General features: G+C 58.4%; 53 protein-coding genes, 2 pseudogenes and 1 riboswitch (2 of these 56 cut by a window edge). Of the genes and pseudogenes, 38 read left to right on the top strand and 17 right to left on the bottom strand.

The genetic code is table 11. The features are described 5' to 3' along the window. The 8 genes in view from EH206_RS06045 to EH206_RS06080 are tightly spaced (at most 13 nt apart) and all read left to right on the top strand, a layout consistent with a single transcriptional unit that may run on beyond the window. Nucleotides 1-167: the 3' portion of an urea ABC transporter substrate-binding protein gene (locus EH206_RS06045; protein ID WP_009111910.1), read on the top strand. It extends 1,024 nt beyond the left edge of the window; the window shows 167 of its 1,191 coding nt (coding positions 1,025-1,191); its start codon lies off the left edge, out of view; it ends in the stop codon at nucleotides 165-167. 3 nt (nucleotides 168-170) lie between these two features. After that, nucleotides 171-1,232: an alcohol dehydrogenase gene (locus EH206_RS06050; RefSeq protein ID WP_009111911.1), complete on the top strand. Its 1,062-nt coding sequence runs from the start codon at nucleotides 171-173 to the stop codon at nucleotides 1,230-1,232. A gap of 13 nt (nucleotides 1,233-1,245) precedes the next feature. Next, the gene (locus EH206_RS06055; protein ID WP_009111912.1) at nucleotides 1,246-2,112 is read left to right on the top strand and encodes a branched-chain amino acid ABC transporter permease; all 867 of its coding nucleotides are present in this window, start codon (nucleotides 1,246-1,248) and stop codon (nucleotides 2,110-2,112) included. After that, nucleotides 2,109-3,128 (top strand): ABC transporter permease subunit, encoded by a 1,020-nt coding sequence (locus tag EH206_RS06060; RefSeq protein WP_009111913.1) that lies wholly within the window; start codon nucleotides 2,109-2,111, stop codon nucleotides 3,126-3,128. The genes EH206_RS06055 and EH206_RS06060 overlap by 4 nt, the downstream gene beginning before the upstream one ends. Beyond that, a complete protein-coding gene (locus EH206_RS06065; protein ID WP_009111914.1) occupies nucleotides 3,118-3,843 on the top strand; it encodes an ABC transporter ATP-binding protein in 726 nt (241 codons plus the stop codon). Before EH206_RS06060 ends, EH206_RS06065 begins: the two co-directional genes overlap by 11 nt. Next, nucleotides 3,821-4,561: an ABC transporter ATP-binding protein gene (locus EH206_RS06070; RefSeq protein WP_009111915.1), complete on the top strand. Its 741-nt coding sequence runs from the start codon at nucleotides 3,821-3,823 to the stop codon at nucleotides 4,559-4,561. The genes EH206_RS06065 and EH206_RS06070 overlap by 23 nt, the downstream gene beginning before the upstream one ends. A gap of 12 nt (nucleotides 4,562-4,573) precedes the next feature. Continuing rightward, the gene (locus EH206_RS06075) at nucleotides 4,574-4,870 is read left to right on the top strand and encodes a putative quinol monooxygenase (protein ID WP_009111916.1); all 297 of its coding nucleotides are present in this window, start codon (nucleotides 4,574-4,576) and stop codon (nucleotides 4,868-4,870) included. Beyond that, on the top strand, nucleotides 4,867-6,372 hold the full coding sequence (locus EH206_RS06080) for an aldehyde dehydrogenase family protein (RefSeq protein WP_009111917.1): 1,506 nt from the start codon (nucleotides 4,867-4,869) through the stop codon (nucleotides 6,370-6,372). The genes EH206_RS06075 and EH206_RS06080 overlap by 4 nt, the downstream gene beginning before the upstream one ends. A gap of 156 nt (nucleotides 6,373-6,528) precedes the next feature. Here the strand turns inward: EH206_RS06080 and EH206_RS06085 are convergent, their stop codons facing one another. Further along, nucleotides 6,529-6,927, bottom strand: coding sequence for a VOC family protein (locus EH206_RS06085; RefSeq protein WP_009111918.1), 399 nt, complete (start codon nucleotides 6,925-6,927; stop codon nucleotides 6,529-6,531). Between the two features lie 192 nt (nucleotides 6,928-7,119). Here EH206_RS06085 and EH206_RS06090 point away from each other — a divergent pair, with 192 nt between their 5' ends. Then, nucleotides 7,120-8,010, top strand: coding sequence for an AraC family transcriptional regulator (locus tag EH206_RS06090; protein ID WP_009111919.1), 891 nt, complete (start codon nucleotides 7,120-7,122; stop codon nucleotides 8,008-8,010). Nucleotides 8,011-8,019: 9 nt separating this feature from the next. Here the strand turns inward: EH206_RS06090 and EH206_RS06095 are convergent, their stop codons facing one another. Further along, complete coding sequence (locus EH206_RS06095; protein WP_050815591.1) at nucleotides 8,020-8,334, bottom strand: IclR family transcriptional regulator; 315 nt, start codon at nucleotides 8,332-8,334, stop codon at nucleotides 8,020-8,022. A 1-nt stretch (nucleotide 8,335) separates the two neighbouring features. Here EH206_RS06095 and citX point away from each other — a divergent pair, with 1 nt between their 5' ends. Continuing rightward, nucleotides 8,336-8,791: a citrate lyase holo-[acyl-carrier protein] synthase gene (gene citX / locus EH206_RS06100; RefSeq protein WP_050815592.1), complete on the top strand. Its 456-nt coding sequence runs from the start codon at nucleotides 8,336-8,338 to the stop codon at nucleotides 8,789-8,791. A 9-nt stretch (nucleotides 8,792-8,800) separates the two neighbouring features. Here the strand turns inward: citX and rpiB are convergent, their stop codons facing one another. Further along, nucleotides 8,801-9,253: a bifunctional allose-6-phosphate isomerase/ribose-5-phosphate isomerase RpiB gene (gene rpiB, locus EH206_RS06105; RefSeq protein WP_009111920.1), complete on the bottom strand. Its 453-nt coding sequence runs from the start codon at nucleotides 9,251-9,253 to the stop codon at nucleotides 8,801-8,803. A gap of 363 nt (nucleotides 9,254-9,616) precedes the next feature. Here rpiB and EH206_RS06110 point away from each other — a divergent pair, with 363 nt between their 5' ends. The 6 genes from EH206_RS06110 to alsK all read left to right on the top strand — a co-directional run bounded on the left by EH206_RS06110 (nucleotide 9,617) and on the right by alsK (nucleotide 15,675). Next, nucleotides 9,617-10,501, top strand: coding sequence for a MurR/RpiR family transcriptional regulator (locus EH206_RS06110; RefSeq protein ID WP_009111921.1), 885 nt, complete (start codon nucleotides 9,617-9,619; stop codon nucleotides 10,499-10,501). A gap of 71 nt (nucleotides 10,502-10,572) precedes the next feature. Next, nucleotides 10,573-11,508, top strand: coding sequence for a D-allose transporter substrate-binding protein (gene alsB / locus EH206_RS06115; RefSeq protein ID WP_009111922.1), 936 nt, complete (start codon nucleotides 10,573-10,575; stop codon nucleotides 11,506-11,508). Nucleotides 11,509-11,587: 79 nt separating this feature from the next. Continuing rightward, a complete protein-coding gene (gene alsA / locus EH206_RS06120) occupies nucleotides 11,588-13,120 on the top strand; it encodes a D-allose ABC transporter ATP-binding protein AlsA (protein WP_009111923.1) in 1,533 nt (510 codons plus the stop codon). Beyond that, on the top strand, nucleotides 13,099-14,079 hold the full coding sequence (gene alsC / locus EH206_RS06125; RefSeq protein WP_009111924.1) for a D-allose ABC transporter permease: 981 nt from the start codon (nucleotides 13,099-13,101) through the stop codon (nucleotides 14,077-14,079). The genes alsA and alsC overlap by 22 nt, the downstream gene beginning before the upstream one ends. An 11-nt stretch (nucleotides 14,080-14,090) precedes the next feature. After that, complete coding sequence (gene alsE, locus EH206_RS06130) at nucleotides 14,091-14,786, top strand: D-allulose 6-phosphate 3-epimerase (protein WP_009111925.1); 696 nt, start codon at nucleotides 14,091-14,093, stop codon at nucleotides 14,784-14,786. Further along, on the top strand, nucleotides 14,770-15,675 hold the full coding sequence (gene alsK / locus EH206_RS06135; RefSeq protein ID WP_009111926.1) for an allose kinase: 906 nt from the start codon (nucleotides 14,770-14,772) through the stop codon (nucleotides 15,673-15,675). Before alsE ends, alsK begins: the two co-directional genes overlap by 17 nt. Before the next feature lie 103 nt (nucleotides 15,676-15,778). On the opposite strand, the gene EH206_RS06140 is transcribed toward alsK, so the two are convergent. After that, the gene (locus tag EH206_RS06140; RefSeq protein WP_009111927.1) at nucleotides 15,779-16,555 is read right to left on the bottom strand and encodes a transporter substrate-binding domain-containing protein; all 777 of its coding nucleotides are present in this window, start codon (nucleotides 16,553-16,555) and stop codon (nucleotides 15,779-15,781) included. A 58-nt stretch (nucleotides 16,556-16,613) separates the two neighbouring features. Further along, a complete protein-coding gene (locus tag EH206_RS06145; protein WP_009111928.1) occupies nucleotides 16,614-17,789 on the bottom strand; it encodes a methionine aminotransferase in 1,176 nt (391 codons plus the stop codon). A 271-nt stretch (nucleotides 17,790-18,060) separates the two neighbouring features. On the opposite strand from EH206_RS06145, the gene EH206_RS06150 reads away from it, so the two are divergent. From EH206_RS06150 to tsuB, 5 genes are all read left to right on the top strand, one after another. After that, entirely contained in the window at nucleotides 18,061-18,942 is an 882-nt protein-coding gene (locus EH206_RS06150) for a LysR substrate-binding domain-containing protein (RefSeq protein ID WP_009111929.1), read from the top strand. An 87-nt stretch (nucleotides 18,943-19,029) separates the two neighbouring features. Next, nucleotides 19,030-19,386: an isocitrate lyase/phosphoenolpyruvate mutase family protein gene (locus EH206_RS23165; RefSeq protein ID WP_050815593.1), complete on the top strand. Its 357-nt coding sequence runs from the start codon at nucleotides 19,030-19,032 to the stop codon at nucleotides 19,384-19,386. Continuing rightward, a complete protein-coding gene (locus EH206_RS23170; protein ID WP_198008323.1) occupies nucleotides 19,353-19,616 on the top strand; it encodes an isocitrate lyase/phosphoenolpyruvate mutase family protein in 264 nt (87 codons plus the stop codon). Before EH206_RS23165 ends, EH206_RS23170 begins: the two co-directional genes overlap by 34 nt. A gap of 271 nt (nucleotides 19,617-19,887) precedes the next feature. Beyond that, nucleotides 19,888-20,943, top strand: a complete 1,056-nt coding sequence (gene tsuA / locus EH206_RS06160; protein ID WP_040343702.1) for a thiosulfate utilization transporter TsuA/YeeE — start codon at nucleotides 19,888-19,890, stop codon at nucleotides 20,941-20,943. Nucleotides 20,944-20,962: 19 nt separating this feature from the next. Further along, nucleotides 20,963-21,187 (top strand): thiosulfate utilization sulfurtransferase TsuB/YeeD, encoded by a 225-nt coding sequence (gene tsuB / locus EH206_RS06165; RefSeq protein ID WP_009111931.1) that lies wholly within the window; start codon nucleotides 20,963-20,965, stop codon nucleotides 21,185-21,187. A gap of 40 nt (nucleotides 21,188-21,227) precedes the next feature. Here the strand turns inward: tsuB and EH206_RS06170 are convergent, their stop codons facing one another. Beyond that, nucleotides 21,228-22,175, bottom strand: coding sequence for a LysR family transcriptional regulator (locus tag EH206_RS06170; protein ID WP_009111932.1), 948 nt, complete (start codon nucleotides 22,173-22,175; stop codon nucleotides 21,228-21,230). Between the two features lie 207 nt (nucleotides 22,176-22,382). Here EH206_RS06170 and EH206_RS06175 point away from each other — a divergent pair, with 207 nt between their 5' ends. Further along, a complete protein-coding gene (locus EH206_RS06175; protein WP_009111933.1) occupies nucleotides 22,383-23,591 on the top strand; it encodes an MFS transporter in 1,209 nt (402 codons plus the stop codon). 109 nt (nucleotides 23,592-23,700) lie between these two features. On the opposite strand, the gene EH206_RS06180 is transcribed toward EH206_RS06175, so the two are convergent. After that, nucleotides 23,701-24,192, bottom strand: a complete 492-nt coding sequence (locus EH206_RS06180) for a LysR family transcriptional regulator (protein ID WP_009111934.1) — start codon at nucleotides 24,190-24,192, stop codon at nucleotides 23,701-23,703. Nucleotides 24,193-24,303: 111 nt separating this feature from the next. On the opposite strand from EH206_RS06180, the gene EH206_RS23330 reads away from it, so the two are divergent. From EH206_RS23330 to EH206_RS06210, 6 genes and pseudogenes are all read left to right on the top strand, one after another. Continuing rightward, complete coding sequence (locus EH206_RS23330; RefSeq protein ID WP_168709109.1) at nucleotides 24,304-24,873, top strand: SGNH/GDSL hydrolase family protein; 570 nt, start codon at nucleotides 24,304-24,306, stop codon at nucleotides 24,871-24,873. Beyond that, nucleotides 24,840-25,433: pseudogene (locus EH206_RS23335) on the top strand (oxidoreductase); the annotation flags it as partial. The gene EH206_RS23330 and the pseudogene EH206_RS23335, both read left to right, overlap by 34 nt. A gap of 442 nt (nucleotides 25,434-25,875) precedes the next feature. Beyond that, nucleotides 25,876-26,652, top strand: coding sequence for a DUF3750 domain-containing protein (locus EH206_RS06195; protein WP_009111935.1), 777 nt, complete (start codon nucleotides 25,876-25,878; stop codon nucleotides 26,650-26,652). 341 nt (nucleotides 26,653-26,993) lie between these two features. Then, entirely contained in the window at nucleotides 26,994-27,830 is an 837-nt protein-coding gene (locus EH206_RS06200; protein ID WP_009111936.1) for a MetQ/NlpA family ABC transporter substrate-binding protein, read from the top strand. Further along, nucleotides 27,827-29,008 (top strand): methionine ABC transporter ATP-binding protein, encoded by a 1,182-nt coding sequence (locus EH206_RS23500; protein WP_009111937.1) that lies wholly within the window; start codon nucleotides 27,827-27,829, stop codon nucleotides 29,006-29,008. Before EH206_RS06200 ends, EH206_RS23500 begins: the two co-directional genes overlap by 4 nt. Then, on the top strand, nucleotides 28,980-29,642 hold the full coding sequence (locus tag EH206_RS06210; RefSeq protein WP_009111938.1) for a methionine ABC transporter permease: 663 nt from the start codon (nucleotides 28,980-28,982) through the stop codon (nucleotides 29,640-29,642). The genes EH206_RS23500 and EH206_RS06210 overlap by 29 nt, the downstream gene beginning before the upstream one ends. 537 nt (nucleotides 29,643-30,179) lie before the next feature. Here EH206_RS06210 and EH206_RS06215 read toward each other — a convergent pair. Further along, a complete protein-coding gene (locus EH206_RS06215) occupies nucleotides 30,180-31,205 on the bottom strand; it encodes a LacI family DNA-binding transcriptional regulator (RefSeq protein ID WP_009111939.1) in 1,026 nt (341 codons plus the stop codon). A 334-nt stretch (nucleotides 31,206-31,539) separates the two neighbouring features. Between EH206_RS06215 and EH206_RS06220 the strand changes: the two genes are divergently transcribed. From EH206_RS06220 to thiD, 8 genes are all read left to right on the top strand, one after another. After that, nucleotides 31,540-33,210 (top strand): ABC transporter substrate-binding protein, encoded by a 1,671-nt coding sequence (locus tag EH206_RS06220; protein WP_009111940.1) that lies wholly within the window; start codon nucleotides 31,540-31,542, stop codon nucleotides 33,208-33,210. Between the two features lie 47 nt (nucleotides 33,211-33,257). Then, complete coding sequence (locus tag EH206_RS06225) at nucleotides 33,258-34,211, top strand: ABC transporter permease (RefSeq protein ID WP_009111941.1); 954 nt, start codon at nucleotides 33,258-33,260, stop codon at nucleotides 34,209-34,211. Between the two features lie 2 nt (nucleotides 34,212-34,213). After that, on the top strand, nucleotides 34,214-35,104 hold the full coding sequence (locus EH206_RS06230; protein WP_009111942.1) for an ABC transporter permease: 891 nt from the start codon (nucleotides 34,214-34,216) through the stop codon (nucleotides 35,102-35,104). Between the two features lie 2 nt (nucleotides 35,105-35,106). After that, entirely contained in the window at nucleotides 35,107-36,144 is a 1,038-nt protein-coding gene (locus EH206_RS06235) for an ABC transporter ATP-binding protein (protein WP_009111943.1), read from the top strand. After that, nucleotides 36,145-37,170, top strand: a complete 1,026-nt coding sequence (locus EH206_RS06240) for an ABC transporter ATP-binding protein (protein WP_009111944.1) — start codon at nucleotides 36,145-36,147, stop codon at nucleotides 37,168-37,170. It begins immediately after the preceding gene. Further along, the gene (locus tag EH206_RS06245) at nucleotides 37,160-38,347 is read left to right on the top strand and encodes an amidase (RefSeq protein WP_009111945.1); all 1,188 of its coding nucleotides are present in this window, start codon (nucleotides 37,160-37,162) and stop codon (nucleotides 38,345-38,347) included. The genes EH206_RS06240 and EH206_RS06245 overlap by 11 nt, the downstream gene beginning before the upstream one ends. A gap of 87 nt (nucleotides 38,348-38,434) precedes the next feature. Beyond that, nucleotides 38,435-38,535: riboswitch (TPP riboswitch) on the top strand. 40 nt (nucleotides 38,536-38,575) lie between these two features. Next, nucleotides 38,576-39,370, top strand: coding sequence for a hydroxyethylthiazole kinase (gene thiM, locus EH206_RS06250; protein ID WP_009111946.1), 795 nt, complete (start codon nucleotides 38,576-38,578; stop codon nucleotides 39,368-39,370). Continuing rightward, a complete protein-coding gene (gene thiD / locus EH206_RS06255) occupies nucleotides 39,367-40,170 on the top strand; it encodes a bifunctional hydroxymethylpyrimidine kinase/phosphomethylpyrimidine kinase (RefSeq protein WP_009111947.1) in 804 nt (267 codons plus the stop codon). Before thiM ends, thiD begins: the two co-directional genes overlap by 4 nt. Nucleotides 40,171-40,266: 96 nt before the next feature. On the opposite strand, the gene fbaB is transcribed toward thiD, so the two are convergent. Beyond that, the gene (fbaB, locus tag EH206_RS06260) at nucleotides 40,267-41,316 is read right to left on the bottom strand and encodes a class I fructose-bisphosphate aldolase (protein ID WP_009111948.1); all 1,050 of its coding nucleotides are present in this window, start codon (nucleotides 41,314-41,316) and stop codon (nucleotides 40,267-40,269) included. Nucleotides 41,317-41,763: 447 nt separating this feature from the next. Between fbaB and psiE the strand changes: the two genes are divergently transcribed. Next, nucleotides 41,764-42,171, top strand: coding sequence for a phosphate-starvation-inducible protein PsiE (gene psiE, locus EH206_RS06265; RefSeq protein ID WP_009111949.1), 408 nt, complete (start codon nucleotides 41,764-41,766; stop codon nucleotides 42,169-42,171). A gap of 517 nt (nucleotides 42,172-42,688) precedes the next feature. Here psiE and yegS read toward each other — a convergent pair. Both yegS and trhP read right to left on the bottom strand, forming a co-directional pair. Next, nucleotides 42,689-43,588: a lipid kinase YegS gene (gene yegS, locus EH206_RS06275; protein ID WP_009111950.1), complete on the bottom strand. Its 900-nt coding sequence runs from the start codon at nucleotides 43,586-43,588 to the stop codon at nucleotides 42,689-42,691. 307 nt (nucleotides 43,589-43,895) lie between these two features. Further along, nucleotides 43,896-45,257, bottom strand: coding sequence for a prephenate-dependent tRNA uridine(34) hydroxylase TrhP (trhP, locus tag EH206_RS06280; protein ID WP_009111951.1), 1,362 nt, complete (start codon nucleotides 45,255-45,257; stop codon nucleotides 43,896-43,898). A 382-nt stretch (nucleotides 45,258-45,639) separates the two neighbouring features. Here trhP and EH206_RS06285 point away from each other — a divergent pair. Continuing rightward, nucleotides 45,640-46,260 (top strand): annotated as a pseudogene (locus EH206_RS06285) (Rpn family recombination-promoting nuclease/putative transposase); the annotation flags it as partial. 228 nt (nucleotides 46,261-46,488) lie between these two features. Here EH206_RS06285 and EH206_RS06290 read toward each other — a convergent pair. The 6 genes from EH206_RS06290 to EH206_RS06315 form a co-directional block, all read right to left on the bottom strand. Beyond that, the gene (locus tag EH206_RS06290; protein ID WP_009111953.1) at nucleotides 46,489-47,451 is read right to left on the bottom strand and encodes a glutathione S-transferase family protein; all 963 of its coding nucleotides are present in this window, start codon (nucleotides 47,449-47,451) and stop codon (nucleotides 46,489-46,491) included. A gap of 184 nt (nucleotides 47,452-47,635) precedes the next feature. Continuing rightward, the gene (gene baeR / locus EH206_RS06295; protein WP_009111954.1) at nucleotides 47,636-48,346 is read right to left on the bottom strand and encodes an envelope stress response regulator BaeR; all 711 of its coding nucleotides are present in this window, start codon (nucleotides 48,344-48,346) and stop codon (nucleotides 47,636-47,638) included. Nucleotides 48,347-48,353: 7 nt separating this feature from the next. Then, nucleotides 48,354-49,721 (bottom strand): envelope stress sensor histidine kinase BaeS, encoded by a 1,368-nt coding sequence (baeS, locus tag EH206_RS06300; RefSeq protein ID WP_009111955.1) that lies wholly within the window; start codon nucleotides 49,719-49,721, stop codon nucleotides 48,354-48,356. A gap of 7 nt (nucleotides 49,722-49,728) precedes the next feature. Next, entirely contained in the window at nucleotides 49,729-51,132 is a 1,404-nt protein-coding gene (gene mdtD / locus EH206_RS06305; protein ID WP_009111956.1) for an MFS transporter, read from the bottom strand. A gap of 27 nt (nucleotides 51,133-51,159) precedes the next feature. Continuing rightward, a complete protein-coding gene (gene mdtC, locus EH206_RS06310) occupies nucleotides 51,160-54,237 on the bottom strand; it encodes a multidrug efflux RND transporter permease subunit MdtC (protein ID WP_009111957.1) in 3,078 nt (1,025 codons plus the stop codon). Beyond that, nucleotides 54,234-56,396: the 3' portion of an MdtB/MuxB family multidrug efflux RND transporter permease subunit gene (locus EH206_RS06315; protein WP_009111958.1), read on the bottom strand. 963 nt of this gene lie beyond the right edge of the window; 2,163 of the gene's 3,126 nt are visible here — the last part of the coding sequence; the start codon falls outside the window, past its right edge; the stop codon is at nucleotides 54,234-54,236. The genes mdtC and EH206_RS06315 overlap by 4 nt, the downstream gene beginning before the upstream one ends.

Raw genomic sequence — 56,396 nt, forward strand, 5'->3', positions numbered from 1 at the left:
CGACCCATCACTTTACCGTGGACATCCATCTGGGGCAGGTTCGCGACGGCGCATGGAAGGTGCTGGAATCCTATCCGCAGCAGCCGCCGGCAGATACCGCCGCCGTGTGTAACCTCATCACCAATCCCAACGATAACCAGCAGTATGTAATCAAGGCGGGAGGTTAAACGATGGCGGTTACACACAGTTATCGGCTGCCGCATTATGGAGGAGAACCACGGCAGGTGGAGCATGAGCTGCCGGAGTTGGAACCGCAAGACATCCTGCTGCGGGTAACGCACGCCGGGGTATGTCACTCGGATGTCTATATTCAGGACGGTTATCAGGATCTGGGTAACGGCGAGCGGATTGATTTTGCGCACAGCACCATGCCGATCCCACTGGTGATGGGACATGAAATCGTCGGCGAGGTGGCGACCGTCGGCGCGGATGCCGATAGCGCGTTGATCGGCCAGCGTCGGCTGGTTTATCCGTGGATAGGCTGCGGAAATTGTCCGGCCTGCCGGAACGAGCAGGAAAACCACTGTGAGCAGCCGCGCACGCTCGGCATTTTCCGCCACGGCGGTTATGCCGAGCACGTGGTGATACCCGATGCGCGCTATCTGCTGAAGATCGGCGAGCTTGATCCGGCATGGGCGGCGACGCTGGCCTGCTCCGGCTTGACGGTTTACAGCGCACTGCAACAGTTGTTGCCGCTCAAGCCGGAAGGGGCAATAGCAATAATCGGCGCGGGAGGGCTGGGGCTGAGCGCGGTTGCTCTCGCCAGGCGGCTGGGGATTGAATCCGTCATTACCTGCGATATTGCGGACGATCGCTTGCAGGCGGCCCGGCAGTTAGGAGCGAGCACAACGCTCAATATCGGCGGTGAGTCGGCGGGGAGTCGGTTATCAGAGCTGGCTCAGGGCAGGTTGTACGGCGTGATTGATACCGTTGGGCTGCCGTCGACGATGCAGTTGGCGATGGACAGCGTAGCCAAAGGCGCTCGGATCATCCTGGTCGGGCTACAGGGCGGGCGTATCGATCTGCGTCTTCCGCTATTGCCGTTCAAGGCGTTGTCGGTCATCGGCACCTACACCGGTAGCCTGCAAGAGCTGAAAGCGTTGATTGAACTAGCCCGACAAGGGGGACTCGCCCCGTTGCCGATTACCCAACGTCCTCTATGTTGCCTGAACGATGCGCTGACCGATCTGCGCAAGGGGAGAGCATTGGGCCGTATCGTGCTTAATCCATGAGGGGAGGCGGAGTATGGAATTTTTTGTATTAACCACCATCCAGATAATCAATTCCATTGCGGAACTGGTTCTGGTTTCAATCGGGCTGGCGGTGATTTTCGGGATGATGCGCGTCATCAATCTGGCGCACGGCGAGTTCATCATGCTGGGCGGCTTTACCAGCATTTATGCCTGTAATCTGGGCATTAACATCTGGATTTCCATTCTTATCGTCGCGCCGTGCGCGGTAGGGCTACTGGGGTTGGTGGTAGAGCGGCTGATTATCCGCCATCTGTATGGCCGGATGATCGATACCATGCTGGCAAGCTGGGGGCTGAGTCTGCTGCTGACCGGGCTGGCCACCACTCTGTTTGGCAACCGGGTTCAGGGGATTTCCGCGCCGCTCGGCAGCGTGCAGTTTGCCGGTTACAGCATCAGTTTATATAACCAGTTTATCGTGGTGGTGTGCCTGCTGTTACTTGCCGGCGGGTTTGCCATCCTGCGCTTTACCCGCGTTGGCCTGATCGCCCGCGCCACCATGCAGAATCCTGAAATGGCGGCGTCGCTCGGCATCGACCGTTCGCAGGTTTTTGCCCTAACGTTTGCGCTGGGTGCGGCGCTCAGCGGGTTGGCCGGCGCATTGCTGGCGCCGCTTTCCGGCGTGGTGCCGACTATGGGCGCGGCTTATGTCGCCAAAGCTTTTATCACCGTGATCACCGGCGGAGCCAGCGTTATCACCGGTACGGCGCTGGGGTCGACGTTACTGGGCGGAATAGGCACCGTTACCACGTTCCTGAGTAATCCCATTTTTGGCGATGTCGCGCTGCTGGCGGCGGCGATCATCCTGTTGCGCCTGTTACCGACAGGCATCACCGGTAAAGTTTTCCGGGGGGCGCCATGAAGCTATCCACCACGCTTAACTGTAATCTGGTGGCGATTGTCGCGGGCGGGCTGGCGATGCTGGTATTACCGGCCATGCTGGATCTCTATTCGCTCATTAATTCGACTATCTATGTCAGCCTGGCGCTGTTTGCACTGAGCATGGCTTTGATCTGGGGACACGGCGGCATTCTCTGTTTCGGCCAATCGATGTTCTTCGGTCTGGGCGCCTATGCCTACGCCGTCGCCGGGATCAATTTCGGCGACTCAACCTGGGCGATTGCCGTCGCCATCGTGACGCCGATGGTGTTCGCCGTCGTTCTGGGTTACTTCGTTTTTTATGGCCGACTGAGCGACATCTATTTTGGGGTGATTACGCTTACCGTCACCCTGATTCTGTTCAAACTGGCGAACAGCACCTCCGGCGACGCCTGGCGCATCGGCAAGGCGCGGCTGGGCGGATTTAACGGTATGCCGGATACGCCGCCGCTGAACATGCCGTTCGATCCGGTTACGCCGTTATCGCCGGAAGCGGTGTTTATGCTGGCGGTCAGTGCGCTGGTGGCGGGCTATGTGCTGTGCAAGTGTCTGATGGGATCACGCTTTGGCCGCATCGTCGCCGGGGTGCGTGAGAATGAGGCGCGGGCGGAGTTGCTGGGGTACGACGCCCGATTGCTGAAACTGCTCATGTTCGCCGTCGGCGCCGGGATTGCGGGCGTAGCCGGTCTGCTGTTCGCCACCTCGGTGTTCGTCAGCCCCTCGGTGTTCAGTCTGTCCAACAGCGCGCAGGTGCTGATCTGGGTGGTGGTGGGCGGCGTGGGAACGTTGATGGGGCCGATCATCGCCTGTTTGTTGCTGCAATTGCTCAGCGCGTATCTCGGCACGCTGGGCTGGATCGATCCCAACATCGTATTGGGAAGCGTGCTGACTCTTTTCGTCCTGCTGATGCCGCGCGGTCTGCTGCCAACGGCGATCGCCTGTTTACCCAAACGAACGGGGCGCAATGTCAACAAAACGGCGGTGATCCATGAACGATGAAATTTTACTGCAAGCCCGCGGCGTCAGCGTCCATTTCGGCGGGGTAAAGGCGCTGGATAATATCGATTTCACGCTATGCAAAGGGGAATTGCGCTGCCTTATCGGCTCAAATGGCGCCGGTAAAACCACGTTTTTCCGCTGTTTGACCGGCAGCCAGCGGCCGACAATGGGCACGATTTCATTCAACGGACAGGTGATGAACGGCGCGGAACGGTTTCGTATCGCCCGGTCGGGCATCGGCATCAAAACCCAGATCCCTCATCTGTTTGAAGGGCTGACGGCGCTGGAGAATGTCTGGCTTGGGCTGCGTGCCCTATCACAGCCAAAACAGCGGGACGATATGGCGCGCGCCGCCCTGGAGCGGGTCGGCGTCAGCGCGCTGGCGGATCGAATCGTCGGACAACTGGCGCACGGCCAGCGGCAGTTGGTGGAGCTGGCTATGGTGATTGCCAGCGATCCGCCGCTGGTGCTGCTGGATGAGCCTGCTGCGGGCATGACCGGTGAAGAGGTTGGCAGATTGGCGGAAATCATTCTGGAGATTAACCGTCGCCATGCGCTGGTGGTGGTCGAGCACGATATGAATTTTATCCGGTTGATTGGCAAGCGGGTGACGGTTTTTCATCAGGGGAAAATCCTGGCGGAAGATCATGTCGAGGGCATTTTGAGTAATCCACACGTTCGTGAGGTCTATCTTGGCAAATCACACACGACCTGAGCTGTTGACGGTGCGCCAGCTATGCGCCGGATACGGCAATATCCCGATTTTGTTTGATATCGACATGACGCTGTTCAATGGCGAGATGATTGGCATTCTGGGGCACAACGGTATGGGGAAAACCACGCTGCTCAGAACGCTGATGGGGCATCTGCCGGCGCAGGGCGGCGCGCTTCATCTGGCCGGGCGGGAAATTACCCATCTCAAGCCGGAGCAGCGGGCGCGGCTTGGTATGGGCATGGTGCCGCAGGGACGGCAGATTTTCTCCGCGCTGAGCGTGCTGGATAATCTGCGTATGGGCGCCGTTCATCTTCCCGTAGGTGAGGCCCGGCGGAAAATCGCGGCGGTGGTGGAAGATCTGCCGCGGTTGAAGCCGATACTCGCCCGCACTGGCGGGGTGCTGAGCGGCGGGGAACAGCAGATTCTGGCGCTCGGCCGCTGCCTGTGCGCCGAGCCGCAACTGATTTTGCTTGATGAGCCAACCGAGGGCATTCAGCCCTCCATTTGTGACGATATCGCCGAAACCCTGCAACGGCTGGCGAAACGTGACGGGCTGTCCATCATTCTGGTTGAACAAGATCTGACGTTCATCAGCCAGCTTGCCGACCGGGTTTTTCCGCTGCGCAAGGGGGAACTGGGCGCGGCCGTCGATCCCGCCAAACTATCCGATAGTCGCTGGGTTGCCGAATTTAACGGTCTGTTGCCTGAGAAAGCATGACAAGGGGGTTTTATGCTGTGTATTACCGCCATCATCAAAGTTAAACGGGGTTATGCCCATGTTCTGGCTGATGCCTTGTTGGAAGTCGCTGCGCATGTTCGCCAGAACGAGCCGCAAACCCAGGGATTCTTTATTGCGCAAGACGGTGAAGATCCCTGTATTTTCACCACCTATGAGCGCTTCACCGATCGGACGGCTATGGATAACCATAATGGTTCCGACGTTGTGGCGCATTTTTTTGCTATTGCCAAACCGATTCTGGACGGTGAGGTGACTCTGATAACATCAAATGAGATTTCAGCCAAATGACAACCAAAGAGACGCAGAAAGCAGAGGTGGAAGGACTCAGTCCGCAGACGCAGGCTTTTATTGATAAAGAGAAGCGGATGTTTATTGACGGCGAGTGGGTTGAGGCGGCCGGCGGCGAAACTCTCGCGGTGATCAATCCCGCGACGGAGCAGGTGATTACCCTGGTGCCGAAAGGTGATAAGGCCGACATCGACAAAGCGGTTAAAGCGGCGCGCCGGGCCTTTGACAGCGGCCCATGGGCCGCTATGACGCCATCCGAGCGCGGCAAGCTGGTCTGGCGGCTTGGCGATCTGCTGGAGCAGCATGCCGATGAGATGGCGCAAATCGAAGCGCTCGATAACGGTAAACCGTTTGGCGACGCCCGCTGGGGCGATGTGGCGTTCTCTTATGAGCTGTTGCGCTATATGGCGGGGTGGAGCACCAAAATCTGCGGTCAAACCATCCCGCTTTCCAGTGGCGCGCCCTTTCACGCTTACACATTAAGAACGCCGGTTGGCGTTTGCGGCCAGATTGTGCCGTGGAATTTTTCGTTGATGATGGCGGTGTGGAAAGTCGCGCCGGCGCTGGCGACGGGGTGCACCGTGGTGCTGAAGCCAGCGGAGCAGACGCCGTTGACGGCGCTGCGTCTGGCGGAGTTGGTTGAGGAAGCCGGTTTTCCCGCCGGGGTATTCAACGTGGTGACCGGCCTGGGAGAAAGCGCCGGCGCGGCGCTGGCGGCGCATCCCGCGGTGGATAAGGTCGCCTTTACCGGTTCCACCGAAGTAGGCAAAAAAATTCTTGCCGCCGCCGGGGGCAACCTGAAAAAAGTGTCGCTGGAGCTGGGCGGGAAATCACCGATGATCGTGTTTGCCGATGCCGACCTGGATAAGGCGATCCCGGCCATCGCCTCCGGCATTTTTTACAACATGGGGCAAACCTGCACGGCAGGCACCCGTCTTTATCTGCATGACGATATTGCGGACCGGGTGCTTCAGGGGCTGGTCGGCCATGCGCAGTCGTTGAAAATTGGCCCCGGACTGGCGCAAGGAACGCAAATCGGCCCGCTGGTATCTGAAGAACAGCGGCAGCGCGTGTGCGGCTATATCGCATCCGGTATCCGTGAGGGGGCAACGCTGCTGACCGGCGGAAAAGCCTGGGGGGAAACCGGCTATTATGTTGAACCGACGATCCTTGACCATACCCGCGGCGACATGCAGGTGGTGCGGGAAGAGATCTTCGGACCGGTGCTGTGCGTGAGCCGTTTCTCTGATGACGATGAGGCGGTTGCTCAGGCCAACGCTTCCATTTATGGTCTGGCGGCCAGTCTGTTTACCCGCGATCTGAGCCGGGCGCACCGGGTGGCACAGCGACTCAAGGCCGGCACTATTGGCGTCAACACCCATCATGTGATCGACCCCGCGCTACCTTTCGGGGGATTCAAACAGTCCGGCTGGGGGCGTGAAATGGGGTGGGAAGCCATTGAACTTTATACCGAGCTGCGTTCCATCGGGGTCGCGCTGTAACGAGGTACAAAGCTGGTTGCCTCGGCATCCTTTTAATCGCCGTGGTCGCGTTTTGAGAATGCGATGGAGATAGACTGGCATTCAGCCCCATGAGCGCCAGGCAGGATGTTATCAGCCGCCCGGTGTAACCTCTGGCGCCATAAATCATTAATTTTTTCATTGGTGCTGCCAGCGCTTATAGACAAACTCAAGGCTGTATCCGTCCGGGTCGGTAACCTGTGCGGCGTAATACTCAGGGTCATAATGAAGCTGTGGGCCGGGAACATGAATGGACGTGGCGCCGGCGGCGAGCGCGGCGTGATAAGCCTGGTTTACCTTCCGCCGGGAGTCCGCCGCGAACCCGATATGCACCGCGCCGGGAGCAGGTAGCCCTTTTCGCAGCCAGAAAAACATCCGTCCATCGGCGCCGAAGCCCTCCAGATCCGGATGTCCGGCGGGGCCATTCCCGCCGTCGTATTTAAGACGGCCGGTAATCCCAAGCGGAGTCAGCGCCTGAGAATAGAATGCAATGGCGCGATCGATATCGCTTACTGTCAGAAAGATATGGTCAAGCATGATGGTTCCTCTTTTCACATTCTGTAGCCGCCTGCGGTTATCGGAACGCTACGCATACAGAGTTCCGGGGTTAGCAGGGCAGACCTAAAGGATAGGCGCTGACGTTTGCCGCGGCTCATGTAATCCTCTTCGAAAGTTGCCTGATTCTGCTTTTCTCTTGTCGGCCTCTGCCGGCCATGCTAATAATCGGCCATGGAAAATCAGCTGCAAGAATTGCGCGTTCTGGCTGCCGGAGCAGGGAATCAGCCTACTGAAACGGGTATCCCGCGCGTCGCGATGGTTCAGGGAGAAATTCCTGAACATCGGCTGTCCGCCGTTTATCAACCGATGATTAACCTGATCCTGACCGGATCGAAAAGCATAACGGTGGGAGACAGAACATACCGCTACAACCCGGCGACCTATTTCGTCATGTCGGTGGATTTACCGGCCGTCGGTAAAATTTATGCCGATGCGCAGACCGGCGCCCCTTATCTTGCCGTCAGCCTGACGCCGGCGCCGGAAATTATCGCCGATCTGCTGTCCGGCTTGCCTGAAGCCAGTTCCCCGTCACTTTACAACGTCGGGTTTTCCGTGGCCCCGGTAACGCCGGAATTACTTGATGCCTGGCTGCGCATGTTGCGCTTGATGAATAAGCCGGATGAAATCGCCGCGCTGGCTCCCGCCTATGAACGGGAAATCCTGTTCCGCGTGCTTCAGGGGCCGCTCGGCTGGATGCTGCGGGATATCGCCACGCCGGACACGCATTTGTCGCGCATTTACGCCGTGGTCAACTGGATAAAACAGAACTATATGCAGACGGTGAGGATTAAGGAGCTGGCGGCGATGGCCGCGCTGAGCGTCTCGGCGTTTCATCGTCACTTTCGCGCCATTACCGCGCTCAGCCCGCTGCAGTATCAGAAACGCATTCGGTTGATGCAGGCGCGGACGAAACTGGCGACCGGGAGCGCAAATATCACCACCGTCGCCCTGTCCGTCGGCTATCAAAGCCATACCCAGTTCAGCCGGGAATATGCGCGGCTGTTTGGCTTGCCGCCGTCAGTGGATCTGCGTCGTATCGCACGCAGCAGAGAAAACCTCTAGGCGCCGCCTTTATATATAGAGGACTTTTGTTATCTTATCCGCCGTTGCCTGAAGTAGCGTAATAAGGTGCACCATATTTGCTAGGTTTTTTCTCACATGTGGCGCGGAGATACTCAGACAGGCGATCACTTTCCCAGCCGGATCAAAAACAGGTACGGCAGCGCCCACCACTCCGATCACAAATTCTGAATCATTCACGGCATAGCCCAGTTCCCGAGTCTTAAGTACCTCGCGCTTCAGGTAGTCGGGATCAATGATGGTATTCGGCGTAACCTGCTCCCATGGGCCGCTCAGCAGGTAGGCGTCCAGAAGCTTATCAGACATATTGGCCGCGAAAATCCTTTTTGATGCGGCGATTAGCTTCGTCGCTGAACTCTGCGCAAGCCGTGGGTGGATGGCGTTGGAGCGGGAAATTCTACAGGAGGATACGGGCTATCAGGCGATATGGGTGATTGATGCGCCGGCGATGTCGTTGAAAGCGGCGATGGTGGACGCTGAGGATCGACATCCGTTAGGCCGCTTATGGGATATGGACGTAGTGAGCCCGGAGAGCGGCCCCCTTTCTCGTTCTGCGATAGGCCATCCGGCCAGAGCTTGTCTGATCTGCGACGAGCCGGCCCACGCCTGCAGCCGTAGCCGCCGACACGATCGTGATGAGCTTTTAGTGGTGATGGCGCAGCGTATTATGACGTACCTGAACCGAGCCTGTCGGAATTACTCCACCCGTACATCAAAACCGGGGAAGTACTGTTTGGCCAGCTTCTCGACGGTGCCGTCTTGATGGCTTTTTTCAGCGCCGCAGCTGTTGTTCGAGCTGGACAATCGCCTCGACGCGTTTCTGATGGCGCCCGCCTTCAAACTCCGCCTTGAGCCAGCTATCGACAATCATTTTCGCCAATTCCAGCCCCACTACACGCGATCCAAATGCCAGAATATTGGTGTTGTTGTGCTGGCGGGAAAGCTGCGCGGAGTAGGGTTCACTGCACACCACGGCGCGGATACCGGGAAACTTATTGGCGGTAATGGAAATCCCCACGCCGGTGCCGCAGATAAGAATACCGCCGTCAACCTCTCCGTTCACCACCGCTTCTGCCACCGCGCTGGCAAAGTGCGGGTAGTCGGTGCGTTCCTGCGACCAGGCGCCTTTATCCACGACCTCGATGTTCTTTGACCGCAGATGCGCCAGAATATCCTCTTTGAGGATAAACCCGACATGGTCACAGCCAAATGCAATCCGCTTCATACGCTATTCCCCCTACTTGAGAAAACTTTACAGTTAAGGTTTATTTGTGACTTTTTATCGATTTTATGCGGAAAAAAGCCACGGCGTCACCGGGTTAAGCGCCTGTTCTACACATCCTGATGAGACAAATCAATATGGATATATACATAAAATAGCTCGTCATGTTCCTGTACTGATGTATGATTTTTATTTAATTTATTGTTTTTATTGTATTATTTTTGTTTTTTGAAAATAAAAATGAGGGGGAACTTCATGGATATAAAAACTTTATAAATTTAATATTTTTGTGAAGTTGATGGCATATTTCTCGCTGCCGGTGTGGTGATATAGTGTCGTCTTCTATTTAAAGGACGCGAGCGCACAATGAGTCAGTCAGAGTTTGATCAGGGACTCCCTAACGGAATCGGTATTGCGCCCTATCTGCGTATGAAGCAGGAAGGGATGACTGAAAACGAAAGCCGGATTGTGGAGTGGCTGTTAACGCCAGGCAATTTGAGTGAAGCCCCGGCGATTAAAGATGTTGCCGAGGCGCTGGCGGTGTCCGAGGCAATGATCGTCAAGGTATCGAAGCGTCTGGGTTTCAGCGGGTTTCGCAACCTGCGCAGCGCCCTGGTGAATTATTTTTCGCAGTCTGAACAGGTGTTGCCTGCGGAGCTCTCTTTCGATGAAGCGCCGCAGGATGTGGTGAACAAGGTGTTCAATATTACCTTACGCACCATCATGGAAGGCCAGTCGATTGTTAATGTTGATGAAATTCATCGCGCCGCACGTTACTTTTTTGGCGCCGACCAGCGTGATTTATACGGCGTCGGCGGTTCTAACACCATTTGTGCCGATATTCACCACAAACTTTTGCGTATCGGCGTGCGCTGCCATGCCTATCAGGATGCGCATATCATGATGATGTCCGCCGCTTTGCTGAAAGAGGGCGATGTGGTTCTGGTGGTGTCGCATTCCGGGCGCACCAGTGATTTGAAAGCGGCCGTCGAACTGGCGAAGAAAAATGGGGCAAAAATAATTTGTATTACTCATAGCTATCATTCGCCGATTGCCAAACTGGCAGATTTTATTATTTGTTCGCCAGCACCAGAGACCCCTTTATTGGGACGAAACGCGTCAGCCAGAATATTACAATTAACGTTATTAGATGCTTTCTTTGTTTCCGTTGCCCAACAGAATATTGAACAGGCAACATTAAATATGGAAAAAACCGGTGCTATTGTCGATTTTTTCCGGCGTGACCGATGAAGTGACAATATAAAGATGTATTCCGCATATGTGGAATATATCTCTGTACTCCCTACAAAGAGAACACTGCCATGAATAAATATCTGAAAATATTCAGCGGCGCGGCCGTGGGATTAATGCTGTCAACCAGTGCCTTCGCTGTCGCCGAATATGCCGTAGTCTTAAAAACATTATCCAATCCGTTTTGGGTGGATATGAAAAAAGGAATTGAAGACGAAGCGAAAAAACAGGGGGTGAGCGTCGATATTTTCGCCTCCCCCTCTGAAGGCGATTTCCAGTCGCAATTGCAACTCTTTGAAGACCTAAGCAATAAAAATTACAAAGGCATCGCCTTTGCCCCCTTATCTTCCGTCAACCTGGTAATGCCGGTGGCACGAGCATGGAAAAAGGGAATTTACCTGGTTAACCTCGACGAAAAAATCGATATGGATAACTTGAAAAAAGCGGGGGGTAACGTTGAAGCGTTTGTCACCACCGATAACGTCGCGGTCGGGGCGAAAGGCGCCGAATTTATCATTGAAAAACTGGGCGCCACAGGCGGTGAAGTGGCGATTATTGAAGGCAAAGCGGGCAACGCCTCCGGCGAGGCTCGCCGCAACGGGGCGACCGGGGCTTTCAAAAAAGCGATGCAGATCAAACTGGTCGCCAGTCAGCCTGCCGACTGGGATCGGATTAAAGCGCTGGACGTGGCCACCAACGTGTTGCAGCGCAACCCGGATCTGAAGGCGTTCTACTGTGCAAACGACACGATGGCGATGGGCGTTTCCCAGGCGGTGGCGAATGCGGGTAAAACCGGCAAAGTACTGGTGGTGGGGACCGACGGTATTCCGGAAGCGCGCAAAATGGTGGACGGCGGGCAGATGACCGCCACCGTCGCGCAAAACCCGGCGGATATTGGCGCTACGGGATTGAAATTGCTGATCGAGGCGGCGAGCACCGGCAAGGTAATTCCGCTGGAAAAAGCGCCGGCGTTTAAGCTGGTCGATTCGCTTCTGGTGACGAAGTAATTTTCCCCTCACTCCGATCCTCTCTTCAGGGAGAGGGTCCCTTCCCGTAAGCAGGGGGGGCAATAATATGAGGCTTACTATGGTCACGCCATATATTTCGATGGTGGGGATCGGCAAATCCTTTGGTCCGGTTCACGCATTAAAATCGGTTGATTTAACGGTTTATACCCATGAAATACATGCGTTATTAGGGGAGAATGGCGCCGGTAAATCAACGTTGATGAAAGTATTATCGGGGATCCACGACCCGACCAAAGGCACCATTACCATCAATAATGTTAATTACGACAAACTTGATCATAAACTCGCGGCGCAGCTCGGTATCGGCATTATTTATCAGGAACTCAGCGTTATTGATGAATTAACCGTGCTGGAGAATTTATATATCGGCCGCCATCTGACTAAAAAGATTTTTGGCGTCAATATTATTGACTGGAAAGAGATGCGCCTGCGCGCCGCGATGATGTTATTGCGCGTGGGTTTAAAGGTTGACCTTGATGCGAAGGTGGCGAATTTATCCATTAGCCATAAGCAGATGCTGGAAATCGCCAAGACATTAATGCTTGATGCCAAAGTCATTATTATGGATGAACCCACCTCTTCATTAACGAATAAAGAAGTGGATTATCTTTTTTTGATCATGAATCAGTTGCGTAAAGAAGGAACTGCGATTGTCTATATCTCGCATAAATTGGCGGAAATTCGCCGGATTTGCGATCGCTATACGGTCATGAAAGACGGCGGCAGCGTGTGCAGCGGCATGGTCCGCGACGTGACGAACGATGACATCGTGCGTCTGATGGTGGGTCGTGAGCTGCAAAATCGCTTCAATGCGATGAAAGAAAGCGCCGGCAACGTCGAGCGCGATACGGTATTCGAGGTGAAAAACATCACCAGTCGCGACAAAAAGAGAGTGCGCGACATCTCTTTCAGCGTCAATCGCGGTGAAATCTTCGGCTTTGCCGGGCTGGTCGGCTCCGGGCGTACCGAACTGATGAACTGTCTGTTCGGGGTGGAGAAACGCGGTGCCGGTGAAATTTGGTTAAATGGCAAAGTCATTTCCCCGCGCTCACCGCTGGACGCGCTTAAAAAAGGCATGGCGTACATCACCGAAAGTCGCCGTGACAACGGCTTTTTCCCCAACTTTTCCATTGCGCAAAACATTGCGATCAGCAACAGCCTGAAACGAGGCGGCTATAAGGGCGCAATGGGCCTGTTCAATGAAGCGGAAGAACGCAAAATCGCTGAAGCGCAACGAGATCTGCTGGCGTTGAAGTGCCGCTCCGTTGAGCAAAATATTGGCGAACTATCCGGTGGAAACCAGCAAAAGGTCCTGATTTCCAAATGGTTATGTTGTGAACCTGAAGTGATTATTTTCGATGAACCCACGCGCGGCATTGACGTCGGCGCGAAGGCTGAAATCTACAAGGTGATGCGCCGACTGGCTGACGAAGGCAAGGTCATTCTGATGGTTTCATCCGAACTTCCTGAAATTATCACCGTCTGCGATCGCATCGCCGTGTTCTGCGAGGGGCGTCTGACAAACATCCTGCGCAACCGCGACGACATAAGCGAAGAGGAGATCATGGCATGGGCATTACCTCAAGAGTGAAAAGCGACATGAGCGAGAAAAAACCGTTTAACTTCGCGCTGTTCTGGGATAAGTACGGCACCTTTTTTATCCTGGCGATCATCGTCGCCATTTTCGGCAGCCTGTCGTCGGAATACTTTCTGACCACCAATAACATCACGCAGATTTTCGTGCAAAGTTCGGTCACCGTATTGATCGGCATGGGGGAGTTTTTCGCCATTCTGGTGGCGGGGATCGACCTGTCGGTCGGTGCCATCCTGGCGCTCTCCGGTATGGTGACCGCCAAACTGATGCTGGCGGGCGTCGATCCGTTTCTCGCCGCGCTGATTGGCGGCGTGCTGGTCGGCGGCGCGCTCGGCGCGATTAACGGCTGTCTGGTGAACTGGACCGGGCTGCATCCGTTCATTATTACGCTCGGCACCAACGCCATTTTCCGCGGCGTCACGCTGGTGATTTCCGATGCCAACTCGGTGTACGGCTTCTCATTTGATTTTGTGAACTTTTTTGCCGCCAGCGTTATCGGCATCCCGGTGCCGGTTATTTTCTCTCTGTTGGTGGCGGTGATCCTGTGGTTTGTCACCACGCGGATGCGCCTGGGCCGCAATATTTACGCTCTGGGCGGTAACAAGAATTCGGCTTTTTACTCCGGCATCGATGTGAAATTCCACATTCTGGTGGTGTTCATCATTTCCGGTATCTGCGCCGGTCTCGCCGGCGTGGTTTCAACCGCGCGTTTGGGCGCGGCGGAGCCGCTGGCGGGAATGGGTTTTGAAACCTATGCCATCGCCAGCGCCATTATCGGCGGCACCAGTTTCTTCGGCGGCAAGGGTCGCATCTTCTCAGTGGTTATAGGCGGACTGATTATCGGCACTATCAATAACGGGCTGAATATCCTGCAAGTACAGACTTATTACCAACTGGTGGTGATGGGCGGGCTGATTATTGCCGCTGTTGCCCTCGATAGGCTTATCAGTAAGTAAGGAATTCCACGATGAAAATATCCCCCTCTTTGATGTGTATGGATCTGCTGAAATTTAAAGAACAGATCGAGTTTATTGATAGCCATGCGGACTATTTTCATATCGATATTATGGATGGTCACTTTGTCCCTAACCTGACGCTTTCGCCCTTTTTTGTCAGCCAGGTGAAAAAGCTGGCAAGCCTGCCGCTGGATTGCCATTTGATGGTCACGCGGCCGCAGGATTATATCGGTCAACTGGCGCGGGCGGGGGCGGACTTCATCACCTTGCATCCGGAAACGATCAACGGCCAGGCGTTTCGCCTGATCGATGAGATCCGCCGCTTCGGCATGAAAGTCGGGCTGATCCTCAATCCGGAAACTCCGGTTGAGGCGATGAAATACTATATTCATAAAGCGGACAAAATTACCGTTATGACCGTCGATCCGGGCTTTGCCGGGCAGCCGTTTATCCCGGAAATGCTGGAAAAAATCACCGAGCTGAAAGCCTGGCGCGAACGCGAAGGGCTTGGCTACGAAATTGAAATCGATGGTTCCTGTAACCAGGGCACCTATCAGAAACTCATCGCGGCCGGGGCGGATGTCTTTATCGTCGGCACCTCCGGCTTGTTCAACCATGCGGACAATATCGATGAAGCCTGGTCCTTAATGGCAGAGCAGATCCTGGCGGCGAAAAAAGAGGTACAGCCTCATGCAAGAACGGCATAACGTCGTGGCGGGCGTGGATATGGGGGCGACGCATATCCGTTTTTGTCTGCAATCGATAAGCGGAGAAGTGTTGCACTGTGAGAAACGCCGCACGGCTGAGGTGATTGCCAACGGCCTGGTCGCCGGTATTCGCACGTTGTTGCAGCAACAGCTTTACCGGTTTCACGCCCGTTGCCACGGGCTGGTGATGGGATTCCCGGCGCTGGTCGGCAAAGACAAACGCACCATCATCTCCACCCCCAACTTACCGCTGGCGGCGGGTTCACTTACCGGACTTGCCGATGAACTGGAAACCGCGTTGGGCTGTGCGGTGGAGTTTTCCCGCGATGTGAATCTGCAACTCTCGTTCGACGTACGGGAGAACGGCCTGAAAGACCAACTGGTGCTGGCGGCCTATCTTGGCACAGGCATGGGCTTTGCTATCTGGCTGAACGGCGCGCCGTGGATCGGGGCGCACGGTGTTGCGGGCGAACTCGGCCACATTCCGCAGGGCGACATGCGGCTACGCTGCGGCTGCGGCAATGCCGGGTGCCTGGAAACGGTCTGCTCCGGTATCGCGCTCAAGCGCTGGTATGAGCTGCAGTCGCGTCATTATGCGCTCGGCGAATTGTTTATTCATGCCCGTAATGAACCCTTTGTGCAGGCGCTGTTGCAGCATGCGGCGCGGGCCATCGCCACCAGTATTAACCTGTTCGATCCGCAGGCGGTGATCCTCGGCGGCGGGGTGATGGATATGCCCGCGTTCCCGCGTGATGCGCTGATTGCGCGGATTGACTCGCACCTGCGCCGTCCGCTGCCGCACGCGGCGGTGCGTTTTCTGGCGGCTTCATCTTCTGCCTATAACGGCGCGCAGGGCGCGGCGGCGCTGGCGCTTGCCCGCTTTACGTAGCACTTTTTTCCGCCGGCGGCTTTGGGTTCAAGAAATACCTGTCTATTCCCCCGGAAATGCCTTCAGGTCCGCCAGGAGCCGCCTCGGCAGGCGGCTGCGAATATTACTCCACCCGTACATCAAAGCCGGGGAAGTACTGTTTGGCCAGCTTCTCGACGGTGCCGTCTTCTTTCACCTGCTTGATGGCCTTATCCAGCGCCTCTTTCAGCTTGGCGTCGTCTTTGCGCAGACCGAAACCGATGCCGCTGCCGAGAATGGTGGCGTCGTCAACCGGTTGGCCGATAAAGGCGAAGCCTTTACCCTCCGGGCGGTCGAGAAAGCCGGATTGTCCGGCCGCCGCCATCACCAGCGTGCCGTCCAGACGACCGGCCGCCAGATCGTCATAGGCCAGATTCTGATCTTTGTAAGAGATCACCGTGACGCCCTGTTTCTCCCAGTGCTCTTTGGCGTAGATTTCCTGAATGGAACCCTGAAGCACGCCGATGTTTTTGCCCTTCAGCGCCTCTGCCGTCGGCGCCAGTCCGGCCTGCGGTTTGCCCAGCAACTGGGTGGGGATGCGGTAAATCGGGGTGGTGAAATCAATGGCTTCTTTACGCTTTTCGGTGATGTTCATCGCCGAGTTGATGGCATCGAATTTTTTGGCTTTCAGCGCCGGAATCAGCGAGTCAAATGAGGTTTCGACCCAGGAGCATTTGAAGTTGCCGGCTTTGCAGATGGCATGGCCCAGATCGATATCGAATCCTTCCAACTGGCCTTGCGCATTTTTACTTTCAAACGGCGGGTATTCGGCTTCCACGCCGAAACGCAGTTCGGTCTGCGCCATGGCAAAGGAGGAAGAGAGTAAACCGAGCGATGCCAGCAGCATGTTTAATTTTTTCATATCTGGAACGATCTCCGTTAATTCGATGAGTTGTGATTAAAAATAGTGTCCCACAGCGTTAACGCCCGTTGCCCGCCACCTGGCACAGCGCTTTCGCCCCTGCCAGCAATGTCGCTTCATCCTTGGAAAAAGAAAGACGAATCAGTTTGTTATCGGTGGCATCGGTATAAAACGCCGACAGCGGAATGGTCGCCACGCCTTGTTCCACGATCAGCCGTTTCACCATTTCGCCGTCGCTCTCGTCGCTGAAATGCCGGTAATCCGCCAGAATGAAGAAAGAACCGGCGGAAGGCAGCAGTTTAAACGGGCCGTCGCGCAGCGCATCGACCAGGAGATCGCGTTTCTGCTGATAGAAGGCGCCGAGCGACAGATAGGTCGCCGGGTCGGCCATGTATTCCGCAAAGGCGTACTGCATCGGCGTATCGGCGGAGAACATCAGGAACTGATGCACCTTGAGGATTTCATTCATCAGCGCGGAGGGGGCCAGACAGTAACCCACGCGCCAGCCGGTCACATGAAAGGTTTTGCCGAATGATGAGACAATCACGCTGCGCGCCGCCAGCGTCTGGTGGGTCGCCATGCTGTGGTGACGCTGATTATCAAACACCACGTGCTCATACACTTCATCGGACAGGATCACGATGTCGGTGTTGCGCGTCAGACGGTCCAACTGCGCCAGATCGTCAGCGTTCAGCACCTGTCCGCTCGGGTTGTGCGGCGTGTTGATGATGATCATCCGGGTACGGGAGTTGATAGCGGCCTGTACCTCATCCCAGTCGATGCTGAAGGCCGGAACGGACAGTTTTAGCGCCACCGGTTTGGCGCCCTGTAGCCGAACGATCGGCGCATAGCTGTCAAACGAAGGCTCAAAATAGATCACTTCATCGCCCGGATGCACCAGCGCGGAAATGGCGGCATAGAGCGCTTCGCTGGCGCTGGCGGTGATGGTGACCTCCTGGCTGGCGTCGTAGCGCTGGCCGTACAGGCGGTTGACCTTCTCCGCGACCACCTCTTTGAGCGACACCAGCCCGGTCATTGGGGCGTACTGGTTATGGCCCTGTTCCATGGCGCGGGTCACCCCGGCGATAAGTTCGGGCGCACAGGGAAAGCTGGGCGCGCCCTGCGACAGGTTGATGGCGTTGTGCTGGCTGGAGAGCTGACTGATAACGGTGAAAATGGTGGTACCCACATCCGGTAATTTTGAGCTGAATTGCACCGGGGTTTGAATCGGCATATCTATCTCCGTTTTCGCCGTAATAAGTGAATAATTATTCATTTATTAGACGTTGCGGCGGCTGGCGCCGCAATCGAATTGTTGTCATAATAGCCATGAGTAAAATTCATGGCTTAGCCGTTACTTCTCGCTATTCCGGCATAAATCTCAACGGGAGCGACGGGTTGGCTACGGATTGCCATCAATTCGCAGCCGCGTTTTTCCTGGCGGCCGATAACATATTTATGTAGTCGATTTTCTTATGGCTCGTTGCTTTAGGGCAGGTTCGATAATGAATAAACGTATTCCCCCCCTGAATGCCCTGCACGCGTTTGTGGTGACGGCTCGCCATCTCAATTTTACCCGCGCCGCGGAGGAGCTGTTCGTCACCCAGGGCGCGGTCAGCCGCCAGATCGCCACGCTGGAAGCCTGGCTGGGCGTGATGCTGTTTCAACGTCACGCGCGCGGTCTGCGGCTGACGCCGCAGGGCAGCCGGCTACTGCCGGAAATCAGCGAGATATTCGAGCAACTCTTCAGCGTGACGAGCAAAGTCCGCGAGCGCGGCGCCATCCGTATGAAGGCTCCTACCTGCGCCATGCGCTGGCTGTTGCCTCATCTGATGAGAATGGAGCAGGCGCGGCCGGATATTCACGTATCGCTCACCACCACCACCGAACACGACGTCGATTTTCGCGCGGAAGACTATGATGCGGCGGTGGTGTTCGCGCCGGACGGCGCGCCGCGGCAGCATGGCGACAAACTGTTTGACGAGGTGCTGTCGCCGGTGGCGGCGCCGCATCTGCTGCCGGCCGGGCATGCAAGGCTGACGGCGCAGCAGCTGACGCCGTTCACGCTGTTGCATCCCACGCAGGATCGGCGGGACTGGAAACTCTGGCTGAAAGCCCAGGGTATGGATGAGGGGGTAATGCGCCGCAATCAGCAGTTCGATACCATGGATCTGGCCATCAGCGCCGCGATCCAGGGCTTCGGGGTAGCGATGGCGGATGTCACGCTGGTGGTGGAAGATATCCGGCGACAGCGCCTGGTAATGCCTTGCGACGAAACGGTAAAAACCGGCGCCGCTTATTATCTGGTGCATCGCCCTGATGTGCAGGCGCAATGGCTGAGCGATTTTCTGGCCTGTTTCACGCACTGTATTGAAACGGATTGTTGAATCTTTATCGCCGGTCGGTCGGTGTTGCGTTTTGCCGCCCGACAGGGGTTTTGTACTGTGAGTTTTCAACGTAAAACGGAGGATAAAATGGCGGACGCTGAGCATGTGGGCAGTGTTTTTCGGCGGTTACATGAAGACGTCGGCGCATTTATTATCCCCAATCCGTGGGATGTCGGCACAGCCAGAATTCTGGCGGCGGTGGGGTTTCAGGCGCTGGCGACAACCAGCGCGGGAATGGCTTTCTCTCTGGGGGTAAAAGAGGGAGAGGTGAGCCGTGAGCAAGTTATCCAACATTGTCGTTCGCTTGTCGAGGCAACGACGCTGCCGGTTTCAGCCGATCTGGAAAAGGGGTTTGGCGACAGCCCCGAAAGCGCGGGGGCGGATGTGCTTTATGCCCCGGATTACGGGATTTGGATACCATCCGCACCCTCTGCCAGTCACTGACGAAACCGGTTAACGTAATAGCCGGTATTCAGGGAACAACCTTTAGCGTCGATCAGTTGGCGCATGCAGGCGTCAAGCGTATCAGTGTCGGATCGGCGTTATCCCGACTGGCTCTAGGCTCGTTTATCCGGGCGGTGGAGGAAATGAACAATTCGGGTTCTTTCTTATCGCTGGATGATGCAATAGGCTTTGCCGACATTGAAGGTTACTTCACCTCCGCCAGCCGTTAATCAATTCGCACCGCGGGATTTTGGGTAGGTTAAACGGTATCGTCGATGCGTTAACCTGCCGCCATCGCGGCTACGGATAATCGCTATTACGGCGCTACTACCTTTCGCGTTTAGAGGGAACTGTCTTTTCTTCGGCACCATGGGGTAAACGATAACCTTTATCCCGCCACTCAAGCTATTCAGATATATATTATTTTCTTTGGTTATTTGCTGGCCGGGCGGCAGCGGCGAATACTTTATGCTCCCTATAATGTGAGAATGGTGCATGATTATGCTGCAACCGATCTTCTCCGGACTGTTATGCGGCGCATTGCTTGGCTTTGTGATGCAACGCGGCAGATTCTGTCTTACCGGCGGTTTTCGCGATATGTATATCGCTAAAAATAACCGCATCTTTTACGCCCTGTTAATCGCCATTGCGATTCAAAGCGTCGGGGTTTTCGCCCTGATCGCCGCCGGGCGATTAAGCTACGACGCCGGCGCTTTTCCCTGGTTCGGCACCGTGCTGGGCAGCTATGTTTTCGGCATCGGGATCATAATGGCGGGCGGGTGCGCCACCGGCACCTGGTATCGCGCCGGCGAAGGGCTTATCGCCAGTTGGATCGCGCTGTTCGCCTATATGCTTTCCAGCGCCGTGATGCGATCTGAACATTTGACCGCCTTCAACCGGCAGATAAAGTCGCTGAGCACCGAACATAACTCCATTGCCGAAACGCTGGGCCTGTCGCCTTGGCTGTTTATCGCGCTGCTGATCGCAGTGACCGGCTGGCTGGTGGCGAAAGAGCTGAAAAAGCCCAGGCTGAAGGTCGCCGCGCTGCCGCAGCGGAAATTCGGTCTGGCGCACCTGTTATTTGAAAAACGCTGGCATCCGTTCGTCACCGCGGTGCTGATTGGGCTTATCGCCCTGCTGGCCTGGCCGCTCAGCGCGGCCACCGGGCGGGTGTTCGGCCTGGGCATTACCACGCCCAGCGCCAATATCTTGCAGTATCTGGTGATCGGGAATGACAAGTTTCTTAACTGGGGCGTGCTCCTGGTGTTAGGGATTTTTCTGGGGTCGTTTATCGCCGCCAAAGGTAGTCGTGAATTCCGTATCCGCGCCGCCGACGCCGCGACCTCGGTGCGCAGTTTCTCCGGAGGCATTCTGATGGGATTCGGCGCCAGTATCGCCGGCGGGTGCTCTATCGGCAACGGTCTGGTGATGACCGCGCTGATCACCTGGCAGGGCTGGGTCGGGCTGGCCTGTATGATTCTGGGGGCATGGACGGCTTCATGGTATTTATTCGTCCGTCCGCAGCGTCAGGCGAATCTGCAAGCCGCCTCCAACTGATCGCGTTATAGGAGTCGTTATGATTAAAAAGCTTGATGTTATCAACCAGGTCTGTCCGTTTCCGCTGATTGAAGCGAAAGCGGCGATGGCGACGCTGCAATCCGGCGACGAGCTGGTGATTGATTTCGACTGCACCCAGGCCACCGAGAGTATTCCGCTGTGGGCGGCGCAAGAGGGACACGTCGTCTCCGACTATCGGCAGGTGGGCGACGCCCAATGGAGCATCACGGTGAGGAAAAGCTGATATTCTGCGCATCCCATAGCCTTTGGCAACGCCAGGGGAATCAACGGGGGGTGGCATTTTTCGCGCCGAATTCAGGTAATAAGTCGTCGGTGCCGGGCGCCTGATTGCGGAACACGCGCGCGCAGAGAAAATCGACCAATGCCCGAACCTTGGGGGAGGGATGTTTGCTGGCGGGCCACAGCACGTGGAAAGTGCCCGTTCGCACCACATGATCGGTCAGCACGCCGCGCAGTCGTCCGTCGGCCAGCAGTTCTTTTACCGAGAAATCCGGCAAAAAAGCGATGCCGCGGCCTTGCAGCGCAAAGCATACGCGGGTTTCGATGTTATTGCAGACCATCGAGATCGGCACCTGCGGTTCGGGTTCGCCGGCGGCGCGGCGCAGCGGCCACGTCTCCAGTTTGCCGCTGTTCGGAAAGCGGTAGTGCAGGCAGCTATGGTCGAGCAGGTCGGCGGGCGTCTGCGGCGTCCCCCGTCGCGACAGATAGTCGGGGGAGGCGACCAGCGTCGCCCGGAAGGCGCCCAGCCGGCGCGCGGACAGACGCGAGTCGGAGGGGGCGCCGGTCCTGACCACGGCATCAAAACCTTCGCCGATGACATCGACCAGCCGGTCGGTGAAGTCCAGATCCAGTTCAATCGCCGGATATTTATGCATAAACTCGCTGAGAGCGGGCAATATCAGCGAACTGACCAGCGGCAGGCTGACCCGCAGACGACCGCGCGGCGCCGCCGCCGTCTGCGACAGTTCCAGCTCCGCGGCTTCGATTTCAGCGAGGATGCGGCGGCTGCGTTCCAGGAACAGCTCGCCTTCAGCCGTCAGCGTAATGCTGCGCGTGCTGCGATGAAACAGACGAACGCCGAGCTTTCCCTCCAGTCGCGCCACGCTCTTGCCGACGGCCGAGGCCGACACGCCCAACAGCCTTCCCGCCGCGACGAAGCTGCGCGTTTCGGCGACCTGCACAAACACCGTAAAACTATTCAGACTATCCATAACGCGCCTCAATTGCGGACATCTGGTTCCTAATAACCAGGAACTGTACCCTACTTTTTCTTTAATGAAAGACTTTCTATGGTAGTGGAGAAATTCACCATGAAAGAAGGGATCTGTTTTGACTGACGCCACATTTTCGCTGCGTATGCCCGACTGCTTCGCCGCTTGTTTATCCGATGCCGCCTTTGTTTCTCCGGGGGCGGGACGATGAGCGCGGCGCAGAAACAAGGGACGAGGAATGCGCTTTTACCGCCAGGCGACCGACTCCCGATGGCCGCGCTGCTCGCTCTCTCGATGGCGGCCTTTATCACCATTCTGACCGAGGCGCTTCCGGCGGGGCTGTTGCCGCAAATGTCCCGGAGTCTTGCGGTTTCCGAGGCATTGGTCGGCCAAACCGTCACCTGTTATGCCATCGGTTCCCTGGTCGCGGCCATTCCGTTGACCGCCGTCACGCAGAGTATGCGGCGCAGAGCGCTGTTATTGACTGCTATCGCCGGTTTTGTCGCCGCCAACACCATCACCGCGATTTCCGCGAGCTATGCGTTGACGATGGTCGCCCGATTTCTGGCGGGCGTATCGGCGGGGCTGCTATGGGCGCTGCTGGCAGGGTACGCCGCACGCATGGTGCCTGAACATCAGAAAGGGCGCGCCATCGCCATCGCCATGGTGGGAACGCCGTTGGCGCTGTCGCTGGGCGTGCCCGCCGGCGCCTTTCTCGGCGCGCTGGTGGGGTGGCGCGCCTGTTTCGGCCTTATGAGCCTGCTGGCGTTGCTGCTGATGTTATGGGTGCGGATCAAGGTGCCGGATTTCCCAGGCGTGGCGATGGGGAAACAACAGTCTGTGGCGCGCGTGTTCGTCATCGCCGGCATTCGTCCGGTGCTGTTTGTGGTGCTGTCCTTTGTACTGGCGCACAACATTCTCTATACCTATATCGCCCCCTTTCTGGCGAGGTTCGAGATGTCCGAACGGACCGATGCGGCGCTGCTGGTTTTCGGCATCGCCTCGCTGATTGGTCTGTGGATCACCGGCGCGCTGATCGACCGCCACCTGCGCGCGCTGACTCTTGCCAGTACGCTATTGTTTGGCCTCGCGGCGTTAGCGCTGGGCGTGTCCGGCAATGCGCCGGCCATGGTTTATGCGGCCATCGCCGCCTGGGGGCTTGCTTTTGGCGGCGCGCCGACGCTGTTGCAGATGGCGCTGGCCAGAACGGCGGGAGAAGCGGCGGATGTCGCGCAGTCCATGCTGGTGACCGCCTGGAACGCGGCCATCGCCGGCGGCGGTATTATCGGCGGCGTATTGCTTGACCAGGCGGGCGTCGGCGCGTTTTCGCCCGCCGTTCTGGTCTTGCTGACGGCCACGCTGGCGGTGGTGTGGCGTGCGGCGCGGCACGGCTTTCCGTCATCGGTGAAGCGCTGAGAGGGAGGCGAAAGTCGTCGCGGCGTTAGCGCTGTCTGTCGCGATGATATGGCTAACGCCAGGTAGCGGCTTGTCCGCGAACTGCCGCCGCAACCATCGCCGGACCCGCTCACTGCCCGTCGATCCTGACCCGTTCCACCAGAAAGTCCAGCAAGGCGCGCACCGCCACGTCGGTGCGCTGCTCCAGAATATCGATGACTTCATCGGTAAGGACGATATCCAGCATCACGTCGGGATAACGCGTCAGAAATTCCGCGGCCAGCGGCAGCGGAAAATGGTTGCCGAAGGTGACGTTGGCATTGACCCTCAGCCGCCCGCGCGGCGTCGAGTGGGCGCTGACGCAGCGTTCCGCTTCGTTCAGATCGTTCAGGATGCGCACGCCGCGCTCGTAAAAGGCGCAGCCTTCCGGCGTAAGTTGCAGCTGGCGCGTGGAGCGGTTCAGCAGCCGGGTGCCCAGCCGCCGCTCAAGCCGCGCGACCAGCTTGCTTACGGCGGAGGGCGTCATGCCGCAGGCCCGGGCGGCGGCGGAAAATCCGCCCAGTTCGACGGCCTGTACAAACACCTCCAGTTCCCCGGAACGGTTGACCTCCAGACGCGCCATAACGGCCTCCTTAATGACTTCAATTCACAACTGTTTTTCCTGATGCCAGTCTAGTTCATTCATGTCGTTGAGTTCATCATGTAGTGACACATTGCTACTGAATTCACTGATATGAAAAAACTCACTCAATTCTCTGGTTCCCTGATGCTGAGCGTGGCGCTTGCCGCCGGTCTATTCCCCGCCGCCGTGCGCGCCGCCGATGAACCGTCTTGGGTCGCGTCGTGGAGCGCCAGCCCTCAGCCGGTGTGGGGTACGGATTTCCTGTTTCCTCTCAATGCGCCGAGCGAACTGCATCATCAAACCGTACGCCAGATAGCGCGCGTCAGTCTGGGCGGAGAGCGGGTGCGTATCCTGCTGTCCAATGCCTATGGCCGTCAGCCGGTGACGCTGGGGAAAGCGACGCTGGCGCTGCCGGCGAAGGACGGCGCGCTGGTTGCCGACAGCCTGCGTACCCTGACGTTCGGCGGGCGGGAAACGGCGACGATCCTCCCCGGCGCAACGCTTATCAGCGATCCGGTCGCCCTGTCCGTGCCGGCGCTGGCGGCGCTGACGACGGGCTATCGTCAATTGATCGCTCAGGCGCACCGCCGCGGCGTGCGCGTTATCGGCGCTACGCTGACGCCGTTCGCCGGCGCGCTGCCCGACACGCCGTCGAACTGCACGCCGCCAACGGCTATCTGATCAATCAGTTTATCGACTCGCAGGCTAATGCGCGCACCGACGAGTACGGCGGCAGCCTGCCCAACCGCCTGCGTTTTCTGCGCGAGGTGGTGGAGGCGGTGGCCAGCGTTACCGGCGCGCAGCGTCTTGGGGTGCGGCTCGCCCCGTTGACCACCTTGCAGGGCGCCGTGGATGACACCCCGCAGGCGACCTATCTCGGCGCGGCCCGGCTACTGGACGATCTGGGCGTGGCCTATATTCATATCGCCGAGGCGGACTGGGAGGATGCGCCGGATATGCCCGCGGCGTTTAAAGAGGCGCTGCGCCTGATCTACCGCGGTACGCTGATCTACGCCGGCAAGTATACGCCGACGCGCGCCGAGCAGGCGCTGCGCAACGGCTGGGCCGACCTGATCGGCTTTGGGCGGCCGTTTATCGCCAATCCGGATCTGCCGGCGCGTTTGCGGCTGGGATTGCCGTTGAATGAACCCGACGCCAGCCGCTTTTTCGGCGGCGGGGCCGAAGGCTATACCGACTATCCCCGTGCGCGGTCGGCAGGGCGGTCGGGAGGCAAGGAATGAGTCGGCGCCGCCCCCATCCGGGCGTCTGGGCGCTGGCCGTGACGGCTTTCGCCATCGGCGCCTATCCCCCCAATAGGTTTCAAGATAGGTTAACGTAGCCGCGGCTTGAAAGAGGACGGGACAGGACACGCCATACCGGCGGCAGCTTGTCGCTGCCGCCATTCCTTTGCATTTCTTGTGATAGATTGAAAAAAAACCGTATACAGTGGCGGTATCGGATAAGGCTGTCGCGGCCAATCCGGTAATGGGATGGCGATCGCCAATAGCTTTCCTTTGAGGTTGCTGACAAAGTCGTCTGTAAGCCGGAGATACCCGGGCCTACCGTACCGAGGGGCGCTCCGGCGGCTTACGCCGCTACGGCCCCTCGCCACGCTCTCCCTAATAACAGGCTTTGTCAATGGTCTGTTCCTTTTTCATTCTTTTCATCGGGGTGACTGAATAGATGAGCTATCTCAAAGCGTTGACGGTTGTTATTGTCTGCTGCGTGTTGCTGCTGCCACTTTGGCAGAGTTATGCCAAAGCCATGCAGCGCGGAGATACCTTTACCGGCCAGAGTTGGTGGGGAACCAGGCGCGACTCCGCGGGGATGGCGCCGGATGCGGTGAAATTCCGTCAAACGGCGATAGTGCAAATCTATGCGGCGCCCGCCTACGGCTGGCGAGGGCGGGTGGCGGTGCATCCGTGGATCATCTTCAAGAAAGCCGGCGAAACCCAATACAGCCGCTATGAGGTCACCCGCTGGGGCGATGAGAATGTTATTCGTCTTAACCGCTCGATCCCCGACGGCTACTGGTATGGCGCGCGCCCGTCGTTGTTGGCGGATCATCGCGGTGCGGCGGCCGAAGCGATGATCCCGCGGATTGAGGCGGCGATCAAAAGTTATCCTTATCCCCAGACCTACCGCGCCTGGCCCGGTCCGAACAGCAATACCTTTATCGCCCATATCGGCAGGGAAGTGCCGGCGCTGAAGCTGGATATGCCGGCCAACGCCATCGGCAAAGATTACCGTGCGTTAACGCGTCCGATCGGCTTGCCCCCTTCCGGCAAGGGCGTGCAGGTTTCATTGCTGGGCGTGCTGGGTTTTACCTTGGGCGCGGAGGAGGGTATCGAGGTCAATGTGTTGGGGATTAATGTGGGTGTGGATCTCACCTCCCCGGCGCTGCGTTTGCCGTTTATCGGTCGGTTTGGCTATGACGATGCGCCAAAGAATGAAAGTTGAGAGCAAGCCAGGCTTCGCCCGAATAGCGGAATATTGACCACTATTCGAACGGCAATTATCCGCGCCATAAACGGCGCTTTTATTAAATGCAATTAATGGCAATCCTTTTTCATTTTTTTGTTTTGACTGGTCTGAACCCATCAATTACCGTCGGTAATCAATAAATACGCCGTGATTGCCGAGAGTAATGATTAGGTTGCCGCCACATATTCCTCCATAAATTTCGGGTCGCCGAAAAACCACCTGCAACTAATTCCGCGTCCGACATAACGGGGATGTTCAGAATATTATCAGCAGTCATGGCGCAGTAAAACGCTGAGTCGTAAAGAGGAAATATTATAATGAAAAATAGATACGTAAGGATGTTGAGCAAACTGTTCGCCGGCGCGATGTGCTCTTTGGCGCTAGCGGTTCAGGCCGCGGAGGTGGTGAAAATCGGCTCCACCGCCGGGGCGACGTCCGATGCCATTCTGGCCGTGGTCGATGAGGCGAAGGCGCAGGGGATCGATGTGCAACTGGTGGAATTTACCGATTGGACTTTGCCTAATGAAGCGCTGAATAACGGCGATATCGATCTGAATTTTTTCCAGCATGAGCCATTCCTGCAAAATGCCATCAAAGAACGCGGATATAAATTAAAGAATATCGGTTTTGGTTTATTGCAAAATATCGGTATCTATTCGAATAAAATAACCGATCTGAACGCGGTGCCGCAGGGCGCGAAGGTCGGTGTACCCAACGACCCGGTAAATCAGGGGCGCGCGCTGCTGCTGTTGCAGAAAGCGAATCTTGTCAAACTACGCAACGGCGAGGCCACGGACGCCACGCTGGATGACGTGACGGACAATCCGCATAAGCTGAAATTTTTCGAGATAGAAGGGCCGCAGCTGATCCGTTCCCTGCAGGATCTCGATCTCTCCATCGTCTGGCCTTCCTATTTCTTTAACGCCGGGATCCCGGAGAAAGCCAGTCAGGCGCTGCTCTATTCCGGCGTCAGCGATACCTACTACGCCATGAATTTCACCGCCCGCAGCGATCGCGCCGACGATCCGCTGTTACGGAAATTTATCAGCATTTACCAGAACTCCGCCGCGGTGCGCGATACCATCGCCAAACGCTTCAATAACGATCCCAACCTCTATGCGCTGCCCTGGCTCAAGGAGGGCGCGAAGCCATGAGTCTGGCGGGCGTGGTGATGAAAACGATACTGGATTGGGGTAAAACGGCGGCGGGCGCGCAGTCTGTCGCCGGGGCGTCCTCCGACGTATCGGCGCCGCGCGGCGCATCCGGCTCTTCGGTGACCTTTGAGCGCCTTTCCCGGGTTTACCCTTCGCCGAATAAGCCGGTACAGGCATTGACGGATATCAGTCTGACCATTCCGGCGGGGTGCATTTTCGGCATTATCGGTCGCAGCGGCGCGGGCAAGTCCAGCCTGCTGCGCACCATTAACCGTCTGGAGAGGCCGACGGTCGGCAGGGTGCTTATCGACGACGTCGATATCAGTACCCTTGATGAAAACCAACTGGTGAACCTGCGCCGCCGCGTCGGCATGATTTTTCAGCATTTCAACCTGCTGGCGGCCAGAACGGTGTGGGAGAACGTGGCGTTGCCGTTGCGGGTGGCCGACGTGCCGCAGGAACAGATCGAGCGGCGCGTGGCCGAACTGCTGGCGCTGGTGGGGCTGCAGGATAAACGCAACGTCTACCCGAGCCGCCTCTCGGGCGGGCAGAAGCAGCGGGTAGGCATTGCGCGCGCCTTGGCCACCGCGCCGGACGTGTTGCTGTGCGACGAGGCCACGTCGGCGCTGGATCCGGAAACCACCCAGTCTATTCTGCAGCTGCTGCGCGATATCAATCGGCGCCTGGGCATTACCATCGTAGTGATCACCCATGAGATGAGCGTGATCCGTGAAATAGCCGAACGGGTGCTGGTGCTGGAGCAGGGGCGCATCGCCGAGTTGGGCGAGGTCTGGCGGGTTTTCGGATCGCCGCAACACGAGGCGACGAAAGCGCTGCTGGCGCCGTTGCAGCACGGCGTACCGGATGATTTGCTGCGCCGTCTGCGGCCGCAGCCGGCGTCGAACGGCGACGGCGATCGGATTTGGCAACTCTCATACAGCGGCGAAGGAGGACTGGAGCCGGATTTCACCCGCATCGCCCAGGCGCTGCAAACGCCGGTGCGTCTGGTTTATGGCGGGATGGATCGCATTCAGGGCCATGCGCACGGACGTCTGCTGCTGGCGGCGTCGGCCGCGGCGCCGCTGCCGGATTTCACCAGCCTTACGCAGGGGCCGCAGGCCATTGCGCATCAAATTGAGGTGATTGGTTATGTTCCCTTCGCTTTCCATTCCGCCTGAACGCTATACGCAAGCGTTGGTCGATACGCTGACCATGGTCGGCGTATCGGGGAGTATCGCCTTTGTCGCCGGTATTCCGCTGGCGGTGATGCTGATTATGACCTCGCCGGGCGGCTTGGTTGCCTCTCCCCGTTTCCACCGCGTGGTGGGCGGGGTGATCAACGGTTTCCGCGCCACGCCGTTTATCGTCATGCTGGTGGCGCTGATCCCGTTTACCCGTTGGGTGGCGGGCACCACCATCGGCGTGTGGGCGGCGATTGTGCCGCTGGCTATCAGCGCCACGCCGTTTTTTGCGCGCATCGTCGAGGTTAACCTGCGTGAAGTCGATCCCGGACTCGTCGAGGCGGCCCAGGCGATGGGCTGTAAAAAATGGCATATCGTGCGTTATGTCTATTTGCCGGAAGCGCTGCCGGGGATTGTCGGCGGTTTCACCATTACGCTGGTGGCGCTTATCAGCTCGTCGGCGATGGCCGGCGCGGTGGGCGCCGGAGGGCTGGGGGATCTGGCGATCCGCTATGGCTATCAGCGCTTCGACAGTCAGGTGATGGTCATCGTTATCGCCATCCTGATCGCCATGGTGACCGTGGTGCAGCTTATCGGCGACCGCTACTCCCGCTGGCTGCGCAATCGCTAGGATGGCGCTTGCGTTAAGCTGATTATTCCTGTCGGCGCGGCCATTGCAGACGTTACTCCCGCTTCGATATGAATTTGCGCGGTGAAATATACGCCGTACCAGCAATAAACCATTGGCGCGGGGTTGTGGCGCCACCCCGCGCCATGGTTGACAACAAGATTAAAGATGGCTGCCTATGGAAAGACACCCCGACAACATCAAGGTTGATGAGATACAGACCAGCCAAAATACGTTTTTCATATAATCTCCGATGGCATCAAAAATACCTGAAGGTGAGCGGACAAATTAATTAAAACAGCGACACGCAGCCCGTTAACATAAATGCTGAAGCAATGCAGCCCAGCAGAAAAACACTTTTCATACAATCTCCTGTGGTATCGAAGATACCTGACGTTTAGTGCGTAAAATGGACAAAACAAAACCGTACGGTACAGTTTTGCATTGGCTATGCTTTAGTGTCAAGAGAACGGGGCAATTTAATTTATTATCCGGAATTGTCTGTATCGTCCGGTTTGATGCGGCGGGACGGCGCCGCCGCTAGCTCGGCCGGCACTGGCTGCTCGCCCGAACGGTCATCACCGCGGGAAAGCGGTAGGACTCGACGGGCTCTCCCGCGATGCGTTTAAGCAAGGTTTCAACCGCCAGATACCCCTGCTGGTACATGCAGGTGCTGATACTGGTCAGCGGCGTCTGTAAATGCGCGGCCAGAGGGGTATCGTTATAGCCGATAACGGCGATATCCCGCCCCGGGATCAGCCCACGGTTGCGCATGGCGCCGAACAGGCCGATCGCCAGAAAGTCATTAACCGCGAAAATGGCGCTCGGGCGCTCGGGGCGATCGAGCAAGGTCTCCCCGATGGTAAAGCCTGTCGCCGCGTCGAACGGTCCGTGGATGATATTGTCGGCGGGAATGCTGATGCCTTGCTCACGATAATAGTTCAGAAAATGGATTACGCGTTCAAGGGCGTTGCTGCTGTGGGCCTGCCCGGCGATAATGCCGACCCGCGTGTGTCCCTGCTCGAATAGATGCCGCGCGGCCATCCGCCCGCCCGCGCCGTCGTCCGAGGTGACGGAGCACAACCCCTCTTTACGGCGGCTGACCAGCACCAGCGGGATGCGCCTTTGCTCCAGTTCCAGGATAAAATCCGTGTCCGGCGTACAGTGCGCATCGCTGATGATCAAACCTTCGACGTTTCTTGCCAGCGCTTTTTCCGCCAACTGGCGCTGGCGTTGCGGGCGATCGAGGGTATTGGCGACAAAGGCGGTGTAGCCGTGTTCGCAGGCGGCGGCGTCGATGCCTTCATAAATATTCGCCAGCACGATATCGGACAGCTGCGGCACCAGCACGGCGATCTCGCGGCTATGCCGGGTTTTCAGGCTGATGGCGTGCGGGTTGGGCTGATAGCCAAGCGTGGCGGCCAATTCACGAATACGTTCGATGGTTTCCTTGGATGCCGCGCTGGCAATGCGCGCCATATCGCCATTCAGCACGCGTGAAACGGTGGAAACATGAACATTCAGCTGTTCGGCGATACTGCGCAATGTGGCGGGGCGTTTGCTCATGGGACGGCCTTGTTAAAAAAATAATCGCACGGCTTAATGGTAAAGGTACGGTGATATTTTCGGCACAAAAATATCGCAAAAGGCCACCGTCATTTGTTCGCATCGCGGGTGCTCCAGTTTGGTGAACCCTGCCCCATTTTATCGCACATGCGGTTTTTATCTTTTACCCAAACGTTTGGGTAAAACTTTAATTGGTTTTTATGCAAAAGTAACGCCTTGATAAAAAAATAAAATTGGCAATTCTCCTGGTCAAAGGGAGCATCCCTATAAAAGTTGGTACATTCATTGCCTCTGTCACTGCAAACGACTTTGCCACCGATAGGGAACCGCCGATATGTCATATAAAACAAACCGCCATTCTCCTCGTTTTGCCCGTTTGACCGCCGCCGCCGCGCTGGCGGCGTGCGCCTGGGCTCCGTTCTCCGCTTCCGCCGGCACGTTGAGTATCGCCATGACCGCCGCCGATATTCCTCTGACGCTGGGGCAGCCGGATCAAGGCTACGAAGGTAACCGTTTTACCGGGATTACGCTGTATGACGCGCTGGTGCTGTGGGATTTGTCGCAAGGCGAAAAGCCCAGCGAGCTGGTTCCGGGGTTGGCGACGGAGTGGCATGTGGATCCCCAGGACCATACCAAGTGGATTTTCAAACTGCGGCCGGAGGTTAAATTTCACGATGGCACCGCGTTTAATGCCGATGCGGTGGTGTGGAACGTCGACAAGGTACTGAATAAGGAGGCGCCGCAATACGCCCCGGCGCAGATCGGTAATACGGCGTCCCGCATGCCGACGCTGCGATCCGCGCGCAAGATTGACGATCTGACCGTGGAGCTGACCACCAGCGAGCCGGACTCCATTCTGCCGTTCAACCTTACCAATCTGTTTATCGTTTCCCCCGCCGCCTGGCAAAAAGACTTTGACGCGGTTCCGGCGGCGGTGACCGATGCCGCCGAGCGGGCCAAACAGGCCTGGGCGGCTTTCGCCTTTCATGCCGTCGGCACCGGCCCGTTCAAAATGAATAAGCTGGTGCCCAGGCAACAGCTTACGCTGGATAAAAACCCCGCCTACTGGGACCCCAAACGCATCCCGCAGGTGGATCAGGTCCTGCTCATCCCGCTGCCTGAGGCCAATGCGCGCACTGCCGCGTTGCTGTCCGGGCAGGTTGACTGGATCGAGGCCCCCGCGCCGGACGCGATGGCGCAGATTGAGAGCCGGGGTTTTAAAATTTACGCCAATTCGCAGCCGCATATCTGGCCGTGGCAGCTCTCTTTTGCGCCGGGATCCCCCTGGCTGGACAAGCGCGTGCGGCAGGCGGCGAACCTGTGCCTGAACCGCAGCGAACTTAAGTCCTACCTTGGCGGCTATATGCAGGAAGCCTCCGGCACCTATGAGCCAGGTTCGCCCTGGTATGGCAACCCCAGCTTCAAAATCCGCTATGACGAGGACGCCGCCCGCAAGCTGATGAGCGATGCCGGCTTCAGCGCCGGCAAGCCGGTGAAAGTGAAGGTGCTCACATCCGCTTCGGGTTCCGGTCAAATGCAGCCGCTTCCGATGAATGAATATATTCAGCAGAGCCTTAAGAACTGCTATTTCGACGTCAATATCGTGGTGACGGAGTGGAATACCCTGTTCAGCAGTTGGCGTCTGGGGGCCAAAGATCCGGCGGCGCAGGGGGCCGATGCGATTAACGTCAGCGCCGCGGTGATGGATCCCTTCTTCGGTATGATGCGTTTCGCCAGTGAAAAAACCTTCCCGCCGGTCTCAACCAACTGGGGCTATTTCACCACCCCGAAAATCGAGGCGCTGATCGAGAAAGCGCGCAACACCTTTGAGCCGAAAGCGCTGGACGCCGCCGCCGCCGAACTGCATCAGGAAATGGTCGATGAAACGCCCTTTTTGTACGTCGCCCACGATATGGCGCCCCGGGCGATATCGCCCGCGGTCAGCGGCGTGGTGCAGGCCCAGAGCTGGATGATCGACCTTACCTCGGTGGCGAAGAAGAACTGATCGGCGGCGTAGACGGCCATTTCTCTCTCTGAGCTGCGAGGGTTTTCATGCTTACTTATATTATTCGTCGCCTGCTGTTGGCGACGCCTATTCTGCTTGGCGTGGCGCTGGTCTGTTTTATGCTGGTGCATATGACCCCGGGCGACCCCCTGGTTTCCGTCATGCCGCCGGACGCCTCCGAAGCGCTGCGCCAGCAGCTGATCCGGGATTATGGCTTCGATAAGCCGTTGCCGGTGCAGTTCGGTCTGTGGCTGTGGCATGCGGTGCAGGGCGATCTGGGCACCTCCATCGCCAGCGGCCGTCCGGTAAGCAGCGAGGTGATGAACGCGGTGAGCTATTCGCTGCGTCTGGCGCTGCTCGCCTCGTTTATCGGATTTGTCCTGGGCAGCCTGTGCGGCTTTGTGGCGGGATATTTCCAGGATAGCTGGATCGACCGCCTTGCCTCCGCCTTTTCCATCTTTGGGGTCAGCGTGCCGCATTACTGGCTGGGCATGCTGCTGGTGATTATTTTTTCTTCCCAGCTCAACTGGCTGCCGGCAACGGGCGGCGGCCCGATGGGGGCGATGGACTGGGCCTGGGATTGGGATCATTTGAAATTTATGTTGCTGCCCGCCATCACCCTTTCGGTCATTCCCACCGGGATTATCGCGCGCACCGTGCGCGTACAGGTGGCGGAAACCCTGGCGCAGGAGTTTATCGTCGGGCTGCGCGCCAAGGGGATCGGCGAGTTCGCGCTGTTTACCCACGTGGCGAAAAACGCCGCCCCCACGGCGCTGGCGGTGATGGGGCTGCAAATTGGCTATCTGATGGGCGGCTCGATCCTGGTTGAAACCGTCTTTGCCTGGCCGGGTACCGGCCTGCTGCTCAATTCGGCGATTTTCCAGCGCGACTTACCCCTGTTGCAGGGCACCATCTGGGTGCTGGCGCTGTTCTTTGTGCTGCTCAATTTGCTGGTCGATATACTGCAAACGCTGTTTGATCCGCGCATCAAGAGGACCTGACCATGAATCTGAATCTGGCTCGTTCGGTGCCGCTGTCGGTGCCGACGGAAAAGTCGCCGGGATACTGGCGGGTGGTGCTGGGACGAGTAATGCGCGATCCTTCGGCGCTGATTGTCGGCGCGGTGATTGCATTACTGCTGGTTATGGCGCTGCTGGGACCCTGGATCGTCCACGGCGATCCCTATGCCACCTCCATGTTTAAACGTCTGAAACCCATAGGCACGCCCGGTTTCCCGCTGGGCTCCGATGAACTGGGGCGCGATATGCTTTCGCGTTTGATGCTGGGCGCGCGGCTGTCGCTGTTTATGGGGATTACCCCGGTGGTGATCGCCTTTTTTATCGGATCGACCATCGGCATTATCGCCGGTTACGCCGGAGGATGGCTGAATACGGTGATCATGCGCACCGTCGATATTTTTTATGCCTTTCCTTCCGTGTTGCTGGCCATCGCCCTCTCCGGCGCGATGGGCGCCGGGGTGGTCAACGCCTTGATCTCTCTGACGCTGGTTTTTGTGCCGCAGGTGGCGCGTATCGCCGAGAGCGTCACGACCCAGGTGCGTAACCGCGACTATATCGAGGCGGCCCGCGCGTCCGGGGCGTCGGCGTTGACCATTATCCGCACTCAGGTGCTGGGCAATGTACTGGGGCCGATCTTCGTGTTTACCACCGGGCTGATTTCGGTATCGATGATTCTGGCGTCGGGGCTCTCTTTTCTCGGCCTCGGGGTAACGCCGCCGGAACCGGAGTGGGGGTTGATGCTCAATACGCTGCGTACCGCGATTTATACCCAGCCGTGGGTGTCCGCGCTGCCTGGGGCGATGATTTTCATCACCTCGATCTCTTTTAATATTCTGGCCGACCGTCTGCGGGTGGCCATGGCGATACGGAGTTGACGATGGATAACCACGACATTGGCGGGCCGGCGCAGCCGCTGCTTATGGGGCAGAAACTGGTCAAGCATTTTCCCGTTAAAGGGGTATTGGGGAAGCGCGCGCTGGTGCGCGCGGTGGACGGCATCGATTTCGCGGTGCTGAAAGGCGAAACCCTCGGGGTGGTGGGGGAGTCGGGGTGCGGCAAATCGACCACCGCGCGCGTGCTGATGCAGTTGATTGAACAGGATGGCGGCGAGCTTATTTTCGACGGACAGTCAGTCGGAAGCCAGCCGCTGCCGCTGCGCCGTTACCGCCGTCAGGTGCAAATGGTGTTTCAGGATAGCTACTCCTCGCTCAATCCGCGCCTCACCATGGAACAGTCGGTGGCGTTCGGTCCGCTGGTGCACGGCACCGGCAAGCGGGAAGCCGGGGAGCGGGCGCGCGACCTGATGGCCCGCGTCGGGCTGGAGCCGGCGCGTTTTGCCGGACGCTACGCGCACGAACTGTCCGGCGGGCAGCGCCAACGGGTAAATATCGCCCGCGCCCTGGCGGTGGATCCGCGCCTGGTGATCCTGGATGAGGCGGTATCCGCGCTGGATAAATCGGTTGAGGCCCAGGTGATCAATCTATTGCTGGATCTGAAAGAGAGTCTGAATCTGACCTATGTGTTTATCAGCCATGATTTGCACGTGGTGCGTTATCTTTCCGACCGCATCATGGTGATGTATCTGGGGGAGGTGGTGGAAATCGGACCGGCGGAGGCGCTGTTCTCCGGGGCGCTGCATCCCTATACCCGCGCGTTGCTCAGCTCCATGCCGTCCATGGATCCCGCGCGGCGCACGCTGAGCTCCCCGCTGAGCGGCGATCCCCCCAGCCCGATCGATCCGCCGGCCGGCTGTCGTTTTCACACCCGTTGCCCCCACGCCGAGGCGGTGTGCGGACAGCGCAAACCGCGGCTGTACTCCGCGTCGGCGCGGCATTCCGCCGCCTGTCTGATGGTCGAACCCGGCGGCGGACACTCGCAGAGTCCCGCCAGCCCTATCTTTGTCAAGGAGGCCTGAATGGCGGAACAACTGATGATTGACGTTCAGGATCTCAAGGTGCGTTTCCGCCGCGGCAGCCAGACGGTATCCGCCGTCAACGGCGTGAGCCTGGCGGTGGCGCGCGGCGAAGTTCTGGCGCTGATTGGCGAGTCGGGTTCGGGGAAGAGCGTGACCCTGCGGGCCTTGATGCGTCTCCATCCTGAGCGCAGCACCGCTATCGAAGGGCGCATTCATATCGCCGGTCAGGATGTGATGGCGCTGGGTAAAAGCCAGCTGCGCGCCTTGCGCGGCCCGGTGGCGGCGATGATCTTTCAGGAGCCGTTGCTGGCGATGGATCCGGTCTATACCGTCGGCGAGCAGATTATCGAGGCGCTGCGCCAGCACCGCCCGATTTCATACGCCGAAGCGCGGATCGCCGCATTGGAGGCGTTGCGGCGGGTACGTATTCCCAGCCCTGAGCAGCGGCTTGACGCCTATCCGCACGAAATGTCCGGCGGCATGCGCCAGCGGGCGATGATCGCCCTGGCGCTGTCGTGCCAGCCGCAGCTCTTGCTGGCCGATGAACCGACCACGGCGCTGGACGCCACGGTGCAGATTCAGATTTTGATTCTGCTGCGCGAGCTACAGCAGGCGCTTGGGCTTTCCATCGTCTTTGTGACCCATGATATCGGCGCGGCCGTCGAAGTGGCCGACCGCGTCGCGGTAATGTACGGCGGGCGCATCGTCGAACAGGCGCCGCTGGATGAATTGTTGCATAATCCGCTTCACCCCTATACCCAGGTGCTGCTGAGCACCCGCCCCAAGGGGGGCCTGAAAAAAGGCGAACGGCTGGTCAGCATTCCCGGCTCGCCGCCGGATCTGACCCGCCTGCCTGCGGGATGCGCGTTTTCTCCTCGCTGTCCGCGCGCCAGCGAGCTGTGCCGCAGCCAGATACCGGCGTCCCGGCAGGTGATTGCCGGACATCAAATTAGTTGTCATCATTGGAACGACGGCGTAGAGGGGCCATCCACCGTCGTGAATTTAAGGAACCATCATGCAAGATAATGCTTTCGCTTTTATGCCCTATCCGCCGGCCGCCGTCGAGCATGCGCCTCAGGGACCGTTATCCGGTTTTACCTTTGCGGTTAAAGATCTGTTCGACGTGGCGGGGTATCCGACCGGAGGCGGTAGCCCCCACATACTCGCCATGTCGGGCATAAAACGGCGTACGGCACCGACGGTACGGCGGCTGCTGGATGCGGGGGCGGAATTCGTCGGGAAGACCCATACCAACGAGATGGCGTTTTCCATGAGCGGCAAGAATGCGCACTATGGCACGCCGCGTAACGGCGCGGCGCCGGAACGCATTCCCGGCGGGTCGTCATCGGGATCGGCGGCGGCGGTGTCCAACCGTCTGTGCGATTTCGCCCTGGGGACGGATACCGGCGGTTCGATCCGCACGCCGGCGAGTTACTGCGGTCTGTTTGGCCTGCGCCCCAGTCACGGACGGATTTCCCTGGACGATTGCCAGCCGCTGGCCCCCAGTATGGATACGGCGGGCTACTTCACCCGCGACGCCGACTTATTCGAGCGGGTGGGGGAGTGTTTGCTGGGTGAGGACGACGCCCCGCTGCCGCCACAAGCGCAATGGGTCATCAGCCATGCGCTGTTTGACCTGCTTCCCGCGGCATCGCAACAGGCGTTGCGGCCCGCGCTGGAAAGTATCAAGGACGTTGCCGGCGAACTGTCGCCGCTGTCCGGCGAGCTTCCCGCGCTGGAAGAGGCCTACTGGGCTTTCCGTTTTATCCAGGGGCGCGAGGCCTGGCTGACGCAGGGGGAAAAAATCACCCGCTACGGTTTTGCGCTGGGGCCGGACGTGGCCGGGCGTTTTGCCTGGGGCGCCGGCGTGACGGACGAGCAGTACCAGAACGCCTGTCGTGTCCGCGAGCGCTTTCGCGACGCCTGGCAGGCGCTGTTGGGCAATCGTATTCTGGTATTGCCCACGGTGCCGGATATTGCGCCGCTGCTGGACGCGCGGGACGAGGATATTGAACAGACCCGGCAGCTGTCGCACCATTTGTTGTCCATTGCCGTGCTGTGCGGCATCCCGCAGCTGAATCTGCCGCTGACGTACAAAGAGGGAGCGCCGCTGGGAATTTCGCTTATCGGACCGCGCGGCAGCGATCTGAGCCTGGTGCGCGCCGCGGCGCGCGTCGCCCGCCGCCATCTTGCCGCGCATTAAGCACAAACTTGCCGCCGCGCGGCAAATTGGCATTGTTGTCGCGGCGTTTGTTGGCGATACTGTACAGGCCTAGCCATAGGCGATGAATTACATGACTCGGGGTGCCCTGGTTTCAACCACAGGGCTGAGAAATACCCGCATTACCTGATCTGGATTATGCCAGCGTAGGGAAGTCACGGTATGCCGACCAACCGGTTACCGCCTTCTTGAACGCCGGTTGGGGGAATGATGAACGCTCGACCTGTCGATTTACCGGCTGCCCAGGCGGCGGCCTCGCTAACGCAATTTCACGCCTTGTCTCCTTTAGTGCACTGTCTCACCAACGATGTGGTGCAATCTTTCACCGCCAACGTGCTGCTGGCGTTGAATGCGTCGCCGGCGATGGTGGTGGATCCCGCCGAAGCCGCGCAGTTCAGCGCCTTGGCCGATGCGCTGCTGATCAACGTCGGCACGCTGGAGCGCCATCGCGCCGACGCCATGCTGGCGGCGGTCCACGGCGCCAATCAGTCCGCCACGCCGTGGGTGCTCGATCCGGTGGCGGTCGGCGGGCTGACTTATCGTAGCGAATTCGCCCATCAACTGCTGCAATTAAAACCGGCGGCCATTCGCGGCAACGCCTCCGAAATCATGGCGTTGGCCGGACTGGGCGCGCGCAGTCGCGGCGTGGACAGCGCCGACGATTCCCATAGCGCGCTGTCCGCCGCCCGCGGGCTGGCCCGCAGGTTCTCCACCGTTGTCGCGGTGACCGGCGAAGTGGACTACGTAACGAACGGTTCTTTTGACTGGGCGATCAGCGGCGGGGATAAAATCATGACCCGCGTGGTGGGAACCGGCTGCGCATTGTCCGCGGTGGTCGCCGCTTTCTGCGCGCTGAAGGGCGATCGCTTATGCCACGTGGCGGCGGCCTGTTACGTGATGTCGCTGGCCGGGCAGCGGGCCGCGCGCCAGGCCCAGGGGCCGGGGAGTTTTATTCCGGCCTTTCTTGACGCTCTCTATGGCCTGCGCGGGGAGGATCTGGCATGAAACGAATCAATGCGTTAACCATTGCCGGCACCGACCCCAGCGGCGGGGCGGGCATTCAGGCCGATCTGAAAACGTTCTCGGCGCTGGGGGCTTACGGCGCCACGGTGATTACCGCGCTGGTGGCGCAGAATACGCGCGGCGTGCAGTCGGTCTACCGCATTGAGCCGGATTTTGTCGCGGCCCAGCTTGATTCTGTGCTGAGCGATGTGCGCATCGACAGCGCCAAGATCGGCATGCTGGCGCAGGCTGATATCGTTGACGCGGTGGCTGAGCGTTTGCGTCATTACGCGGTGCCCCATGTGGTGCTCGACACGGTGATGCTGGCAAAAAGCGGCGATCCGCTGCTCTCGCCCGACGCGGTGGCGTCGATCCGCCGTTTATTGCTGCCGCAGGTATCCATCATTACGCCTAACCTGCCGGAAGCGGCAGCTCTGCTTGATTGCGCGCCGGCCGTGAACGAGCGGGAAATGCGCCAGCAGGGGCAGGCGTTGCTGGATATGGGGTGTCAGGCGGTGCTGATGAAAGGCGGTCATCTGAGCGAGGAGGAGAGCCCGGACTGGCTGTTTAGCCGCAACGCGGCGCCGCAGCGTTTTACCTCTCCCCGCGTCAAAACCCGCCATACCCACGGCACCGGATGCACCCTGTCCGCCGCGCTGGCGGCGCTGCGGCCGCGTCATGCCGACTGGCCGGAGACGGTCGCGGCGGCGAAAAATTATCTGCAAAAAGCGCTTGAGCAGGCCGATACGCTGGAAGTGGGGCAGGGGATAGGCCCGGTGCATCATTTCCATGCCTGGTGGTGATGGCGGGCGAAGTTAAAGGCGCGCGGCGCTAGCCTGGCTGTTAGGTGATTGTCCGGCCGTGCGGGCTGAACCGCCGACCGGACAATCTCCGACGGACTAGGCGATGGTAATGCTCTTATCGAGATAGGTATCCTGCACGGCGTTGATCAGCGCCACCCCTTCCCGCAGGGATTTTTTAAACGCCTTGCGCCCGAGGATCAGGCCCATGCCGCCGGCGCGTTTATTGATCACCGCGGTACGCACGGATTCCTGCAGATCGTTATCGCCGGCGGCGCCGCCGGAGTTGATAAGCCCGGCGCGGCCCAGATAGCAGTTGGCCAGTTGATAGCGCACCAGATCGATCGGGTGATCGGTGGTCAGTTTGTCGTAGACGCGGTCGTCGGTATAGCCGAATTTGACGGCGCGATAGCCGCCGTTGTTTTCCGCCATTTTCTGCTTCACGATATCGGCGCCGATGGTGGCGGCAAGATGGTTGGCCTGGCCGGTGAGATCGGCGCTGGCGTGGTAGTCTACGCCATCTTTTTTGAAGTCGGAGTTGCGCAGATAGGCCCACAGCACGGTGACCATGCCCAGTTCGTGGGCGCGTTCGAACGCGCTTGAGACTTCTTCGATCTGGCGGCGCGACTGTTCAGAGCCGAAATAGATGGTGGCGCCCACGGCGACCGCCCCCAGATTGAACGCCTGCTCAACGCTGGCGTACAGCGTCTGGTCGTACTGGGTGGGATAACTCAGGGTTTCGTTGTGGTTGAGCTTGACCAGAAACGGGATCTTGTGCACGTAGCGGCGCGAAACCGCAGCCAGTACGCCATAGGTGGACGCCACGCAGTTACAGCCCGCTTCGATCGCCAGTTCAACGATATTTTTGGGGTCGAAATAGATCGGGTTGGCGGCGAAGGACGCGCCGGCGGAGTGCTCGACCCCCTGATCGACCGGTAAGATGGACAGATAGCCGGTGCCGGCCAGCCGGCCGTGGTTGAACAGCGTTTGCATCGAGCGCAGCACGCCGTTGGGGCGATTGTTATCGATCATCACCCGATCGACGAAGTCGGCGCCCGGAAGGTAGAGGTTTTCAGCGGGGATGGTGGTACAGCGGTGTTGCAACAGATCTTCCGCTTCCTTACCTAATAACTGTGCAATATCAGTCATGATTGACTCCTGGTTTGGCTTTTCCTTATCGCCGTCTCAGGTGATTTCGCTTGTTATTCTGAGTTTGTAGCCATTATGCGGACCCTGCGTCTGCTCCAGGATCAATGGTTACGGCGCAATGAAAAAGCGGTGATTGAGGTCGCTAAGACAGGATGAACGACATCCTGACGATCGAAACAATAGATGCGATCGTCGATAAATGCCATTTTGCGCCACACATTATCCACGGCGGCGGGCGGTTTTGTGAAACATCTCAAGGGTTGAACGCCCGTGCTCGGCGCAGCGGGCTATCAGCCAATCCCGCAACCTGAAATATGCAGCGGCGATATGCGGTTGCGCTCTCGTTAATTTTGCTTATAAATAAGCAGGTTGTCTCCCTGATGATGAATAAGGGTGGTAACCTGTGAACGATAAGGCATGACGGATAGTAATTAGAGGAAAGTAAGTATGGCGGGTTCAACGCGCAGCATTATGGTTTCAAACGGACTTCAGACGATACTCAATATCGGACTGCTGATATTGGCGACCATTCTGGTGATCTTTCTGGGGAAGGAAACCTACCATTTGGCGCAGGTGCTGCTGGTCACCAATGAGAAAGAGTCGTCCTATCAGCTGATTGAAAGCATCGTCATCTACTTTCTCTACTTCGAGTTTATCGCGCTGATCGTCAAGTATTTTCAATCGGGATACCATTTTCCGCTGCGCTATTTTGTCTATATCGGCATCACGGCGATTATCCGGCTGATTATCGTCGATCACAAAAATCCCATCGATACGCTGATTTACGCCGCCTCCATCCTGCTGTTGGTGATTACGCTCTATCTGGCGAACAGTAATCGCCTGAGGCGCGAATAGTTCTCGGCTGACCCCACCCCGACCCACCCCTTCGCAGGGGCTGTCTCTTAGTCACATATTTACTGTTAACGGTATATGTGAGTTCAGCGCTATTTCGTGCGCTAGAAGGGCGTCATTTCTCTGCTATGTCGCAGCACGCGCCCGACGCAGGGTGGTTCAAGCGCCACCACCCTCCGGACCCGGGCTTGTGGCTGAAATCACGTCGCTGACGCGATGCCTTCGGCGGTCGCCCCCTTCCCCGAACCGCCAGTGACGGAATACTCGTCTCATCCCTGAGACTCGCCCTACCGGGCCAGCGCGGCACTGGCTTGCGCCGCTTCCCTGCGGCGCATTCGCGGGGTCGTCCACCTCAGCGTGATTTCTTACGCCGACGAAAAGCAAAAAACAAAGAACCAAGAATGAACCCAAGACCAGAATACACATGGCCTCTAGAGGTTCCTTGGATTTGTGTATAAGAGACAGCTGACAAGGGGGAGGCCGGGAGGGGGGGAGCGGCAGGCGTCGCTGGGGCGGTGATTCACCCCAGCAGCGCGCACTGCGGCGGCAGATGACAACGGATGGCCGCCGGGATCACTTCGATACGAAAACGATTCGCCTTGAGCGGTTCGCCGTCCAGATTAAACGTCATCTCATCGGGGGCGGTAATTTCCAGCCAGGGCAGGGTGGCGGAAATCAGATTCTGGTTTTCGCCGTCGGTAAACCAGGCCTGCAGCATATTGGGCAACAGCTCCTGCGCCGACAGGATGCGCAGTTCCAGCAGACCGTCATTGATTAATCCATCCGGGCAGAGCAACTGACCACCGCCGGCCTGACGGCCGTTTCCCACCGCAATGACCAGCGTGTCTCCCGACCAGTTGAAGTCCGGCCCGCGAATTTCGCAGCGTTCCGCTTGCAGCATATCCATGCGCAGCAGCGCGTGCAGAATATAGGACGCGCCGCCGAGCGCCGATTTCATTCTCGCCGGGGTTTCGGTGGTAATACGGGTAGCGAATCCGCCGGTCGCCATATTGATGAAATAGTGCTCGTCATTCACTTTCGCCAAGTCAATGGCGCAGGCCCGGCCTTTGACGGCCAGCGTCAGGGCGTTGCGCAGGTCGAGGGGAATCTGGCAACTGGTGGCGAAATCGTTGGCGGTTCCCAACGGGATAATCCCCAGACAAGGGCGTGCCGTCGCGGGCTGAACCGCCAGCGCGCCGGCAACTTCATTGATTGTGCCGTCGCCCCCGGCGGCGATGACGTTCTCCACTTTTAGCCGGGCGGCTTCCTCTACATAGCGCCGCGCGTCGCCAAACTCCCAGGTTACTCTGACGAGCAGCCGGTATCCATCCTGACGTAGCAGCTCAATTGCCTGACGAAGTTCCTCATTATCCGCGCTTTTTCCATTCAGAATGAGCAGCGTGGCTGGGGGCTGAACCATGGTGTTCTCCATATTCGGTATTGCTGATGACATGCCGGATGCTCAATGCCCTCTAATCATAGTGACTAAATACCCGGGCCGATATCGGAAGATTCGGTGAACGGGGAGGAAAAGGTGGGAAGCCGGAAAAGAAAAAGCCAGCTCAAGGGAGATTGAGCTGGCCAAGGAGGTGGTTCCTAGTAGTATCACTACGCTTATTTTTCGTTCTATATTTTCTCAGCGTCGCCATAGTAACCACAAGTCCGCGTCATTGATGTGATCTGATTCTAATATTTGTCAAAAGCCACATCATTTGTGGAACATTCCGCTATTTTTTATGGGGGTTTCGTGTTGTGGTGCCCGGCAAATTGCGCAACAGCAGCGCGTATTGCAGATCGATTTCCTCAGGCATCGGCAAATAGACGATGTGTCCGTTGCCCGGCGCGACGTCGGTCGCCTGCCCTTTGGCGTTCTGCATCGCTTCAATGGTGAATTGAACATTTCCGCCCGGCGTCATCATTTCCACGCTGTCGCCGCAGGAGAATTTGTTTTTCACCGCCACTTCCGCCAGCCCGTTGCGGCGCTCGCCGGTGAATTCGCCGACGAACTGCTGGCGGTCGGATACCGAATAGCCGTAGTCGTAATTCTGGTGATCCTCATGCACATGGCGGCGCAGGAAACCTTCGGTGTAGCCGCGGTGGGCCAGCCCTTCCAGCGTTTGCAGCAGGGTGGGATCAAAGGGTTTGCCGGCGACGGCGTCATCGATGGCGCGGCGGTATACCTGCGCGGTGCGCGCGCAGTAGTAAAACGACTTGGTGCGGCCTTCGATCTTCAGCGAATGCACCTGCATCTGCGTCAGGCGCTCCACGTGCTGAATGGCGCGCAGGTCGCGCGAGTTCATGATATAGGTGCCGTGTTCGTCCTCAAAGGCGCTCATATATTCGCCGGGGCGCTGGCTTTCTTCCAGCATAAAGACTCTATCGGTGGGTTCGCCGATGCCCAGCGTCGGCTCGACGTTTTTTACCGCGATGGGTTCATGCTGATGAACGATATTGCCGACTTCATCCTCTTTCCCTTCCTGCACCTTGTATTCCCAGCGGCAGGCGTTGGTGCAGGTTCCCTGATTAGGGTCGCGTTTGTTGATATAGCCGGAAAGCAGGCAGCGGCCGGAATAAGCCATGCACAGCGCGCCGTGGACGAAAATCTCCAGCTCCATCTCCGGCACCTGGCTGCGGATCTCGGCGATCTCCTCCAGCGACAGCTCGCGGGAGAGGATCACCCGGCTCAGCCCCATTTGCTGCCAGAATTTCACCGTCGCCCAGTTTACCGCGTTAGCCTGCACGGAGAGGTGGATCGGCATCTGCGGAAAGTTTTCCCGCACCAGCATAATCAGCCCCGGATCGGACATAATCAGCGCATCCGGCCCCATCTCGACCACCGGTTGCAGGTCGCGCAGGAAGGTTTTCAGCTTGGCGTTATGCGGCGCGATATTCACCACCACATAGAATTTTTTACCCAGCTCATGGGCTTCATTGATGGCCTGCGCCAGCGTCTGGTGGTTGAATTCGTTATTGCGCACCCGCAGGCTGTAGCGGGGTTGACCGGCATAAATGGCGTCGGCGCCATAGGCAAAGGCGTAACGCATATTTTTCAGCGTACCGGCCGGAGAAAGAAGTTCCGGTTTAAACATTGCTTGCTGTCTCTCGATTCTGATTACAAGTCAGGCTGCACCCGATGGGAGCAGTAAAGGCGGGGATTCTAGCGCTTATAAAGGGAAAAAGCAGCAGACGGCCTACAAAAAGTAGGCCTATTGAGCGCGTTGACAAAGTAGCCATTGGTAATAGCGACTCCAAATCCGTCGTTCCTGCGTACAAAAACATCGGGAATCTGAGAGAGCCCCCCAAAATCTATCCTCCTGATAAATTCCCTCAATAATAACAGGGATTGCCGCCATCAGAGCCAGCAAGGTCTCGCACTCTGTTTCCGGCATCCCTTCCTTCCTCAATATTTTGAATTTGGCGATTAATTAGATCGTGGAATGTTATAAATGTTTCTGCCCGCCACCCTCTGGGCCGTTGCTGTTCTATCAGGGAGAACGCAGCCCGTATCCGTACAGCCTGCGTTGGCTGGATGCATTTGATGATCCTGTGCTGGCGACCCGGATATACAGTAAGGATTTTCCGCTGATTGACCTCACCGTGACTTCAGATGAAGAGATTAAAACCCACCGGCGGGCGGCGTTGCTGGAATTGGTGCAAAAACATATCCGTACGCGGGATATGCTGGAACTGGCGCGAGACATCGGGTTATTATTTGAGCGCTGGCAGGTGCCGTTGATGCAGAAGCGGGCGTTGCTGTATTACATCGCGCAAACCGGCAATACATCCAGACCAGCCGATTTTATCGAAATGGTGGCGGAGCCGTTGTCAACGGATCGGGAGGAGATAATGACGATTGCACAGCAGCTGAAACAGATTGGATTTGAAGAAGGGATGCAGGCCGGAGTAATACAGGGAAGAGAGCAAGGCATAGAGCAAGGAATGAAAACCAGTGCGCGGCAGATTGCGCGCCAGTTACTGCTGACCGGCATGGCGCGCGAGCAGGTGCAGCAAATCACCCGGCTTTCCGACGAGGAGATGGCGCAGTTGGCGCTCTCCGCTAACATCCAAGATGATTTATCAGATAATGCTTAATTATTTTCTCGGGATTCCTCAGATCGGGAATGCTTTTGAACACCGCTTGCGGTGGCCCGCAGGGCGAGTCCCAGGAATATGGGGCGAGTGACCAGGAATCTTCTTGATATCAATGTATTAGCTGAAAGCAGATCCCCGACTACCGCCGCGGGGATGACCGGTGGTGGTATTTCGGAGATGACTATGCCGGAGTGGGGTTGTCAACAATCTCCTATTGGGCGAGTTTCCTCAGCGGGCGACGGCAACCACGGATTCGCCCAGCGCCGCGCGGTTATGCGGACGCTGTAAGTCGACGAGCGGGCCCAGCGGCACGATACCGGTCGGGTTCAGCCACAGAATGCCGTAATAACCGGCTTTGATATGGTCGATATTGACGGTCTCTTTAACGCCCGGCCACTGGTAAAGTTCGCGCAGGTAGTTCGATAGATGGGGGTAATCTTCGATACGGCGCAGATTGCACTTGAAGGCGCCATGATAGGCCACGTCAAAACGGATTAAGGTCACGAACAGGCGCCAGTCGGCTTCCGTCAGCGTATTGCCGGCGATATAGCGGTGCGTCGCCAGATGCGCCTCGACCTTATCCAGAGTGGCGAACAGCGTGGTGAACGCCTGGTTATAGCTCGCCTGCGTTTTGGCGAAGCCGGTTTTGTATACGCCGTTGTTGATGCCGTGGTAAATGGTTTCATTCCAGCGGTCTATCTCGCCGCGCAGCGCCGGCGGGTAGAAATCCAGCCGGTTGTCCGTCAGCGCATTAAAGCCGTCGTTCAGGATACGGATGATATCCGCCGACTCATTGTTGGCGATGCGTCCTTCCAGACGATCCCACAGTACCGGCACCGATACTTTTCCGCTGTAGCGTTTATCCGTGGCGGTATACAGCTGATGGAGAAAACGGATTGGGCCGACGCGCTCGCCCGCATCCTGCGGCGTGCTGAACTCCCAGCCGTTCTCCGCTATGCGCGGCTGCGCAACGGACAACTGAACGATCTCTTCCAGCCCTTTCAGCTTGCGGAAGATTAACGTACGCGAGGCCCAGGGGCAGAGATAAGAGACGAACAACTGGTAGCGGCCTTTTTCCGCGACGACCCTGGTCTGGCGGAATGTTGTCTCCTCGCGGTGAAATGCCCCGTTCTTGATCTCTTCCGCCGCCACATCGCCGTTAACCCATTTTCCATCCACTAAACCTGACATCTCGCCTCGCTTAAAATCTGATAACTATTGTCGAGCGGTAAGCCTATCAGCCTGAGATAAAGAAAAAATGATAAATTTTTAACTAAGTCGGACAGATTTTTTGACCGGGGCGTCGATAGTCTTCCACTGCGATGACCTTCAGGCGGGGGGATTTTTTCCAGCGGCCGCTTCCGCCTGCGAATGGCTACACCAGCTCGCAGGGTTCGGCTTCCCAGCGATAGCCCATGCCGTAAACGGTGCGGATAAACGAGGTTTGCTCGTCCAACTGCTCCAGCTTGCGGCGCAGGTTTTTGATATGGCTGTCGATGGTGCGGTCGGTCACCACCCGGTAATCATCGTAAAGTTTATCCAGCAGCGCCTCGCGGGAAAACACCTTGCCCGGTTCGGTGGCCAGGGTTTTGAGCAGCCGCAGTTCCGCGGGCGTCAGGTCGAGGTTTTGCCCCAGATAGCTGGCCTGAAAACTGTTTTTATCAATCAGCAGCGCGGCCTTATCCGCCGGTTTTTGCGCCTCCGCCTGCCAGCCGCAGCGGCGCAGCAGGGTTCTTACCCTTACCACCACTTCCCGCGGGCTGAACGGTTTACAGATATAATCATCCGCGCCGATCTCCAGCCCCAGCAGACGGTCGACCTCCTCGCTGCGCGCGGTAACCATAATGATGGGAACGTTGGAGAACCGGCGGATGGCGCGGCACAGCGTCAGGCCGTCGGTGCCCGGCAGCATCAGATCCAGCAGGATCAGCGCCGGCGGGTTTTGCTTGACCCAGTCGAGCACCTCATCGCCGTTGCTGATCCAGCGCGTCTGGTAATCCGCCGCCTGGAGATAGTCAACCAGCAGTTGCCCCAGTTTGGGCTCATCTTCAACGATCAGGACCGGCACGGCGGATTCAGTGGTCATCATTACTCTATTCTGGCGGATGCAAGGGAAGTTCAACGCTAATCAGCAGTCCCCCCAAGGGAGAATGCTCAGCATACAGTCGTCCGTCGTGCGCCTCAACGATATTGTGACAGATGGCCAGCCCCAGTCCGGAACCGCCGCTGGCGCGATTGCGCGAGCCTTCCGCGCGGTAAAAACGGTCGAATATCAGCGCCAGCTGCTCGTCGGTTACCCCCGGCGCGCTGTCCTGCCAGGTGATGACCAGCCGTTGGTGGCGCACCGCCGCCGCGATGTGTAAGGTTCCCGGTTCGTCGGTATAGCGCAGGCTGTTTTCCAGCAGGTTGTTGAACAACTGGTTTAAACGGTGCGCGTCGCCAAACACCTCGGCCCGCGGCGGAAAGTCGGTGGTCAGGGTAATGCGCTTTTTGCGGTAGCGTTCGTGAAAGGTGGCGATGGCGATATGCAGCAGCCGTACCACATCCACGGAGACCTTGCGATAGGCCAGCGTACCCCGATCGGATAACGAGAGCTGGTGCAGGTCGTCCACCAGTTTGGTCAGGGTGGCCACCTCCCCCTGGAGCGATTGCAGCGACGCGGCGTCGGGCCGGCGCACGCCGTCCTGCAAGGCTTCCAGCTCGCCGCGCAGCACCGCCAGCGGGGTGCGCAGCTCATGGGATACATCCGCCATAAAGGCGCGGCGGGACTGCTCGTTTTTCTCCAGCGCGCCGGCAAGCTGGTTAAAATCCTGCGCCAGCCGCCCCAGCTCGTCGTGGGCGCTGGCGGTGACGCGGGCGCTGAAATCGCCCGCCGCCAGACGATGAATGCCGTTGACCAGCCGTTTGACCGGCGCCAGCAGACCGCGGGAGGTCAGCCAGGTGGCGATGATCGCCAGCAGGGTCGATAGCGCGACGATCAGCCAACTGGTGCGCTGTTGCTGCCGGTCGAAATTGATATCGGCGTTGCGGGTCAGGCGTTCGGAAGAGGAGGCGACTACCCAGCCGACGGTCTGATTCTGCGCCCTGATGGGCTGCCAGGTGCTCTCTTCCGTTATGGGCGCCGGAGAGCCGTACAGCCTGTTTTTTTCCGCATCCAGCACCCACAGGCGAACGCGCCAGCCCTGCATGGCATGATCGTCGTCGCTGTTCTGATCCATAGAGTGCAGCATTTTGAACACCAGGCGCCCGTTGTTGCGCAAAAAAGACCAGTCGCCGTGCTGCTGATATTGCTCCGCCAGCGCGTCGCGCAACTGCGCCACCCGCTGTTCGTTGCCGCGTTTGACGTAGTCGATAAATCCGCGTTCGAAGCTGAGGCGCACGCCCCAGTGCATGGTAATCAGCACCAGCAGGCAGGTGGCGAAAATCGCCAGGAATAATTTAGCGGTGATCCCGAATTTCATGGCAACCTCACGAGCGACGGGGAAGCGTCAACTGCTTATCGGTGTCGGGTGGAACGCGATTAAAAATCATGGCGGGCAGCGCAATGATGACCGCCATGCTGAGATAAGCGTACAGGAATACGCTGTGGGTTTCCGCCGGCCCCATGTTCAGGTGCCGGTGTGAAAACATGCCGAGCAGTATCCCGGCGATACTGACCCCCAGGCTCATGGATAACTGCATCGACATCGACAGCAGGCTATTGCCGCCGCTGGCCAGCGGGTCCGGCAGATCTTTCAGCGTCAGGGTATTCATGGCGGAAAAGCGGATCGAGTTCACCGTGCCGAGGAAAAACAGCACCACCGGCAGCAGCCAGATCCAATTCATCATCGCCACCAGGGCGAACAGCAGGGTAACCAGCGCCAGCAGCAGCGTGGAGGCGATCAGTACCCGGCGATAGCCAAAGCGGTTAACGATCTGCACCACCACCCGCTTTATCCCCATGCTGCCCAATACCATGGGGATCATCATCATCCCGGCGTGGAAAGGCGAGAACCCCATGCCCAATTGCAGAAACATCGGGGTCATAAACGGCAGCATCCCGCTGCCGATGCGCGCCAGAAACCCGCCGGTCAGCGCGACGGTAAAAGTCTGGGTGTCGAACAGGCGCAGATTAAACAGCGCCCGCGGGTTATGGCGGGCGTGCAGCCAGTAACTGAGCAGGGAGATCAGCCCGGTGGCGATCAGGGCGAGGATAACGATGGGCGGAATGCCGAGATTATGGTGCCCGTCCAACGCCAGCGTCAGGGTCGCCATACACAAGGCGAGCCACAAAAAACCGGTAATATCAAAGCGCTGGGTTTGCATGGTGTAGTTTGGCATCAGTAGCCAGGTCGCCAGCGCGCCGGCAAGGCCCACCGGCAGATTGATGAGAAAAATCCAGTGCCAGCTGGCGTATTCCACCAGAAAACCGCCCAGCGCGGGGCCGATTAACGGGCCAATCTGGCCGGGCAGGGTGACGAACGTCATGGCGGCCATATATTGATCGCGCGGGACGATTTTCATCACCGTCAGCCGCCCGACCGGCACCATCATGGCGCCGCCGATCCCCTGAATAACCCTGGAGATCAGCAGCTCGTTCAGGGTTTCCGCCCGCGCGCACAGCAGCGACCCCAGGGTGAACAGCAGGATGGCGGAGAAGAAGATGTTTTTAACCCCGATACGATCCGCCAGCCAGCCGCTGGCGGGCAGCATGATGGCGACGGTCAGTACGTAGGAAACAATCACCGAGTGCATGCGCAGCGGGTTTTCATTCAGGCTGGCGGCCATGGCCGGCAGCGCGGTATTCACAATGGTGGTATCCAGCGTTTGCATAAAAAAGCCAAAGGCCACAATCCACAGTTGCCAGCGAACGGAAGCGGGCCGAGTCACCATGTTTCAGGGATCTCCTGCTGAAAATAATTAATAAACAGAAATACGTTCATGGGTTTTGCGCCGCATATTGCGCAGACGATCGAAGAACAGATACACCACCGGCGTGGTATAGAGCGTCAGAAGCTGGCTCATCACCAGACCGCCGACGATGGTGATGCCGAGCGGCTGGCGCAGTTCCGCGCCGTCGCCGCTGGTGAGCGCCAGCGGCAGGGCGCCGAACAGCGCGGCCAGCGTGGTCATCATAATCGGGCGGAAACGCAGCAGGCTGGCCTGGAATATGGCGTCCCGCGCGCTGAGTTCGCCGCTGCGCTGCGCCGCCAGCGCGAAATCCACCATCATAATGGCGTTCTTTTTAACGATACCAATTAACAGCATTATGCCGATCAGCGCAATCAGGCTGAACGGCGCGCCGAACCATTGCAGCGCCAGCAAGGCGCCCACGCCGGCGGAGGGCAGGGTGGACAAAATGGTTAGCGGATGCACGTAGCTTTCGTACAGCACGCCCAGCACGATATAAACGGTAATAATCGCCGCCAGAATCAGCAGCAACTGCGCCGTTTGCGACTGCTGGAAAGCCTGCGCCGTGCCGGAGAACTGTCCGCGCACCGCGGACGGCACGCCCAGCGAGGTCATGGTTCGTTCAACCAGCGCAGTGGCGTCGGAAAGGGTCGCCCCTTGCGCCAGGTTAAAGGAGATGGTGGATGCGGCGGACAATCCCTGATGGTTGACCGTCAGCGGCGCGTTGACGGGTTGCCAGCGGGCAAAGTAGGAGAGCGGGATGGGTTTGCCGGCATCGTTGATGACAAACATTTTTTCCAGCGAACTGACATCCTGCGTGTAGGCCTCGTCCACTTCCATCACCACCTTGTACTGGTTGAGCGGCTGGTAAATGGTGGAAATCTGCCGCTGGCCGAAGGCGTTGTTCAATAACGCGTTGGCGTCGGCGACGTCGATCCCCAGCCGGGCCATGGCGTCGCGATCGTAAGTCAGCGCCATCTCCGCGCCTTTATCCTGCTGATCGGAATTGACGTCGGCCAGTTGGGGCAGTTTGCTCAGCGCCTGACGAATTTTCGGCTCCCAGGCGCGTAGCAGGCCGAGATCGTCCGACAGCAGGGTGTACTGATAACTCGCATTGGCTTCGCGCCCGCCGATGCGTATATCCTGCACCGGCATTAAAAACAGGGTGGCGCCGGGCTCTTTAGCCAGCGTGGCGCGCAGGCGGCCGACTACCTGCTGGGCGCTGACGTCGCGCTGCGACAGCGGCTTGAGCGTAATAAACATGGAACCGCTGTTGGTGCGCGAACCGCCGGTAAAGCCGGTAACGTTGTCAACCGCCGGATCGCTGCGCACCAGGGTCATAAAGGTCTGTAGCTTCAGTTGCATGGCCTGAAACGAGATACTCTGGTCGGCCTGGATAAACCCCGTCAGCCTGCCGGTATCCTGCTCCGGAAAAAAGGTTTTCGGAATGCTGATATACAGCCAGGCATTGAGCGCTATGGTTCCCAGCAGCAACGCCAGCACCCAGCGGGCGTGGTTCAGCACCCACTTAAGCGAACGCCCGTAGCCTTGCTGCATGGCCAGCAGGAGGCGGCCGAAACCGCGCAAACGCGGCTGGCCGCGCTGCGGCGCGGCGCGCAGCAGCCGGGCGCACATCATCGGCGTCAGGGTGAGCGAGATCAGCAGCGAGATAATAATCGCCACCGACAAGGTAACGGCGAACTCGCGAAACAGCCGTCCCGGCAGGCCCTCCATCAGCAGCAGCGGGATAAACACCGCCACCAGCGATATGCTCATCGACAGCACGGTGAAACCGACTTCGCGTACCCCCTGCAACGCGGCCGGCAATGGCTTCATGCCGGCTTCGATATGGCGTGAGATATTTTCCAGCACCACGATGGCGTCATCCACCACGAAACCGGTGGCGACGGTCAACGCCATCAGGGAGAGATTATTCAGGCTGAAACCGCACAAATACATGGCGGCGAAGGTGCCGATAAGCGAAACCGGCACCGCCACCGCGGGGATCAGCGTGGCGCGCCCGGAACGGAGAAACAGAAACACCACCACAATCACCAGCGCCACGGCGATCACCAGCGATTGCTCCACTTCAGCCAGCGAGGCGCGGATAGTGGGCGAACGATCCAGGGCGATATCAAGCCGGATTTCCGCCGGCAGGCTGGCGCGCAGCTCGGGCAAGGCGGCGCGAATGCTGTCCACGGTGGTAATGATATTGGCGCCGGGGGCGCGGCTGATTACCAGCAGCACGGCGGGTTTGGCGTTGGCCATCCCGGCGTTGCGCGAGTTTTGCACCGCATCCCGCACCGTGGCGACGTCGCTCAGCCGCACGGCGGCGCCGTTGTTGTAGCGAATGACCAGCGGCTGGTAGGCGGCCGCGGTTTTCAGTTCGTCGTTGGTTTTTATCTGCCAGCGCTGCCGGCGGTTTTCAATGTCGCCCAATGGCTGGCGCACGTTGGCCTGACTGATGGTCTGCCGCACCTCGTCCAGCGAAATGCCCTGATTGAACAGCGCCTGCGGATTGAGGGCCACGCGCACGGCGGGCAGCGAGCTGCCGCCGACGGAGACATCGCCCACGCCCGACATCTGGGAGATTTTCTGCGCCAGCCGGGTGGAGGCGTAGTCATACAGCTGTCCGGGATTGTAAGTATCCGAGGTCAGCGTCAGGATCATGATCGGGGCGTCGGACGGGTTCATTTTGCGGTAGGTCGGGCGGCTGGGCATGCCGGACGGCAGCAGACTCTGCGCGGCGTTAATGGCCGCCTGCACATCGCGCGCCGCGCCGTTGATATCCCGTTCGAGATTAAACACCAGAATAATGCGCGTACTGCCCAGCGAACTCGTGGAGGTCATTTCATTGACGCCGGCGATCCTGCCCAGCGCCCGCTCCAGCGGCGTGGCCACCGATGACGCCATGGTTTCCGGCGAGGCGCCGGACAGCGAGGCGCTGACCACGATCACCGGAAAGTCCACCTGCGGCAGCGGCGACACCGGCAGCAGGCGAAACCCCAGGACGCCGCAGAGGGCGATCGCCAGCGTCAGCAGAATGGTGGCCACCGGCCGATGGATAAACAGGGCGAAGAACCTCACTTGGTTTCCTCCTCCTGACGCGGCGCGCCCCGCAACCGCTGCGCCAGCCGATCAAACAGCAGGTAAATCACCGGGGTGGTAAACAGGGTCAGAATCTGGCTCATCACCAGACCGCCGACCATGCAGATCCCCAACGGCTGGCGCAATTCGGCGCCGACGCCGGTGCTCAGCATCAGCGGCAGGGCGCTGAGCAGGGCTGCCATGGTGGTCATCAGGATCGGGCGGAAGCGCAGCAGGCAGGCCTGGTAGATGGCGTCATACGGGCTCATGCCCTGTTCCCGTTCGGCGGCCAGCGCGAAGTCGATCATCATGATGGCGTTCTTCTTGACGATGCCGATCAGCAAAATAATGCCGATAATGGCGATCACGTCCAGTTCCTTGCCCGCCATCATCAGCGCCAGCAACGCTCCCACCCCGGCGGTAGGCAGCGTTGAAAGGATGGTCACCGGATGGATAAAGCTTTCATACAGCACGCCGAGGACGATATACATCGCCACCACCGCGGCGACGATCAGCCACACCGTGTTGCCCAGCGCCGACTGGAAGGCCAGCGTGCTGCCCTGGAAACGGGTGGTGATATCGGCGGGCAGGTTCATTTGCCGTTCCGCCTGGGTGATGGCCTCTACCGCTTCCCCCAGCGCATAGCCGCTGCTGACGTTGAAGGAGATAGTGGTGGAGGGAAACTGGTCGAGATGATTGATGGCCAGCGGCCCCTGCCGCTCTTCGATGGCGGCGATGCTGTTGAGCGGAATGCTGCCGCCGTCGCTGCTGATTAAGCGCACGTCGTTTAACGCATCCAGACCGCTATTGTCGGCGGTATCGTGCTCAAGTACCACACGGTACTGGCTGGCCTGGGTGTAAATGGTGGAGATCAGGCGCTGGCCGAAGGCGTTATAGAGCGCGTTGTCCACATCGGCCATGCTGATGCCCAGACGGCTGGCGCTGTCGCGGTCGACGTTGACGTAAGCGATGGCCGCGCCGTCCTGCCAGTCGCTGCTGACGTCCTGCAACTGCGGCAGCTTGCGCAGCTCGGTCAATAGCTGCGGCACCCACAGGCTGAGATCGTCCAGCGACATCGCCTGTAGGGTGAACTGGTACTGGGTTCGGCTAAGCTGGGTATCAATGGTGAGATCTTGCACCGGTTGCAGATAGAGCTGGATGCCGGGGAGCTGCGCGGTCTGCTGTTGCAGCCGGGCGATGATTTCCGCAATACGCTCGCGGCGCTCGTTGAGCGGATGCAGATTGATTTGCAGCCGCCCGCCGTTGAGCGCGGCGTTGGTGCCGTCAACGCCGACGAACGAGGAGACGCTCTGCACCGCCGGGTCTTTCATAATGATGGATGCCACCTGCTGCTGGCGCTCCGCCATATTGCGGAAAGAGACCGACTGCGGCGCCTGCACCGTGCCCTGAATAATGCTGTTGTCCTGCACCGGGAAGAAGCCTTTGGGGATCCACAGATACAGCAGCACGGTGAGCGCCAGCGTGCCCACGGCCACGCTCAGCGTCAGCCACGGATGGTTCAGCACCTTGCGCAGCCAGACGGCGTACGCGGCCACCAGCCGGGTAAAAAAGCGCTCGCTGGCGCGGGTAAAGCGATTCTGTTTACTCAGCGACCGATGGCTGAGCAGGCGGGCGCACATCATCGGCGTCAGGGTGAGCGACACCACGGCGGAAATCAGAATGGCGACGGCCAGGGTGATGGCGAATTCGCGGAACAGCCGGCCGATAATGTCTCCCATAAACAGCAGCGGGATCAGCACGGCAATCAGCGAAAAGGTTAATGAAATAATGGTGAAACCGATCTCCCCGGCGCCTTTCAGCGCGGCGTGGAGCGGCCTCTCGCCTTTTTCGATATAGCGGGAGATATTTTCAATCACCACTATCGCATCGTCCACCACGAATCCGGTGGCGATGGTGAGCGCCATCAGCGTCAGGTTATTGATGGAGAAGCCGAGGAAATACATCGCCGCAAAGGTGCCGATCAGCGACAGCGGCACGGCGATGCTGGGGATCAGCGTGGCGACGGCGTTGCGCAGAAACAGGTAAATCACCATCACCACCAGCGCGATGGCCAGCAGCAGTTCAAACTGCACGTCTTTTACCGACGCCCGGATGCTGAGGGTTCGGTCGGTCAGCGTCGATACCTCGACCGATTTCGG

This window comes from Brenneria nigrifluens DSM 30175 = ATCC 13028 (genome assembly GCF_005484965.1).
Lineage (GTDB): Bacteria > Pseudomonadota > Gammaproteobacteria > Enterobacterales > Enterobacteriaceae > Brenneria > Brenneria nigrifluens.

What these genes read in the sequence shown, in the direction of transcription:
- EH206_RS06050 (WP_009111911.1), top strand. Translation starts at nt 171, where the DNA reads ATGGCGGTTACACACAGTTATCGGCTGCCGCATTATGGAGGAGAACCA.
- EH206_RS06055 (WP_009111912.1), top strand. Translation starts at nt 1,246, where the DNA reads ATGGAATTTTTTGTATTAACCACCATCCAGATAATCAATTCCATTGCG.
- EH206_RS06060 (WP_009111913.1), top strand. Translation starts at nt 2,109, where the DNA reads ATGAAGCTATCCACCACGCTTAACTGTAATCTGGTGGCGATTGTCGCG.
- EH206_RS06065 (WP_009111914.1), top strand. Translation starts at nt 3,118, where the DNA reads ATGAACGATGAAATTTTACTGCAAGCCCGCGGCGTCAGCGTCCATTTC.
- EH206_RS06075 (WP_009111916.1), top strand. Translation starts at nt 4,574, where the DNA reads ATGCTGTGTATTACCGCCATCATCAAAGTTAAACGGGGTTATGCCCAT.
- EH206_RS06080 (WP_009111917.1), top strand. Translation starts at nt 4,867, where the DNA reads ATGACAACCAAAGAGACGCAGAAAGCAGAGGTGGAAGGACTCAGTCCG.
- EH206_RS06085 (WP_009111918.1), bottom strand. Translation starts at nt 6,927, where the DNA reads ATGCTTGACCATATCTTTCTGACAGTAAGCGATATCGATCGCGCCATT.
- EH206_RS06090 (WP_009111919.1), top strand. Translation starts at nt 7,120, where the DNA reads ATGGAAAATCAGCTGCAAGAATTGCGCGTTCTGGCTGCCGGAGCAGGG.
- EH206_RS06095 (WP_050815591.1), bottom strand. Translation starts at nt 8,334, where the DNA reads ATGTCTGATAAGCTTCTGGACGCCTACCTGCTGAGCGGCCCATGGGAG.
- rpiB (WP_009111920.1), bottom strand. Translation starts at nt 9,253, where the DNA reads ATGAAGCGGATTGCATTTGGCTGTGACCATGTCGGGTTTATCCTCAAA.
- EH206_RS06110 (WP_009111921.1), top strand. Translation starts at nt 9,617, where the DNA reads ATGAGTCAGTCAGAGTTTGATCAGGGACTCCCTAACGGAATCGGTATT.
- alsB (WP_009111922.1), top strand. Translation starts at nt 10,573, where the DNA reads ATGAATAAATATCTGAAAATATTCAGCGGCGCGGCCGTGGGATTAATG.
- alsA (WP_009111923.1), top strand. Translation starts at nt 11,588, where the DNA reads ATGGTCACGCCATATATTTCGATGGTGGGGATCGGCAAATCCTTTGGT.
- alsC (WP_009111924.1), top strand. Translation starts at nt 13,099, where the DNA reads ATGGGCATTACCTCAAGAGTGAAAAGCGACATGAGCGAGAAAAAACCG.
- alsE (WP_009111925.1), top strand. Translation starts at nt 14,091, where the DNA reads ATGAAAATATCCCCCTCTTTGATGTGTATGGATCTGCTGAAATTTAAA.
- alsK (WP_009111926.1), top strand. Translation starts at nt 14,770, where the DNA reads ATGCAAGAACGGCATAACGTCGTGGCGGGCGTGGATATGGGGGCGACG.
- EH206_RS06140 (WP_009111927.1), bottom strand. Translation starts at nt 16,555, where the DNA reads ATGAAAAAATTAAACATGCTGCTGGCATCGCTCGGTTTACTCTCTTCC.
- EH206_RS06145 (WP_009111928.1), bottom strand. Translation starts at nt 17,789, where the DNA reads ATGCCGATTCAAACCCCGGTGCAATTCAGCTCAAAATTACCGGATGTG.
- EH206_RS06150 (WP_009111929.1), top strand. Translation starts at nt 18,061, where the DNA reads ATGAATAAACGTATTCCCCCCCTGAATGCCCTGCACGCGTTTGTGGTG.
- EH206_RS23165 (WP_050815593.1), top strand. Translation starts at nt 19,030, where the DNA reads ATGGCGGACGCTGAGCATGTGGGCAGTGTTTTTCGGCGGTTACATGAA.
- tsuA (WP_040343702.1), top strand. Translation starts at nt 19,888, where the DNA reads ATGCTGCAACCGATCTTCTCCGGACTGTTATGCGGCGCATTGCTTGGC.
- tsuB (WP_009111931.1), top strand. Translation starts at nt 20,963, where the DNA reads ATGATTAAAAAGCTTGATGTTATCAACCAGGTCTGTCCGTTTCCGCTG.
- EH206_RS06170 (WP_009111932.1), bottom strand. Translation starts at nt 22,175, where the DNA reads ATGGATAGTCTGAATAGTTTTACGGTGTTTGTGCAGGTCGCCGAAACG.
- EH206_RS06175 (WP_009111933.1), top strand. Translation starts at nt 22,383, where the DNA reads ATGAGCGCGGCGCAGAAACAAGGGACGAGGAATGCGCTTTTACCGCCA.
- EH206_RS06180 (WP_009111934.1), bottom strand. Translation starts at nt 24,192, where the DNA reads ATGGCGCGTCTGGAGGTCAACCGTTCCGGGGAACTGGAGGTGTTTGTA.
- EH206_RS23330 (WP_168709109.1), top strand. Translation starts at nt 24,304, where the DNA reads ATGAAAAAACTCACTCAATTCTCTGGTTCCCTGATGCTGAGCGTGGCG.
- EH206_RS06195 (WP_009111935.1), top strand. Translation starts at nt 25,876, where the DNA reads ATGAGCTATCTCAAAGCGTTGACGGTTGTTATTGTCTGCTGCGTGTTG.
- EH206_RS06200 (WP_009111936.1), top strand. Translation starts at nt 26,994, where the DNA reads ATGAAAAATAGATACGTAAGGATGTTGAGCAAACTGTTCGCCGGCGCG.
- EH206_RS23500 (WP_009111937.1), top strand. Translation starts at nt 27,827, where the DNA reads ATGAGTCTGGCGGGCGTGGTGATGAAAACGATACTGGATTGGGGTAAA.
- EH206_RS06210 (WP_009111938.1), top strand. Translation starts at nt 28,980, where the DNA reads ATGTTCCCTTCGCTTTCCATTCCGCCTGAACGCTATACGCAAGCGTTG.
- EH206_RS06215 (WP_009111939.1), bottom strand. Translation starts at nt 31,205, where the DNA reads ATGAGCAAACGCCCCGCCACATTGCGCAGTATCGCCGAACAGCTGAAT.
- EH206_RS06220 (WP_009111940.1), top strand. Translation starts at nt 31,540, where the DNA reads ATGTCATATAAAACAAACCGCCATTCTCCTCGTTTTGCCCGTTTGACC.
- EH206_RS06225 (WP_009111941.1), top strand. Translation starts at nt 33,258, where the DNA reads ATGCTTACTTATATTATTCGTCGCCTGCTGTTGGCGACGCCTATTCTG.
- EH206_RS06230 (WP_009111942.1), top strand. Translation starts at nt 34,214, where the DNA reads ATGAATCTGAATCTGGCTCGTTCGGTGCCGCTGTCGGTGCCGACGGAA.
- EH206_RS06235 (WP_009111943.1), top strand. Translation starts at nt 35,107, where the DNA reads ATGGATAACCACGACATTGGCGGGCCGGCGCAGCCGCTGCTTATGGGG.
- EH206_RS06240 (WP_009111944.1), top strand. Translation starts at nt 36,145, where the DNA reads ATGGCGGAACAACTGATGATTGACGTTCAGGATCTCAAGGTGCGTTTC.
- EH206_RS06245 (WP_009111945.1), top strand. Translation starts at nt 37,160, where the DNA reads ATGCAAGATAATGCTTTCGCTTTTATGCCCTATCCGCCGGCCGCCGTC.
- thiM (WP_009111946.1), top strand. Translation starts at nt 38,576, where the DNA reads ATGAACGCTCGACCTGTCGATTTACCGGCTGCCCAGGCGGCGGCCTCG.
- thiD (WP_009111947.1), top strand. Translation starts at nt 39,367, where the DNA reads ATGAAACGAATCAATGCGTTAACCATTGCCGGCACCGACCCCAGCGGC.
- fbaB (WP_009111948.1), bottom strand. Translation starts at nt 41,316, where the DNA reads ATGACTGATATTGCACAGTTATTAGGTAAGGAAGCGGAAGATCTGTTG.
- psiE (WP_009111949.1), top strand. Translation starts at nt 41,764, where the DNA reads ATGGCGGGTTCAACGCGCAGCATTATGGTTTCAAACGGACTTCAGACG.
- yegS (WP_009111950.1), bottom strand. Translation starts at nt 43,588, where the DNA reads ATGGTTCAGCCCCCAGCCACGCTGCTCATTCTGAATGGAAAAAGCGCG.
- trhP (WP_009111951.1), bottom strand. Translation starts at nt 45,257, where the DNA reads ATGTTTAAACCGGAACTTCTTTCTCCGGCCGGTACGCTGAAAAATATG.
- EH206_RS06290 (WP_009111953.1), bottom strand. Translation starts at nt 47,451, where the DNA reads ATGTCAGGTTTAGTGGATGGAAAATGGGTTAACGGCGATGTGGCGGCG.
- baeR (WP_009111954.1), bottom strand. Translation starts at nt 48,346, where the DNA reads ATGACCACTGAATCCGCCGTGCCGGTCCTGATCGTTGAAGATGAGCCC.
- baeS (WP_009111955.1), bottom strand. Translation starts at nt 49,721, where the DNA reads ATGAAATTCGGGATCACCGCTAAATTATTCCTGGCGATTTTCGCCACC.
- mdtD (WP_009111956.1), bottom strand. Translation starts at nt 51,132, where the DNA reads ATGGTGACTCGGCCCGCTTCCGTTCGCTGGCAACTGTGGATTGTGGCC.